50 protein-coding genes (1 of these 50 running past the window's edge) are annotated in these 57,179 nt (G+C 73.5%); 28 read left to right on the forward strand and 22 right to left on the reverse strand.

What is annotated here, in order from left to right:
- From ACZ4EG_RS38120 to ACZ4EG_RS38130, 3 genes are all read right to left on the reverse strand, one after another.
- On the reverse strand, positions 1–614 hold a 614-nt coding region (locus tag ACZ4EG_RS38120; RefSeq protein WP_467793866.1), incomplete at its 3' end, for an S-adenosylmethionine synthetase N-terminal domain-containing protein.
- A gap of 89 nt (positions 615–703) precedes the next feature.
- Entirely contained in the window at positions 704–1,963 is a 1,260-nt protein-coding gene (locus ACZ4EG_RS38125; RefSeq protein ID WP_467793867.1) for an MFS transporter, read from the reverse strand.
- Positions 1,960–2,166, reverse strand: coding sequence for a tautomerase family protein (locus tag ACZ4EG_RS38130; protein WP_390708534.1), 207 nt, complete (start codon positions 2,164–2,166; stop codon positions 1,960–1,962). The genes ACZ4EG_RS38125 and ACZ4EG_RS38130 overlap by 4 nt, the downstream gene beginning before the upstream one ends.
- Positions 2,167–2,472: 306 nt before the next feature.
- On the opposite strand from ACZ4EG_RS38130, the gene ACZ4EG_RS38135 reads away from it, so the two are divergent.
- From ACZ4EG_RS38135 to ACZ4EG_RS38195, 13 genes are all read left to right on the forward strand, one after another.
- On the forward strand, positions 2,473–3,333 hold the full coding sequence (locus ACZ4EG_RS38135) for a TauD/TfdA dioxygenase family protein (protein WP_363300496.1): 861 nt from the start codon (positions 2,473–2,475) through the stop codon (positions 3,331–3,333).
- On the forward strand, positions 3,330–4,127 hold the full coding sequence (locus ACZ4EG_RS38140; protein WP_467793868.1) for an HpcH/HpaI aldolase family protein: 798 nt from the start codon (positions 3,330–3,332) through the stop codon (positions 4,125–4,127). The genes ACZ4EG_RS38135 and ACZ4EG_RS38140 overlap by 4 nt, the downstream gene beginning before the upstream one ends.
- Before the next feature lie 21 nt (positions 4,128–4,148).
- A complete protein-coding gene (locus ACZ4EG_RS38145) occupies positions 4,149–5,090 on the forward strand; it encodes a PLP-dependent cysteine synthase family protein (protein WP_467793869.1) in 942 nt (313 codons plus the stop codon).
- Positions 5,091–5,120: 30 nt separating this feature from the next.
- Positions 5,121–6,971: an asparagine synthase (glutamine-hydrolyzing) gene (asnB, locus tag ACZ4EG_RS38150; RefSeq protein ID WP_467793870.1), complete on the forward strand. Its 1,851-nt coding sequence runs from the start codon at positions 5,121–5,123 to the stop codon at positions 6,969–6,971.
- Positions 6,968–8,029, forward strand: coding sequence for a PrpF domain-containing protein (locus ACZ4EG_RS38155; protein WP_467793871.1), 1,062 nt, complete (start codon positions 6,968–6,970; stop codon positions 8,027–8,029). The genes asnB and ACZ4EG_RS38155 overlap by 4 nt, the downstream gene beginning before the upstream one ends.
- Positions 8,026–9,126 (forward strand): acyl-CoA dehydrogenase family protein, encoded by a 1,101-nt coding sequence (locus tag ACZ4EG_RS38160; protein WP_467793969.1) that lies wholly within the window; start codon positions 8,026–8,028, stop codon positions 9,124–9,126. Before ACZ4EG_RS38155 ends, ACZ4EG_RS38160 begins: the two co-directional genes overlap by 4 nt.
- Entirely contained in the window at positions 9,114–10,532 is a 1,419-nt protein-coding gene (locus ACZ4EG_RS38165; RefSeq protein WP_453560506.1) for a dihydroorotase, read from the forward strand. Before ACZ4EG_RS38160 ends, ACZ4EG_RS38165 begins: the two co-directional genes overlap by 13 nt.
- Entirely contained in the window at positions 10,529–12,355 is a 1,827-nt protein-coding gene (locus tag ACZ4EG_RS38170) for an NAD(P)H-dependent oxidoreductase (protein WP_467793872.1), read from the forward strand. Before ACZ4EG_RS38165 ends, ACZ4EG_RS38170 begins: the two co-directional genes overlap by 4 nt.
- Before the next feature lie 65 nt (positions 12,356–12,420).
- Positions 12,421–12,753 carry a hypothetical protein gene (locus tag ACZ4EG_RS38175; RefSeq protein WP_453560511.1) on the forward strand — a complete coding sequence of 111 codons (333 nt, stop codon included), beginning with the start codon at positions 12,421–12,423 and terminating at the stop codon, positions 12,751–12,753.
- A gap of 118 nt (positions 12,754–12,871) precedes the next feature.
- Complete coding sequence (locus tag ACZ4EG_RS38180) at positions 12,872–13,060, forward strand: hypothetical protein (protein ID WP_390708526.1); 189 nt, start codon at positions 12,872–12,874, stop codon at positions 13,058–13,060.
- Between the two features lie 128 nt (positions 13,061–13,188).
- The gene (locus ACZ4EG_RS38185; protein WP_467793873.1) at positions 13,189–14,166 is read left to right on the forward strand and encodes a ribonucleotide-diphosphate reductase subunit beta; all 978 of its coding nucleotides are present in this window, start codon (positions 13,189–13,191) and stop codon (positions 14,164–14,166) included.
- Between the two features lie 5 nt (positions 14,167–14,171).
- On the forward strand, positions 14,172–15,599 hold the full coding sequence (locus ACZ4EG_RS38190) for an MFS transporter (RefSeq protein WP_467793874.1): 1,428 nt from the start codon (positions 14,172–14,174) through the stop codon (positions 15,597–15,599).
- Positions 15,596–16,618 carry a hypothetical protein gene (locus tag ACZ4EG_RS38195; RefSeq protein WP_467793875.1) on the forward strand — a complete coding sequence of 341 codons (1,023 nt, stop codon included), beginning with the start codon at positions 15,596–15,598 and terminating at the stop codon, positions 16,616–16,618. Before ACZ4EG_RS38190 ends, ACZ4EG_RS38195 begins: the two co-directional genes overlap by 4 nt.
- A gap of 22 nt (positions 16,619–16,640) precedes the next feature.
- Here the strand turns inward: ACZ4EG_RS38195 and ACZ4EG_RS38200 are convergent, their stop codons facing one another.
- The 7 genes from ACZ4EG_RS38200 to ACZ4EG_RS38230 all read right to left on the reverse strand — a co-directional run bounded on the left by ACZ4EG_RS38200 (position 16,641) and on the right by ACZ4EG_RS38230 (position 23,801).
- The gene (locus tag ACZ4EG_RS38200) at positions 16,641–17,423 is read right to left on the reverse strand and encodes a glycosyltransferase family 2 protein (protein WP_453560520.1); all 783 of its coding nucleotides are present in this window, start codon (positions 17,421–17,423) and stop codon (positions 16,641–16,643) included.
- Between the two features lie 26 nt (positions 17,424–17,449).
- A complete protein-coding gene (locus tag ACZ4EG_RS38205) occupies positions 17,450–18,589 on the reverse strand; it encodes a beta-ketoacyl synthase N-terminal-like domain-containing protein (RefSeq protein WP_467793876.1) in 1,140 nt (379 codons plus the stop codon).
- Positions 18,586–18,717 (reverse strand): hypothetical protein, encoded by a 132-nt coding sequence (locus ACZ4EG_RS38210; protein ID WP_467793877.1) that lies wholly within the window; start codon positions 18,715–18,717, stop codon positions 18,586–18,588. The genes ACZ4EG_RS38205 and ACZ4EG_RS38210 overlap by 4 nt, the downstream gene beginning before the upstream one ends.
- The gene (locus ACZ4EG_RS38215) at positions 18,714–20,087 is read right to left on the reverse strand and encodes a class I adenylate-forming enzyme family protein (RefSeq protein ID WP_467793878.1); all 1,374 of its coding nucleotides are present in this window, start codon (positions 20,085–20,087) and stop codon (positions 18,714–18,716) included. The genes ACZ4EG_RS38210 and ACZ4EG_RS38215 overlap by 4 nt, the downstream gene beginning before the upstream one ends.
- Positions 20,084–21,793: a thiamine pyrophosphate-binding protein gene (locus ACZ4EG_RS38220; RefSeq protein WP_467793879.1), complete on the reverse strand. Its 1,710-nt coding sequence runs from the start codon at positions 21,791–21,793 to the stop codon at positions 20,084–20,086. Before ACZ4EG_RS38220 ends, ACZ4EG_RS38215 begins: the two co-directional genes overlap by 4 nt.
- Positions 21,790–22,491: a hypothetical protein gene (locus ACZ4EG_RS38225; RefSeq protein WP_467793880.1), complete on the reverse strand. Its 702-nt coding sequence runs from the start codon at positions 22,489–22,491 to the stop codon at positions 21,790–21,792. The genes ACZ4EG_RS38220 and ACZ4EG_RS38225 overlap by 4 nt, the downstream gene beginning before the upstream one ends.
- Before the next feature lie 80 nt (positions 22,492–22,571).
- Positions 22,572–23,801 (reverse strand): aldehyde dehydrogenase family protein, encoded by a 1,230-nt coding sequence (locus ACZ4EG_RS38230; protein WP_467793881.1) that lies wholly within the window; start codon positions 23,799–23,801, stop codon positions 22,572–22,574.
- Between the two features lie 251 nt (positions 23,802–24,052).
- On the opposite strand from ACZ4EG_RS38230, the gene ACZ4EG_RS38235 reads away from it, so the two are divergent.
- The 8 genes from ACZ4EG_RS38235 (at position 24,053) to ACZ4EG_RS38270 (ending at position 33,910) form a co-directional block, all read left to right on the forward strand.
- A complete protein-coding gene (locus tag ACZ4EG_RS38235) occupies positions 24,053–26,194 on the forward strand; it encodes an HAD-IIIC family phosphatase (RefSeq protein WP_467793882.1) in 2,142 nt (713 codons plus the stop codon).
- 59 nt (positions 26,195–26,253) lie between these two features.
- On the forward strand, positions 26,254–27,366 hold the full coding sequence (locus tag ACZ4EG_RS38240) for a UDP-glucuronic acid decarboxylase family protein (RefSeq protein ID WP_467793883.1): 1,113 nt from the start codon (positions 26,254–26,256) through the stop codon (positions 27,364–27,366).
- Complete coding sequence (locus tag ACZ4EG_RS38245; protein ID WP_467793884.1) at positions 27,314–28,234, forward strand: GNAT family N-acetyltransferase; 921 nt, start codon at positions 27,314–27,316, stop codon at positions 28,232–28,234. The genes ACZ4EG_RS38240 and ACZ4EG_RS38245 overlap by 53 nt, the downstream gene beginning before the upstream one ends.
- A gap of 241 nt (positions 28,235–28,475) precedes the next feature.
- Positions 28,476–29,726: an ATP-grasp domain-containing protein gene (locus ACZ4EG_RS38250; RefSeq protein ID WP_467793885.1), complete on the forward strand. Its 1,251-nt coding sequence runs from the start codon at positions 28,476–28,478 to the stop codon at positions 29,724–29,726.
- Positions 29,723–30,991, forward strand: a complete 1,269-nt coding sequence (locus ACZ4EG_RS38255) for an ATP-grasp domain-containing protein (RefSeq protein WP_467793886.1) — start codon at positions 29,723–29,725, stop codon at positions 30,989–30,991. The genes ACZ4EG_RS38250 and ACZ4EG_RS38255 overlap by 4 nt, the downstream gene beginning before the upstream one ends.
- Positions 30,992–31,021: 30 nt before the next feature.
- Positions 31,022–31,669 (forward strand): serine O-acetyltransferase EpsC, encoded by a 648-nt coding sequence (epsC, locus tag ACZ4EG_RS38260; protein ID WP_453560551.1) that lies wholly within the window; start codon positions 31,022–31,024, stop codon positions 31,667–31,669.
- Between the two features lie 49 nt (positions 31,670–31,718).
- Positions 31,719–32,681, forward strand: a complete 963-nt coding sequence (locus ACZ4EG_RS38265; RefSeq protein WP_467793887.1) for a PLP-dependent cysteine synthase family protein — start codon at positions 31,719–31,721, stop codon at positions 32,679–32,681.
- Positions 32,678–33,910 carry an ATP-grasp domain-containing protein gene (locus ACZ4EG_RS38270; protein ID WP_467793888.1) on the forward strand — a complete coding sequence of 411 codons (1,233 nt, stop codon included), beginning with the start codon at positions 32,678–32,680 and terminating at the stop codon, positions 33,908–33,910. Before ACZ4EG_RS38265 ends, ACZ4EG_RS38270 begins: the two co-directional genes overlap by 4 nt.
- 8 nt (positions 33,911–33,918) lie before the next feature.
- Here ACZ4EG_RS38270 and ACZ4EG_RS38275 read toward each other — a convergent pair whose 3' ends face one another.
- Positions 33,919–35,400, reverse strand: coding sequence for an MFS transporter (locus ACZ4EG_RS38275; RefSeq protein WP_467793889.1), 1,482 nt, complete (start codon positions 35,398–35,400; stop codon positions 33,919–33,921).
- Positions 35,401–35,587: 187 nt separating this feature from the next.
- Between ACZ4EG_RS38275 and ACZ4EG_RS38280 the strand changes: the two genes are divergently transcribed.
- From ACZ4EG_RS38280 to cmdF, 4 genes are all read left to right on the forward strand, one after another.
- Positions 35,588–36,886, forward strand: coding sequence for a cytochrome P450 (locus ACZ4EG_RS38280; protein WP_467793890.1), 1,299 nt, complete (start codon positions 35,588–35,590; stop codon positions 36,884–36,886).
- Complete coding sequence (locus ACZ4EG_RS38285; RefSeq protein WP_453560566.1) at positions 36,883–37,911, forward strand: FkbO/Hyg5 family chorismatase; 1,029 nt, start codon at positions 36,883–36,885, stop codon at positions 37,909–37,911. Before ACZ4EG_RS38280 ends, ACZ4EG_RS38285 begins: the two co-directional genes overlap by 4 nt.
- Complete coding sequence (locus tag ACZ4EG_RS38290) at positions 37,908–39,395, forward strand: class I adenylate-forming enzyme family protein (RefSeq protein ID WP_467793891.1); 1,488 nt, start codon at positions 37,908–37,910, stop codon at positions 39,393–39,395. Before ACZ4EG_RS38285 ends, ACZ4EG_RS38290 begins: the two co-directional genes overlap by 4 nt.
- A 71-nt stretch (positions 39,396–39,466) precedes the next feature.
- Positions 39,467–41,077, forward strand: coding sequence for a tyrosine 2,3-aminomutase (gene cmdF, locus ACZ4EG_RS38295; RefSeq protein WP_453560571.1), 1,611 nt, complete (start codon positions 39,467–39,469; stop codon positions 41,075–41,077).
- Positions 41,078–41,160: 83 nt separating this feature from the next.
- On the opposite strand, the gene ACZ4EG_RS38300 is transcribed toward cmdF, so the two are convergent.
- Positions 41,161–42,744, reverse strand: coding sequence for an MFS transporter (locus ACZ4EG_RS38300; RefSeq protein WP_467793970.1), 1,584 nt, complete (start codon positions 42,742–42,744; stop codon positions 41,161–41,163).
- Positions 42,745–43,025: 281 nt separating this feature from the next.
- On the opposite strand from ACZ4EG_RS38300, the gene ACZ4EG_RS38305 reads away from it, so the two are divergent.
- Positions 43,026–43,466: an enediyne antibiotic chromoprotein gene (locus ACZ4EG_RS38305; protein WP_453560574.1), complete on the forward strand. Its 441-nt coding sequence runs from the start codon at positions 43,026–43,028 to the stop codon at positions 43,464–43,466.
- Positions 43,467–43,619: 153 nt separating this feature from the next.
- Here ACZ4EG_RS38305 and ACZ4EG_RS38310 read toward each other — a convergent pair whose 3' ends face one another.
- Both ACZ4EG_RS38310 and ACZ4EG_RS38315 read right to left on the reverse strand, forming a co-directional pair.
- The gene (locus ACZ4EG_RS38310; RefSeq protein ID WP_467793892.1) at positions 43,620–45,008 is read right to left on the reverse strand and encodes an FAD-binding oxidoreductase; all 1,389 of its coding nucleotides are present in this window, start codon (positions 45,006–45,008) and stop codon (positions 43,620–43,622) included.
- 61 nt (positions 45,009–45,069) lie between these two features.
- Positions 45,070–46,608, reverse strand: a complete 1,539-nt coding sequence (locus ACZ4EG_RS38315) for a methyltransferase domain-containing protein (RefSeq protein ID WP_467793893.1) — start codon at positions 46,606–46,608, stop codon at positions 45,070–45,072.
- Positions 46,609–46,895: 287 nt separating this feature from the next.
- On the opposite strand from ACZ4EG_RS38315, the gene ACZ4EG_RS38320 reads away from it, so the two are divergent.
- Both ACZ4EG_RS38320 and ACZ4EG_RS38325 read left to right on the forward strand, forming a co-directional pair.
- Positions 46,896–48,065: an epoxide hydrolase family protein gene (locus tag ACZ4EG_RS38320; RefSeq protein ID WP_453560582.1), complete on the forward strand. Its 1,170-nt coding sequence runs from the start codon at positions 46,896–46,898 to the stop codon at positions 48,063–48,065.
- A 62-nt stretch (positions 48,066–48,127) separates the two neighbouring features.
- Positions 48,128–49,537 carry an extracellular solute-binding protein gene (locus tag ACZ4EG_RS38325; RefSeq protein ID WP_467793894.1) on the forward strand — a complete coding sequence of 470 codons (1,410 nt, stop codon included), beginning with the start codon at positions 48,128–48,130 and terminating at the stop codon, positions 49,535–49,537.
- 63 nt (positions 49,538–49,600) lie between these two features.
- Here the strand turns inward: ACZ4EG_RS38325 and ACZ4EG_RS38330 are convergent, their stop codons facing one another.
- From ACZ4EG_RS38330 to ACZ4EG_RS38365, 8 genes are all read right to left on the reverse strand, one after another.
- Positions 49,601–49,840 (reverse strand): DUF6052 family protein, encoded by a 240-nt coding sequence (locus tag ACZ4EG_RS38330; protein ID WP_390708497.1) that lies wholly within the window; start codon positions 49,838–49,840, stop codon positions 49,601–49,603.
- Positions 49,812–51,119, reverse strand: a complete 1,308-nt coding sequence (locus tag ACZ4EG_RS38335) for a phenylacetate--CoA ligase family protein (protein WP_467793895.1) — start codon at positions 51,117–51,119, stop codon at positions 49,812–49,814. Before ACZ4EG_RS38335 ends, ACZ4EG_RS38330 begins: the two co-directional genes overlap by 29 nt.
- Positions 51,120–51,214: 95 nt before the next feature.
- Complete coding sequence (locus tag ACZ4EG_RS38340; RefSeq protein ID WP_453562119.1) at positions 51,215–51,871, reverse strand: anthranilate synthase component II; 657 nt, start codon at positions 51,869–51,871, stop codon at positions 51,215–51,217.
- Positions 51,868–53,346, reverse strand: coding sequence for an anthranilate synthase component I family protein (locus tag ACZ4EG_RS38345; RefSeq protein ID WP_467793896.1), 1,479 nt, complete (start codon positions 53,344–53,346; stop codon positions 51,868–51,870). The genes ACZ4EG_RS38340 and ACZ4EG_RS38345 overlap by 4 nt, the downstream gene beginning before the upstream one ends.
- Before the next feature lie 16 nt (positions 53,347–53,362).
- The gene (locus ACZ4EG_RS38350; protein ID WP_467793897.1) at positions 53,363–54,805 is read right to left on the reverse strand and encodes a phenylacetate--CoA ligase family protein; all 1,443 of its coding nucleotides are present in this window, start codon (positions 54,803–54,805) and stop codon (positions 53,363–53,365) included.
- Positions 54,802–55,473 carry a flavodoxin family protein gene (locus ACZ4EG_RS38355; RefSeq protein ID WP_467793898.1) on the reverse strand — a complete coding sequence of 224 codons (672 nt, stop codon included), beginning with the start codon at positions 55,471–55,473 and terminating at the stop codon, positions 54,802–54,804. Before ACZ4EG_RS38355 ends, ACZ4EG_RS38350 begins: the two co-directional genes overlap by 4 nt.
- Before the next feature lie 204 nt (positions 55,474–55,677).
- Positions 55,678–56,922 carry a cytochrome P450 gene (locus ACZ4EG_RS38360; protein WP_467793899.1) on the reverse strand — a complete coding sequence of 415 codons (1,245 nt, stop codon included), beginning with the start codon at positions 56,920–56,922 and terminating at the stop codon, positions 55,678–55,680.
- Positions 56,919–57,179 carry the 3' portion of a methyltransferase gene (locus tag ACZ4EG_RS38365; protein ID WP_467793971.1) on the reverse strand. The gene runs 744 nt beyond the window's last position, so only the last 261 of its 1,005 coding nucleotides appear in the window; its start codon lies off the right edge, out of view — the gene reads right to left on this strand; its stop codon occupies positions 56,919–56,921. The genes ACZ4EG_RS38360 and ACZ4EG_RS38365 overlap by 4 nt, the downstream gene beginning before the upstream one ends.

The following is a 57,179-nucleotide window of genomic DNA, read 5'->3' on the forward strand; positions in this document are numbered from 1 at the left end:
TCCACGACGAACTCACGGATGTCGGGGGCGAGCAGCGACTCCAGGTCGATGTCGCTCGCGTGCTGCGAGGAGACGACCACCGTGTCCAGGCGGACGGCCCTGTCATCGTCGTACTCGATGGTGACCTGCGTCTTTCCGTCCGGGCGCAGGTAGGGGATCGTGCCGTTCTTGCGGACGTCCGAGAGACGCTTGGACAGGCGGTGGGCGAGCTGGATCGGCAGCGGCATCAGTTCCGGTGTCTCGTCGGTCGCATAACCGAACATCAGGCCCTGGTCGCCGGCTCCTCCGGTGTCCACGCCCTGCGCGATGTCCGGGGACTGCGCGCCGATGGACACCGACACGCCGCAGGAGGCGCCGTCGAAGCCCTTCCGCGAGGAGTCGTAGCCGATCTGCAGGATCTTCTCGCGGACCAGCTCGGCGATCGGCACGTAGGCGGTGGTCGTCACTTCGCCGGCCACGTGCACCTGGCCGGTGGTGATCAGGGTCTCCACGGCCACGCGGGCGGCCGGGTCCCGGCCGAGCAGCGCGTCGAGCAGGGTGTCGCTGATCTGGTCGGCGATCTTGTCGGGATGGCCCTCGGTGACCGACTCCGAGGTGAACAGCCGTTTCGTCATGGGCGCATCAGATCCGCGGCCGCGGCCGGCCCGCAACCGGACCTGCCCGAGTCACGGCCGGCACCGCGGATGCGTGACGCTTGGGCATGTCAGGCAGTGGCCGGAACCTTCTCCTCCGTGGTGCGCGAGGCGCGCACGCCGACCACGGACCGGTACAGCAGGATGGCGGCGCAGCCCGCCGTCCCGTACAGCAGGCTCATGCCGAGGGCGGGGACGAACGCGCCGAGGGTGACGCACAGGGCGGCGACGAGGAGCCCGATCCGGGCGTTGAGCGCGTAGGCCGCCATGTACTTGGTGCGGGCCTCGGGGTCGATCAGGTCGGCCAGGAGCGCCTGGCGCACCGGGACGCTGGCGATCTCTCCGAAGGTGAGCAGGACGGCCGCCGCGATGAGCACCCAGCCGATGTCGCTGACGGCCCAGACCATGTAGCCGGCGGTGAAGACGGCGATCCCGCCGTACAGCCGGAGCCGCTCGGGGACCCGCGCCAGCAGGGTCTTGGCGAAGAGGACGAGGGCGACGACCAGGGCGGCGTTGACCGCCCGCAGGATGCCGAGGACGGCGACGCCGTCCACGTCCAGCCGCCGGCCGCCGACCGCGAGCAGGGTCTGCCGCGGGAACTGACGGGACAGGCGTACGGCGATGTAGTAGCCGATCTGCATCTCCACCGCGGCGATCAGCGCGGCCGCGGCCAGCTGGCGCAGGAAGACACGGTCGCGGGCCACGGTGAGGTAGCCGCGCAGCATGGCGCCGGGCCCGGCCGCCGCCCTGCCGGTCTGCGGGGCGGTCTCGCTGATCCACCGCCACATCACCGACGTGGTCAGCAGGCACAGCGCGGCGGCGCCGGTCAGCAGCTGGAGGAAGTGGCCGTCGTAGAGGAACCCGCCGAGCAGGGCGCCCACGGTGAACGCCAGGTTGATCGACCAGTAGTTGATCGTGTAGACGAGCGGTCGGTTGTCGGGGGTGGAGACGTCGACCATCATCGCGTCGGCCGCCGGGGTGGCCAGTTGCGAGCAGCAGGTGTTGAGCAGGAACAGGCCGAACGTGATGGGCCCGGAGGTCCACCACGGGGAGTTGGCCAGGGCGAGCAGGCCGAAGGTGAGGGTGGTGCCGAGTTCGCCGGCCACCATCACGGGGCGCCGGCCGTGGACGTCGGCGAGGTGTCCGCCGAGGAAGTTGGCGGCGATGCCGGCCGCCGCCACACAGACGGTGAGGACACCGGCGACGGCGGGGCCGTAGAGGGCCGCCAGATGGATGACGAGCAGCGGCATCAGCATGACCGACAGCAGCCGCTGGACGAAGCCGACCGCGATCCGCAGCCGGATGTTGGGGTGCAGGGAGCGCAGGGTCATCGCCGGCCTCGCCAGGAGCGGGATTCGTCGGCGAGGTGGCCGCCGTTGCCCCAGTGGTCGGGGTCGACGTCCCGCACGATGACGGTGACGGCGTCGTCCGGGCAGCCGGACACGCGCGTGACCACGTCGGTGATGCCCGCCACCAACTCCTTTCGCGCTTGCCGGTCGTTGCCCTGCCACCAGTTGACGGTGATCACTGGCATGTCAGCGGTCCTTTGCTCCGGAGGACGATTCAAGGGCGCGGCGGCTAGAGAATCCCCGCGGCACCACGACGTTGACAAGCCAAGGCCGCACACGGAGTACGACTTGAACAAGTCGACCCTTTTCCGCGGGTTTTCCGCACCCGAACGGGAGCGAGTTGGTGAAGTCGTATCGCCTTTTCGGCTTCCGTTGCCGCCGGATTGAGCCACGTGCTGTGATCGGACGCCGGGAAGGACTTGCGGTGCCGTGCCCGCGCTCCCCCGCCGGCACGGCCACGCGAGTCCTTGACATATTCGGAGGGAATGCTGGTGTCCCTGTTCGACATACGCCGGATCGGCGGCAGGATCGGCGCGGAGGTCACAGGCGTCGATCTGTCCACCGAGCTGTCGGATTCCGATTTCCGGCAGATCCACGAGGCATTCCTGGAGTACAAGGTCCTCTTCTTCCGGGACCAGGACATCACCGACGAGCACCAGCTCGCCTTCGCCGGCCGCTTCGGCCCGCTGACCCAGTCGCACCCGATGATGCGGACCGTCGACGGCTCCCCGCAGGTGATTCCCGTCGACGGGGAGGACCAGCGGGCCGACCACTGGCACACCGACATCAGCTTCACCACCGCCCCGTCGCTGGGTACGACCCTGCGCAGCGTGGTGCTGCCCCCGTACGGCGGGGACACCCTGGTCGCGAACGCGGCAGCGGGCTACCGGGACCTGCCGGCCGAACTGCGCGCAGTGGCCGACCGGTTGTGGGCCGTGCACACCAACCACGCCGAGCAGCCGCGGCTGGGCACCGAGCGCGGCGACAAGGTGCGCGCGGCGTTCCTGGCCCGCCGGTTCGAGACCGCCCACCCGGTGGTGCGCGTCCACCCGGAGTCCGGTGAGCCGAGCCTGTTCCTCGGCGGTTTCGCCCAGTGGCTGCTCGGCGTGGAGCCGCGCGAGTCCCGGCCGATCATCGACGTGCTCCAGGGCTATGTGCGCCGGCCGGAGAACGTCGCGCGCTGGCGCTGGCGCCCCGGCGACGTGCTGATCTTCGACAACCGCAGCACGCAGCACTTCGCGGTCAACGACTACGGGCGCCACCAGCGGGTGCTGCACCGGGTGTCCATCACCGGCGACGTGCCCGTCGGCCTCGACGGCAAGCAGAGCTACGCACTGAAGGAAGGGGAATGAGCATGGCGTCCGTCTCGCACCCGGACCCGGGGTTCGCGGCGCGGCTGCGCCGCCGGGAGCCCCTGGTGGGTTACTGGATCTCCCTGGACAGTCCGGTCGCGACCGAGCGGGTCGCCGGGCTCGGCTATGACTACATCGGCGTGGACGGCCAGCACGGTGTGCCGCACCAGCCCGGGTGGCAGGCCGCGATGCTGGCCGTGGACGCCCGCGGCCGCTCCGCCGGGGTGATCCGGGTGCCGTCGCCGGACCCGGTCGCCATCGGTGTCGCGCTCGACACCGGGGCGCGCGGTGTGATCGTCCCGATGGTGGAGAGCGCCGGACAGGCGCGCGACGCCGTGCGGGCCTGCCGGCACCATCCGGCGGGGACGCGCAGTCTGGCCGGGCCGGTCCGGGCTGAACTGCGGCTGGGATCCGTACCGGCCGAGATCGACGACCGTGTCGCGTGCGTCGTGATGATCGAGACCGCGGCCGCGCTGGACGACCTGGAGGCCATCTGCGCCACGGACGGCCTCGACGCGGTGTACGTCGGGCCTGCCGATCTGTCGGCCGCGCTCGGCGCGCGCTGGTTCGGCGACCCGGCGGCCGCCGACGCGCTGGAGGCCGCGCTGGAGCGAATAACGCAGACCGCCCGTCGGCACGGCATCGCCTGCGGCATTCACGTGCCGGACGGCGAGAGCGCCGCGAAGCGGCTCGCCGAGGGCTTCACCTTCGCCACCGTTTCCAGCGACATCACCCACCTGCAGCAGGCGGCCACCGCGCACCTGCGCGCGGCGCGCGGCCTGAGCACGGCCTGAGCGCGGCGGACGGGGGGAACCATGACGACAGAGGTGAGACACACCGCCGCGGAGCCGGCCGGGTCCGTGGAGGAACTCGTCGGGCGGACACCGCTGTTGGCGGTCCCGCTGCCGGGACTGGCCGGCTCGGTGCGGCTGCTGGCGAAGCTGGAGATGGCCAACCCGTTCTCCAGCGTGAAGGACCGGCCCGCGCTGTTCATGGTGCGGGCCGCCGAGGAGGCGGGGCTGCTGCCCGCGAGCGGGGGCACCGTCATCGAGTGCTCCTCCGGCAGCACCGGCATCTCGCTGGCCGCGCTGTGCGCCCGGCGCGGCCACCGGTGCATCATCGTGATGCCCGACAACGCCACCGAGGAACGCCGTCTGATCCTGCGCCGGCTGGGCGCCGAGGTGCATCTCGTGCCGCACCGGGACGGTCTTCTGGCCGCCTGGGCGTACGCGGAGGAGCTGCAGCGCGCCATGCCCGGCTCATGGGTGCCGCACCAGGACCGCAATCCCGCCAACGTGCGGGCGCACTACGAGACGACGGGCCCGGAGATCTGGCAGGCCGTACGGGGCCGGATCGACGTGCTGGTGTGCGGGGTCGGCACCGGCGGAACGCTGACGGGCACCGCCCGCTATCTGAAGGAGCGCACCGCGCTGCACGTCGTGGCGGTCGAACCCGCCCGCAGCGCCGTGCTGTCCGGGGGCGAGGCCGGCCCGCACGGCATTCCCGGCATCGGCGCAGGCTACGTCTCACCGATCACCGACCTCGCCCTGGTGGACGAGGTGGTGGCCGTCACGGACGAGGCGGCCGCGGCCACCACGGACGAAGTGACCCGCGCGACCGGTCTGCCGGTCGGCATCTCGTCGGGCGCCGCTGCCTGGGCGAGTCGTGCCGTGGCGGCCCAGCCCCGCTGGGCGGGTGCCACGGTCGTCACCGTGTTCCCCGACAGCGGGGAGCGCTATCTGTCGACGGCCCGCTGATCCGCCGTCCTCACGGAAAGACAGGCAGAGATGTGCCGGATCTTCGGCTACTTCAACGCGGCGGCGACGCCGCACGCGATGCGGACCGTCGCCGCCCTGCAACGGCACGGCGGCCCGGACGCGACGGGCGTCGCACAGGGGGCCGGATGGGGCCTGGGCAACAACCGGCTCGCCGTCGTCGGCCTGGACGGCGGACAGCAGCCGTACGGGCGGGGCGGACCGGTGCAGGTGGTCTTCAACGGGGAGATCTACAACCACGAGGAGCTGCGCCGCCGCCTGGAGGCGCTCGGCCATGTGATCCCCGACCGCTGTGACGGATCGGTGCTGCCCGCGCTGTACCTGGAGCACGGCGAGGAGTTCACCGAGCACCTCGACGGCATGTACGCGCTGGCGTTGCTGGACACGCGGGGCGCGGTGCCGCGGCTGCTGCTCGCCACCGACCACATCGGGATGAAGCCCCTGTACCACCGGTGGAACCCGGCGGACCGGTCCCTTTACTTCTCCTCGGAGCTGCCCGCGCTGCTCGGGTTCGGCGGCATCGGCGGGCGGGTGCGCGAGTCGGCGCTGGACGCCCTTCTGACGACCCGTACGCCGTTCGGCACGCGGACGATGTACGAGGACGTGGAGGTGCTGGAGCCCGGCACGACCTGGGTGTGCGAGCTGGGCGGCCTGCCGCGGGTGCGGCGGCGCGCCGCGCACATGGCGAACAGCGCCGAGGGGCCGGCCGCTGACGGGTTCACCGCGGCACGGCAGGTGCGGCGCACCCTGCGCCACGAGGTGGGCCGGCTGCTCGCGGCGGACGTGCCCGTCGCCGTGGTCACCTCCGGCGGCCTGGACTCCTCCCTGGTGACGGCGCTCGCGGCCGAGTACGGGCCGCAGCACACCTTCACCATCGCCTACCGGGGCAGCTGGCCGTTCGACGAGCGGCACTTCGCGCGTGAGGTGGCCGACCGGGCCCGTACCGTCCACCACGAGGTGGAGATCGACCCGGCCGCCTTCCCCGAGCTGCTGGAGGAGACCGTCTGGCACCTGGGCCAGCCCAACGCCGATCCGATCGCGCTGAGCACGTACGCGTTGTTCCGGGCGATCCGGGAGGCCGGCTTCACGGTGGCGCTCACCGGTGACGGCGCCGACGAGGTGTTCGGCGGGTACGAGCGGATGCGGCTGGCGGCCGAGCGCGCGGCGGCGGGCGCCGACTGGGCGCCCGCCTACCTGGACGCGCTGTCCGCCGTACCGGCCGCGCTGCGCGACCGCCTGTACACCGACGCCTACCGGGCCCATGTCGCCGCTGACCCGGCGCTGCCCGGGGCGGCCCGGGAGGATCTGCTGCACGGCCCCGGGACCGCCTTGGACCGCATCACCCGGTTCGAGCTGGAGCAGCGGCTGCCCGCCTATCATCTGCGCCGGGTCGACCACCTCAGCATGGCCTCCGCGGTGGAGGCACGGCTGCCGTTCTGCCAGCGGTCGGTCCTCTCCCTCGGCCGGCCGCTGCCCGACCACCGGCGTATCCAGGGCAGCCAGGTCAAGCGCACCCTGTACGCGGCGGCGGCCGGACTGCTGCCCGAGCGGGTGCTGTCCCGGCCCAAGCAGCCGTTCACCCTGCCGGTGACGGCGATGCTGCGGCCGGGCACCACGCTGTGGGAGTACGCGCGGGACCTGCTGGCCCCGGACCGGACCGCCGCGGCGGGACGGCTGGACGGCCGGGCGGTCGACGCCCTCTTCGCCGCCCAGGGCGAACGTCCCGACGACACCACGGCGCTGGCGCTGTGGGCGCTGCTGGTGCACGAGGTGTGGGACGGGCAGTTCCGGCGTTCGCTCGACGGCTCGGGTACGGCCGCGGCGGCACCCGGGGGCACGAGACCGCTGGCGGTGGCGGCATGATCGGGCACCTCGCGTACGCGGCGGGCAGTCCCTGCCCCACCTTCGTGCTGGACGCCGGCCGGTTGCCGCGCGAGGACGAGACACTGCTGGCCCATCTCGCGCAGGCGCGCCGCTATCTGGCGTCGGCGGGGGGCGCGCACGTACTGAAGATCGCTCTCATCGAGCCGTCCGCGCATCCGATGTTCGACCTGGACTACCGGTTCGTGCAGGCGCTGCCCGGCGCCCCGGACCGGTTCGACGTACGCGGTTCGTGCGGTCACTCGGTGCTGGCGTCGGTGCTGGCGGCCTCCCGCTCGGGAATGCTGCCGCGGCTGGTGCCGGGTGCCCGGATCCGGGTGCGGGTGCACAACAACGGCGACAGCGTGGTGTGCGAGGCCGAGCGGGTCGAACGGGACGGGGCGGGGTTCACGGTCACCTTCGTGCAGCCCACCCCTGTGCCCTTCGCGGATCTGCTGCCGGCCGGGCGGCCGCGCACCGTGCTGGCCGACGGCGGGGAACACGTCGAGGTCTCCCTCGTCGCCAGCTCCAACACCTATGCGTTCGTCGACGCCCGCACGCTCGGCATACCCGACCAGGCGGCGCTCTTCCTCGCCGGCGGGGAGCTGCTGGAGCGGCTGGAGTCGATCCGGGCCGCTGCGGCCGACCTGCTCGGCTGGCCGCGCGGCGGGGCCTTCCCCAAGATCGCGGCGGTGCTGCCCGGCGCGGACGACGGCATCGCGGCCCGCGCCGTGACGGTGCCCGGCTGGCACCCGTCGATCGCCCTGACCGGTGCCGTCTGCCTGGGGTCGGCGATGCGGATCCCCGGCACGCTGCCCTGGCGGATCGCCCGCGAACACGGCACGGACGACGGCCTGGTGGGCATCACCACGCCGGGCGGACGGACGGCGGTCACGGCGGTCACCTCGGCCGCCGGGACGGCCCGCGACGAGGGCGCCCTGCTGTGGGCGACCGTCGCGCACAAGCACGTCACCTTCCAGGGGTCGTTCGCCCTGACACCCCTGACTCACCTGCAGTTCGAGGAGGTCGCCCAATGTCTGGCGCTGTCCGGAGCGGTGTGAGACCGCTGCTGACGGCCGAGCTGCGCGCCCGGCTGTCGGAGTCCGCCGCACACAGCGGGCCGGCCGGTGTGCCCGACCGCGAGACGCTGGCGGCGCTGCGCGCCGACGGGCTGCTCGGTACGGCCGTCGCGGCCCGGCACGGCGGCGCGGGCGGGGACGCCGCCGCGGTCAACCACGTCGTGGAGGAGATCGCCGCCGTCGACCCGTCGGTGGCCATCATCGCGTTCCAGCACTTCGCTGTGTCGGCCCGGATCGCCGAGTGGGGCACCGAGGAGCAGCAGCGGCGGTTTCTGCCGCTGCTGGCCGACGGCACCTGGCTGGCCGCGTCGGCGTGGAGCGAGCCGGGTGCCGGGGCGGCCAAGCGGAACCTGGCCAGCCGCGGCAACCGTCTCGCGGACGGCCGCTGGCGTCTGGACGGCGCGAAGACGTTCACGACCGGCGCCGGGGTCGCCGACGTGTACCTGGTCCTGGTGCAGACCGGCCGGCCGGGCGGCACCGCGCAGGGGTACGGGTCGGACGGGCAGACCTTCTTCCTGGTCGAGGCAGGCGCCCCGGGGCTGGTCGCGGACCTCGGCCTGGACCTGGCCGGGATGCGCGGCTCGGCGACCGGACTCCTCGCCCTCGACGGCTGCGTCGTGGCGGACGCCGACCGGCTGGGGCCGGCCGACGGGGCCGCGTCGGTCATCGCGGGTGTGCGCGAGTCGGGCGCCAGCCTGGGCGCGGTGTCCGTGGGCATCGCACGGGCCGCGTTCGATCTGGCCGTGCGTCACGCGCGGCAACAGGGGCTGCTGGACCTGCCCACGGTGCGGCATCGGCTGGTGGATCTGGCGACCCGTCTGGAGGCGGCGCGGGCCGTCGTGGCCCGGGCCGGTGCCCGCAGTTCGGCGCAGCCGGGACTGACCACGCTGCACAGCAAGCTGCACGCGTCCGTGGCCGCCGAGGAGATCTGTCTCGACGTCGCCCGGATGCTGGGCTCGGCCGGATACCGCGAGGGCGCACCGATCGGCAGGCTGCTCGCCGACGCGCGCGGCATCGCCTTCATGGGCCCGACGAACGACCTGTGCCGTGATCTGGTGGCGGCGGCATGGACCGGCTGACCCCCGTGCCCGAACTCGTCGTCAGCGGCCGCCGGCTGGTGACGCCGCACGGCGTGCGGCCCGGGCACGTACTGATCAGCGGCGGCCGGATCACCGCCGTCACCGGCCCCGGCACGGCACCCGCCGCGGCCGGACACCTCGACGCCGGTCACCACTACGTGCTGCCCGGACTCATCGACTCCCATGTGCACTTCCGGACGCCCGGTCTGACGCACAAGGAGGACTGGGAACACGGCAGCCGGGCGGCGGTACGCGGCGGCGTGACCACGGTGCTGGACATGCCGAACACGGTGCCGCCCACGCTGGACCCGCAGGCGCTGTCCGACAAGGCCCGGCTGGTGCGGGGCCGTTCGCTGGTGGACTTCCGCTTCCACATCGGGGTCGACCCGGCGCGCCCGCGGCTGCTGGCGGACCTCGACCCGTCGGTGGCGACCAGCGCGAAGGTGTTCATGGCGGGCCACCACACGGCCCCGACGGTGGTCCGCGATCCGGCGGTGCTGGAGCAGACGTTCGCCGCGGCGGCCGAGGCGGGCCTGCAGCTCGTCCTGCACGCCGAGGACGACGGGCTGTTCGCGCTGCTCGACGCCTGGTGGGGGGAACCGGCCGGCTACCTCGACTACGAGCGGCGCAGGCCACGCACCGGCAGCATCGTCGCCGTCGCCAAGGTCGTCGAACTGGTGCGGCGGCACGGCACCCGGGCCCACATCCTGCACCTGTCGAGCGCCGAGGAGGCCGACCTGGTGTGCGCGGCGCAGGCCGCCGGGCATCCGGTCACCTTCGAGGTCACCGGCCACCACCTGTCGTTCACCGACGAGGACACCCGGCGCCTCGGCGCGCGGACGCGACTGTCGCCGTCCATCCGCACCCGGGCGGACCAGGACCGGCTGTGGCGGGCCCTGGCACAGGGTCAGCTCGCCACCCTGGGCAGCGACCACGCCCCGCACACCGTCGCGGAGAAGACCCGCTCGGCCGCCGCCTCGCCGCCGGGGCTGCCCGGTGTGCAGGAGCTGGCCGTCGCCGTGTGGACGGGGATGCGCCGCAGGTGGCCCGAGGAGGACCCGGACGTCGCCGTGACGCGTCTGGTACGGCACCTGTCGCAGACGCCCGCCGAGTTGTTCCGGCTGCCCGGCAAGGGGCGGATCGCCCCGGGCGCCGACGCCGACCTGGTCTTCTTCGCGCCCGACACGCCCTGGATGTTCTCGGCGCACGACGTGCAGAGCAAGTGCGGCTGGTCGGCGTACGAGGGCTGGACGTTCACCGGGCGCGTCGAACGCACCCTGCGGGCGGGCCGCACCGTCTGGGACGCCTCCTCGGGCACCTTCGGCGTGTACGACGGCCGTCTGCTGACGGCGGCCGGGGACGGACCGCAGCCGGCGGCGGTCGCCGCCAGGAGGGGAATGACATGACCAGACAACGGTCGGTGGTGGTGGCGGGCGGCGGCATCGGAGGGCTCGCGGCGGCCGCCAGCATGGCCGCGCGGGGCCTGGACGTGACCGTCCTGGAACGCGCCGAGCGGATCGGCACCGGCGGCTCGGGACTCGTGCTCTACCCCAACGGGTTGCGGGCCGCCGACGCCCTGGGCGCGCGCATCGGCGCCCGGATCCGGGCCGCGGGCCGGGCCGGCCGGCCCGGGGAGGTGCGGGTCCTGATGGACGCGCGGGGCACGGTGCTCGCCGAGGAGCCCGTCGGTGGCGCCGGTTCCGGCGGCACTCCTCAGATCCCCGTGCTGCGCTCCGCGCTGCACCGGGCCCTGCTCGACGAGGCGCTCACCGCGGGGGCGGCCGTCGTCCTGGCGACCGCCGTCACCGACTACACCGTGCGCGCCGGCCAGGTCGCCGTGCACCTGTCGGACGGATCCGTCACCGCCTGCGACGCGCTCGTCGGCGCGGACGGCATCCACTCGGCGGTGCGTGCCCGGATGCTCGCCGACGGCCCGCCGCAGTACCGGGGTTACACCTCGGTGCGCGGCAGGACCACCGGCTCGGCGCTGGGGCAGCGCGGCCACGTCGTCAACGGACGCGGCATCCAGATGTTCATCGCCCCGGTGGGCGACGACACCCTGTACTGGACCGCCAAGATCACCGCACCGGCCGGGGTGTGGCCAGCCCTGGGACCGGCCGGGGCCCGGCTGGCCCTGCTGGACGCCCTCGAAGGCTGGTACGCCCCCGTCGTCGACCTGGTGCGCACCGCCGACCCCGAGGACGTCGTCGTCACCGACATCCACGACCGCGACCCCGCCCCGCGCTGGGTGGACGAGCGGGTGGCGCTGCTGGGCGACGCCGCGCATCCGATGGTCCCGGCCCTCGGTCAGGGCGCCAACCTGGCGCTGGAGGACGCCGCCGTGCTCGCCGACGCGCTCGCCTCGCCCGCCCCGGTGGCCGACGCCCTCGCCGGCTACGCCCGTGAGCGCATGGAGCGGGCCGCGGCCGTCGTCCTCGCCTCCCGCCGTCAGGGCGCACTCGACCAGGGCGCGGACCGGGCGGGTGAGGAGAGGCGCAACGCGCACATCAGGTCCGCCGGCCGCAAGGACGCGGACCTCGCCGACGTCGTCGGCTGGCGGCCCCGGCCGCGCGGTCCGGAACCGGGCCGCACACCGGCCGCGACGACCACCGTCCGTCCGAGGAAAGGGACCACCGTCATGGGGGCACCGCACATCGTCCTGATCAGCGGATCGCTGCGCCCGGGTTCGACCTGCGACCGGGTGGCCGAGTGGTGCGCCCAGCGGTGCGCCGAACACGGCGCGTCCGCCCGCGTCTTCACCGGCACGGAGATCGACTTCCCGGCGTACCGGCCCGGGTTGGCCGGCCGGCACGCGGCCGTCACCGGCTTTCTGGAGGAACTGCGCGCCGCCGACGGCGTGATCCTGGTGTCGCCGACGTACCACGCGACCGTGTCGGGGCTGCTGAAGAACGCCCTGGACTACGTCAACGACATCGGCGGGCCGGTGCCGTATCTCCAGGGGCGGGCGATCGGTACGGTCGCGGTGGGCTCCGCCGCCCAGGGCGCGGTCTCGACGCTGACCACGCTGCGCACCATCGGGCACGCGCTGCGCGGCTGGCCGACACCGGTGGGTGTGGCCGTGTCGCAGGCGCCGGAGCAGCCCGCCGCGGACGGCGGGGAGCCCTCGCCCGACGTGGAGCGCCTGACGCAGATGGTGTCCCAGGTGGTGTGGCTGGGCGGCATACGGGCCGAGGACGCCCACCCGCCCGTGCTCGGCGCCGTCGCCTGAGCGCGCACCCCGTCCCGCCAACCCCATGGCCGCGTGCGACGGGCGCGCGGCGGAAGGAGACATCCGTGTCCGTGTCCTCTGTCGGCCCCCACGTCCTTCGGGCCCGGCTCGGGCCCGTGTGGCGTGACGCCAACATCCGGTCCGGGCCCTCCCTGGACAGCCCGGTGCTCCGGCTGGTGCTGCCCGACCCGGCGGTCGCCCACGCGTGCGAGGGCTGGTCCGAGGGCGACGAGGTGGTGGAGGACCAGCACCCGGACGGCGTGATCACCAGCTCCGTCTGGTTCCGGCTCGCGGGCGGCGGCTGGTCCAGTGCCGTCAACTTCGAACCCGTCACGGTGACCGGGCTGCTGGCGCACGCCGTCACCGTCGATCCCGGTCAACGTCCTGGCCTGTCATAGCAGTTCAGAAGATGCGCCGTGGTCCGGCACGCTGAAAGCATCCAGGGAGCCGGGGCCGTACGGTCTCCGTCTTCTTCTCCCGCGGGCTGCCGCCCGCCCGACAGAGAGGTGTGCGCAGATGGCCACCGCACTGAGCACCGAGATCCAGCAGCGCATCGTCGAGGAGACCGGCAGCGCCGCTCCGAGCACCGACGACGCCGCCGCGTTCGAGGCGTGGCTCGACGGCATCAAGGACTCGCACGAGGAGCTCTACGCCGGCGTCGCGGCCGAGATCGAGTCCGCCGTGATGACCAAGCTGCCGAACTGACCCATTCAGCGCGCAGTGATCCTGCCGGCCGGACCGCGACGTCGCGTCGCGGAACACCGGCCGGCGGGTCGCGCGGGGCGGCACGCCCCGCACAGGCATCACGGGGACGAGAGGAAGGACACCGGCGGGTGCGCTGGACGACGCTGCTGTTCGACGAGGCCGATCTGGACGAGTTGTCCCGGCTCGACTCCGAGGCCCTGCTGGGCGGCGCCGGGGACACCCTGGAGCGGCGGTTCGACCCCCGTGAGCTCTACCGCCGCTGGGAGCGCCAGCAGTGGCTCGCGTCCGACATCGACCTGGAGCGGGACCGCCGTCACTGGCACCGCCTGCTCGGTCCCGGCACCCGCGAGTCCCTGTCCTCCTTCGTCACCAGCTTCCTGGTCGGCGAGTACACGGGCCTGGACCTGATGAGCCCGATCCTCGCGGCCTGCCCGGACGAGGAGTATCTGCTGTTCCTGGGCACGCAGGCCGCCGACGAGGCACGGCACACCGTGTTCGTCAGCCGCCTCGCCGAGGAACTGCTCGGCCTCACCGACTCCCTGCGCGGCCAGCTGATCGCCTCCTGGGCGACGCTCAGCCCCGCGAACCGCGCCGTGCACACCCTGGAGAACACGGTGCTGCGCGAGCTGTACGACGCGCCGCGCGACTACGAACGGTGGCTGCGGGCCGTCGCCTTCTTCCATCTCGTCACCGAGGGCGTCCTCGCCCTGCACGGCCAGCGCGGCCTGGTGCGCGGCCTGCAGCGCATCCCGCTGCTGCCCGGGATGAAGGCCGGGTTCACGGCGATGACCCGGGACGAGTCCCGGCATGTCAGCTTCGGGCTGCACGCGCTGCGCCGCGGGGCGCTGGAGGGTCATGCCTCGGCGATCCACGAGATGATCGAGACGGGGATGCCACTGGCCGCCGTCGTCGGCATCTCCCCCGGCGGCACTCCCGGGCACGCGGCGGCGGCTGCCGCCTCGGCGCGTGACCTGCTCGCGACGATCGCGGTGCGGCTGCGCCAGTTGGATCTTCCCCAGGACTTCACCGAGCATGTGCTCGGCAGGTGCAGGGCCGCCCAGGACGCCGCCCTGCGCGCTCCGGTGACCGCCGCCGCGAACGGGTGAGGGACATGGCAGACGACACGAAGACGTCCACCACGAAGGGCGGCGGCTTCGCCCGGGTGCTGCGCAGCCCCGGCGCGCTGCGTCTGGTCGGCTCGCTGTTCGTGCTGGAGACCGGGTCCGCCATGACGACGGTGGGCCTGCCGTTGCTGGTCATGCAGCGGTACGGCCTGGGCCTGGAGGTCGGGTTCACCCTCGCCGCCCGGTTTTTGCCCAACATCCTGCTCGGCGCGCTCGCCGGCCAGGTCGTCGACCGGCACGATCCGCGCCGCGTGGCGACGCTCGCCGCGCTCGGCAGCGGCCTGGCCGCCGTCCTGTTCCCGCTCACCACGGCGATGTGGCAGATCCAGCTGCTGGCCCTGGCCATCGGCGTCGGCTACATGTTCGGCTTCCCCGCGACCATGGCGCTGCGCCCGCAGGTGATCCCCGAGGGCAGCGAACTGGAGGGCAACGGACTGATCGTGACGGCGGAGCGGGTGCCCAAGCTGCTCGGGCCGGCCGTCGCCGGGCCGATCGCCGCCGTCGCGGGCATCAACTGGCTGTTCACCGCGGAGGCCGCGACCGCGCTGGTGGCGGCCGCGATGCTGACACGCCTGCCGCGGGCAGAAGGCGCCGCCGGATCGCCGGGTGCGGCCGGGACCGTCCAGGATGCGACCGGTGCGCGGAAGGTTCCCTCCCCCGTCGGCCGCCGGCTCGCCGGCTGGGCCCGGGCGGTGGCGGGCGGCGCGCGCGACCTGGTGCGCATGGTGCGCGGTGACGGGCGGCTGTCCTCGCTGACGATCACGGCGTTCACGTACATGGTGGCTCTGGGCCTGGGCCGTACCTTGCTCGCCGCGTACTCGCTGCACGGCTTCGGCCACGTACCCGGGATGCTCGGCTATCTGCTGGCGGCCATGGGGCTGGGCGGCGCGCTCGGCGGGATGGCGGCGGCGGCCTTCCGCTCCTGGAACCAGGGCTGGGTCTACATCCTCGGCAACGTGCTGGAAGGCGTGTGCTGGGTGGCGCTGATCGTGACCGGTGACTGGTACGTGGCGCTCGCCCTGCTGTTCCTCGCGGGTGTCTTCGAGTCCATCGCCTCCGTCGTCTACTTCGCCGAGGTGCAAAAGCGCCTGCCGGCCGGTCTGCAGGGCCGCTACTACGCCACTTTGGTGCCGCTCTCCGACGTGTTCCTCGTCGCGGGCACCGTCGCGGGCGGCGTCCTCGTCGACCGGGCGGGCATCTCCACCGGCGCCGTCCTGGTGTGCCTCGCGATGGCCCTGCCGGTCCTGGTGCTGGTGACCCGGCTGGTGCCGGAACGACCGGCGCCGGCGGTGGAAGAGGCGGCCGCGGAGGCGGAGAAGCCGACCGCGGAGGCGGAGAAGCCGTCCGCGGAGGCGGAGCAGGCGGCCCCGGATACGGAGCGGTCCGCGCCGGTGGCCGAGAGCGCGGCGGCATGACCGAGGACGCCCCGGGCTCCTTCCCCTACCTGAGTGCCTCGCTGGACTCCGTCGAGGGCCTCGCGCACTCCCGGATCTCCTGCTGGGTGCACTGCCTGCGCGACAGCCTGTACGCCGCCGGGTTCCGGGACACCGCCCGGGCGCTGGCCCAGCCGCTCAACTTCGCCGTCGAGCGCACCGCCGACGGTGAACTCCTCACCCTGTACGGCGGCCTGGACACCGACTACCACGCACCCCGCTTCCATCGCGGCGTCCTTGCCCGCTGGGAGACCAGCCCGGACAGCGCGGAGCACGCGTTCGACGTCGTCGAGCGGGAGCTGGCCCGCGGGCACGCCGTGCCGGTGTCCCCGGACCTGCGGGGCATGCGCCACTCCGAGTTCTACCGCGTGCCGTTCTCCGGCTATCCGCACACCTTCCTGGTGCACCGTCTGGACGGGGACACGGCCTGGGCCGCCGACCGCAACACCCGCCGCGGCAGCGGCTTCGCGGACAACCGCGGCACCGTGCCCGCCGAGGAGCTGCGCCGGGGCCTGGCCGGGCGGCCGGTGCTGGTGTGGGACACCGGTGCCCCTGCCGAGGACTGGGCGGAGGAACGCCACGCCCTGCTGGTCCGCTCCGTGCGGAACCTGACGGAGCCGAAGTCGCCGCACGAGGGCCTCGCCGGGCTGCGCACGCTGCCGGACGTGCTGGCCGGCCTGGAGGAGCACCCCGGCCGCTCGTCCGTGCTGCGCATGCGCGTGTCGGGGCCGCTGCAGCGGCAGGTCGCCGGCGACCGCCAACTGCTCGCCGTGGCCCTGCTCCGGGACGTCCCGGAGCAGGCCGGTGGCGGCCGCCGGGCGGCGGTCGAGGCGGCCAGGCTGCTGCGCGCCTCGTCCGCGGCCTTCGTCGACCTGGCCCGGCTGGTGTTCCTGCTCAGCCGCTCCTGGTCCGCCGAGGCGCTCGAACTGTGCCGGCGGCGCGTGGCGCGCATCCACGACCTCGACGCACAGGCCGTGGAGCGGCTGGCCGTCCTCGTGTGAGCCAGGGCGTCAGCCGAGGGCCTCAGCCGAGGGCGGCGGCGTTGGAGAAGCCGCCCATGTAGTAGTCGACGCTGTCCTGTTCACTGCAGACCGCGACGACGCCGGCCCGCAGCAGCCGCTCGCACAGCGCCATGTCCTCCGTCGTTTCGAGGATGCGCTGCCAGACGGTGAAGTCGGTGGGGAACGGAATGCGTTCGTGTGTCTCGCGGCGCAGCAGCAGCTCGTTGGTGTCGACCCGGTTCAGCATCCCCTCGTCCGTCATCCGCATCACGTCGCGGACGACCGGCGAGCCCGGGACGAAGACGCCGTGGCGGGCCAGCGACCGGTAGGAAGCGGCCCGCTGACGCGCAATGGGGTGCCAGGGATCCTCGCCGTCCGGCACGAACTCGGCGCCGTCCTCGGTGAGCAGGCGGCGCCAGCTGTGGGCGACCCCGGCCTCCGGGTTGCGCTCCAGCAGGTCCACCAGGGAACGCAGATGGCCGGGGGCGTAGGCGTTGTCGTCGTCGAGGTGGGCGACGTAGGGGGTGCGGGCGAGGCCGACGCCGAGGTTGCGCAGGTAGGACAGCCGGGCCGGCAGGTAGTCGCGGGGGATGTCCGGGTGGTCGCCGGGCACGACGTTGACGAACCGGGCGTGCGGGAACTCCTCTGCCAGGGCCCGGCAGTTGGCTTCGTCACCGAGATGGGGGCAGTCGTCGCCGACGACCACATGGGCGGCCCTCAGCCCTTCCTGCGCGGCGACCGAGGCCAGCGCCCGCCTCAGCGAACGGGGCCGCCCCTTGGTCGGGGTGACGACGGTGACGGTCATGCGGTCTCCTCGTACGGGTTCGTGGGTCAGCCGCCGGTGGTGGACAGCACCAGGGACGCGTTGTTGCCGCCGAAGCCGAAGCTGTTGACCAGGGCGTGCTCGGCCGTGGCGGCGCGGTGCGGGCGGTTTGGGGCGAGCACGCCGTCGGGCAGGGGTGCCGGACGGCGCAGCCCCGGGGTGCCGGGGATGTGTGCCTCGCGCAGGAAGCCGGTCGCGGCCACGAGGCCGGGGAAGGCGGAGGCGTGCAGCAGGTGGCCGACCGCGCCCTTGTGCGAACTCATGGGCACCGGGCCGTGGTCGAGGGCGCGGGCGAGTTCGGCGACGGCCTCGGCCTCGGCGGCGTCTCCCTGCACGGTGCCGGTGGCGTGCGCGTGGATGTAGTCGACGCGGCGGGTGCCGGCGTCGTCGAGTGCGGCCCGCATGCAGTCGAGGACCGCGGCGGGTGCGGAGGCGACGGGCTCGGAGGTGTCGACCATGCAGGCGGCTCCGGTGAGCCATGCCTCGGGCCGGTGCCCGCGGGCGCGGGCGGACGCGGCCGTCTCCAGGACGAACCCGCCGCCGCCCTCGCCGACGGTGATGCCGTCGCGGTCGGTGTCGAAGGGCCGGGCGCCGTGCGGGCTGAGCGTTCTGACGACGTCCATGCTGGCGTACTCGTACCGGTTGAGCGCGCTGGCCCCGGCGACCAGGGCGGTGCTGCCGAGACCGGACAGCAGCCAGTCGCGGGCGAAGGCGGCGGCGTACGCGGCGGAGGCGCACGCGTGCGAGAGGTGGACGACGTTCGTGCGGCGGCCGTCGGCGCGGCAGGCGGTGAGCAGGGCCTCGGGGCACGGGCCCGCGAAGTCGCCGTCGTGCTCGGCCGGGGCGGCACCGAGCGCGGGCGCCTGGGAGACGACGACGAGCAGCGAGCCGTCCGGCAGGCCGGTGAGCCCGGCCGCGGCGAGGGCCTGGCGGGCGGCGGCCGTGGCGAGGGCCTCCTTGCGCCGCCCGGCCGGGGCGGGGCAGTCGCCGAAGGGTACGGCGGCCACCACTCGGCTGCGGAAGTCGCCCTGCGGGCAGCCGAGTTCGCCGAAGGCCCGCTGTCCGCGCAGCAGCCCGCGCCAGAACGCGTCGGGGGTGGGGCCGAGCGGGCTGATCAGGCCGAGGCCGGCCAGGGCCACGGCGGTCATGCGGCGCCCTCCTTGTCGTCCGGGTCGTCCGTGTCGTCCGTACGGGTCCGGCCCGTGCCCTGCATGCCGTGTGCGAGGGGTGTCTCCGGCCAGGGGCGCGAGGTGGGGCGGGGCGGTGGCGTGGTCATGCGGCCGCCGCCGTCGGCTCCGAGGCCCAGGCGCGCAGGCGGGTCCGGTCGTGCTTGCCGCTGCCGGTGCGGGGCAGTGCGTTCAGGACGCGGACGGTGCGGGGGCGGGCGTGCGGGGGCAGGCGGCGCCGGCATGCCTCGGCGACCCGGCCTGCCACGGCCGCGTGGTCGGTGTCGGGGCTCTCCACGAACGCCCATACGGCGTCGCCGCGGTCGCCGCGCCGGACTCCGACGACGGCGGCGTCCACGACGCCGGCCGCGGCGCGCACCGCGTCCTCGACGACGGTGGGGGCCACGGTCTCGCCGTGCACCACGAGGATCTCCTTGATCCGTCCGCCGACCGTGAGCCGGCCGTCGGCCGTGACCGTGCCGGTGTCTCCGGTGCGCAGCCAGCCGTCGGTGGTGAACGCGCCGCGGTCGAGGCCGCCGGTGACGGGGTCGAGGTAGCCCAGCATCAGGCCGGGGCTCGCGATCTCGATCTCGCACCGCGGTCCCGCGACCCTGGCCCGGACTCCGTCGAGGAGGCGCCCCACGGTGCCGGGCCGCACGTCGCCCGGGGCGTTGAGGGCGACGTTGGGCCCGGCCTCGCTGAGTCCGTAGCCGTCGTGCAGCGGCGCCCCGGTGACCGCCAGGAAGTCGTCGTACAGAACGGGGGTCATGACGTCGCCCCCGCAGCCGCGGATCCGCAGCGCGGCGAGCAGCCGGGCGGACTCGCCGTCCCGGGCGGCCTCGTTGGCGAGCATCCGGTACATGGTGGGGACGCCGTCCAGGGAAGTGATGCCCTCGGTGGCGAGCCGGGTCAGTGTGCCGCGCAGGTGGAATCCCGACTCGGCGTACAGATGGGCGCCGGTGGTGCGCCACACCCGCAGCACGCTGTGCCCGTAGGCGTGCCGCAGCGGCAGCGGGAGCAGCAGCCGGTCCTGTGCCGTGATCCCCATCCGGTCGGCGGTGGCGCGGCCCTGGTGGGCGAGGGCGCCGGCCGGGACGGCGACCGCCTTGGGGTCGCCGGAGCTGCCGGAGGTCCAGAAGACGGCGGCGGTCTCCTCGGGCAGGGTCAGCGGGCGGGTGCGCGCTTCGACGACGGGCTCGCCCGAGGCGGTGGCGTGGACGGCGGCGGCCGCGGCGATCCGCCGGGCGGGGGCCGCCCCGTCGAGCAGCAGGGGCGCGCCGGCGGCCTCGGCGGCGAGCGCGGTGACGACGGCGGTGAGCGGGTGGTCCGAGGCGAGCGCGGCGGCCCGGCCGGGTCCCACTCCCGCCGCGGTGAGGCTGCGCGCGGTGCGGGCGACGAGCCGGGCCAGGTGTCCGGGCGGGACGTGCTGCCCGTCGACGGTCAGGCGCGGTACTCCGGCCGGGCCGGGGCGGGCGGTCATGCGGCGGCTCCGGCGGGCGGGCCGGCGTCGAACACCCGGCGGACGCCCACGGGGACGTCGTCGTCGCGGACCGGGACGGTGATGACGGTCGTCCGGCCCTCGGCATGGGCCTTGGCCGCGTCGTCGAGGGCGGCGGCGAGTTCGCCGGCGGTGGTGCAGCGCGCGGTGAGACCGCCGAGGGCGCGGACGGCGGCGTCGGTGTGCGCGGGCGCGGTGAAGCGGGTGAGGGTGTCGGGTGCCCCTTCCTCGGCGCGTACGAAGCGGGGCCAGCCGTAGCCGCGGTTGTCGAGCACCAGGACGGTCAGGCCCAGGTTCAGCTCGGCGGCCGTCGGCAGGGCGGCCAGCCCCATCTCGAAGGCGCCGTCGCCGCAGACGAGGACCGTGCGCCGGGTGCGGTCGGCGAGGGCGGCGCCGACGGCTGCCGGCAGGCCGAAGCCGACCATCGTCTGTTCGCCGGGGGTGACGACCCGGGCGCCGTCGCCGACGGACACCACGGGGTGGTGATAGCCCCACATGTCGTGCAGGCCGTTCTCCTGCACGAGGGTCGCCCCGCGGGTCACCGACTCCTGGAGCAGCCGCAGCGCCGTGGTGACGGTCAGTTCGGGACCGTCCGCGCCGGTGCGGTGGTGGCGGGCGCGCATCTGGGCGCGTACGGCGGCGACCTCGGCCCCGCGGGCGGCGCCGGCGGCGGTCACCGCGGGCGTCTGGGCCACGACTGCGTCGGCGAGCTGGCCGGCCACCAGGGCGGCGTCGCCGAGCAGGGCCACCTCGGGTTCCGACGCGGTGTGGAAGACGGCCGGGTCGACGTCGACGTGCACCAGCGTCTTGTCCATAAGGCCGTCCCAGCCCATGCGGGCGGTCTCCTCCAGACGGGAGCCGATCGCGAGGACCACGTCGGCCTCGGCGAGCAGCCGGTCCGCGGGGGGTGTGGTGTACAGGCCCACCAGGCCGCAGGCCAGCGGGTGTTCCTCGTCGACGAGGCCGCGGCCGGCGGCGGTGGTGAACAGCGGCGCGGCCAGCAGCTCCGCCAGCCGCCGTACGGCGGGGCCCGCGCCGGCGGGCTTGCAGCCGCCGCCCGCGACGACGACGGGCAGGCGGGCCTCGGTGAGCAGCCGGGCGGCGCGGCGCACCTCCTCGGCGTCGGCGGCGAAGCGCAGGCGGCGTACCGGCTGGGCGGGCCGCCGTTCGGGGGCGGGAGCGCGCAGCACCTCGTCGGCGATCTCCACCAGGACCACGCCGGGGCCGCCGTTGACGGCGAGGTGGACGGCCCGGCGCAGCGCCCAGGTCAGCTGTCGCGGGTCCTCGACGAGAAAGTCCCATTTCGTCAGCGGCCGGGCCATGGCCGCCTGGTCGGTGTGCTGGAAGCCGCCGCGGCCGATGCCGAGGGCTGGTACGCGGGTGGTGACGACGACGACGGGGGCGCCCAGCGAGGAGGCCTCCAGCAGGCCGGTGAGGGCGTTGGCGAAGCTCGGTCCGGAGTTGACGGCGAGGACGGCGGGCCGGCCGGAGACGGCCGCGTGGCCGATGGCGGCGCAGGCGCCCGCCCGCTGGTCGCGCACGCCAAGGACACGCAGCCCGGGTGTGGTGCGCGCGGCGTCCATCAGGCCGGGTTCGTCGGAGGGCAGCCCGACGACGATGTCGCAGCCGGCGTCCGCGAGGGTGCCGGCGACGACGTGCCAGGGGTGGTGGTCGGGGGTCGCGCTCACTGCTGCTGCTCCTCGGCGGGGTCGTGGGGACGCGGACGGAGGTGGGCGCGCAGGACGGTGCTGCGGCGGCGGGTTTCTGGATCGAGTCCGGCGGCGGCGTCCGGGGGTGCGGGGGTGCCGGCGGGCAACGCCGGTACGTCGTCGGGCCGCAGGGGCTGCGCGGTGGCGCGGCGGACGCGGGTGGCCACGGCCCAGAAGGCGCCCGTGTCGGGGCGCCGCAGGACCTCGCAGAGGTAGACGACGGGGGCGCGGCCGGCGGCCAGGGCGCGGGCGAAGCGGAGGGCGGCGGTGCCGTCGCCGGTGGGCTCGGCGATGGCGTAGCCGGGTCCGCGCCAGCCGGTGAGTTCGGTGAACCGGCGCAGCAGGCCGGCCGGTTCGAGGCCGACGGAGTCGGCGGGGCGCAGCCGGCGGGCGGGGTCGTCGCAGTGGGCGGCGAAGGTGCCGGCGGCGTGGACGCAGTAGTCGCCGGCCGAGAGGACGACCGGCACCGTGGCGGGTGCGCCGTCGTCGTGCAGGGCCGCAAGGGCCTCACCGACCGCGTCCACGGCGTCGGGATCGGCGGCCAGCCGCCGGGCACCGGTGACGGGCGGCGCAGGCGGATCACCGACGGCCCGCCCGCGGACGACCGGGGGGTCCACGACGACACGCTCCCGGACGGCCGGAGGAGCCGGTACGACCCGGGCGACCGGCGGCTCCACGACCACACGCTCCCGGACGACCGGAGAAGCCGGTACGACACGATCCCGGGCGACCGTTGGGGCCGGGGCCGGGGCCGCCCTCACGGCCGGGTCCCGGTGGCGGCCTCGGCGGACAGCAGCAGCGGACGCCCGGTGGCCGTGCCATGGCGGTGAACGCTGCCGGCCAGGGGGCCGTAGCCGCCGAAGGGACGGTTGCCGTCCTCCACGTCGAAGGTGATGCGCTCCTCGCAGACCACGCTGGTCGCGATGCGGGTGCCGCCCACGAGGGCGGGCTCGCCGAAGACGGAGACGTACATGCCGCGCGCCCGCTCCTCGGCGGAGTGCAGCCAGCGGGTGATCTGCCGGGGGTCGTCGTACGCCATGGTGAGCACGACGGGGGAGAAGAACTCGGGCGGGTGGAAGGCGTCCTGCCAGGGCAGGTGGAGCAGGGTCGGCTCGACGACGTGGCGGACGAGGTCCACCCGGCCGCCGTGGACGGTGAACTCGCGGTACGCGGACAGGAACGCCGCCGCCTCCTGCACCGCGTCGGGATAGACCAGCGGCGCCACCCGGGTGGCGGGGTCGGCGCGCTCGCCCACGCGGATCGAGGCGAGCGCCCCGGCGAGCCGGGGTACGACCTCGCGGACGAGCGAGCGGTGGACGAAGACGATGTCGGTGCACAGGCAGTCCTGGCCCGAGTTGTACAGCCGGGCGGCGAGCACGGTGCGGCAGACCGCGTCGGGGTCCGCCTCGGGTCCGACGACCAGCGGGTTGGGCCCGGAGCCGAAGGTGAGCAGCAGCGCGTCGCCGGGCAGTTCGGCGGCGACCGTGCGGCCGTTGTCCGGCTGCCCGGTGAAGACGACGGCGTCGGAGCGGGCGCAGTCGGCGAGGAACCGCCGCTGCGAGACCGGCTCCATGACGATCCGTCCGCCGCCCGGGCCGCGCAGGTGCGGGCCGAGGATCTCGTGGACGGCCATGGCCGCCGGTGCCACCCGTGCCGAGGGCCGGATGCGGACCTCGTCGGTGTACAGCGAGGGGATGACGCCGAACAGGACGTAGGAGTAGAGCAGGTTGTTCGACGGCAGGAAGGTCGCGAGCCGGCCGAGCCGTCGCGGCGCATTGCGCAGCACTTCCCACGGTGCCCCGGACAGAGCACGCAACGAGCGGAAGAGTTCGTCGGTCGCGGCCTGGGCGGTGGCCACGCGGGTGAGGACGTCGTGCAATTCGTCCCGGTGTCGCAGGAGTGTGCCGACAAATCCGGGAACGACCGTGTCCGCCACGGCCGCGGTCGACGACGTGTCGCGCCCCGACTCGATGACGCTGCTGTGCATGCGCGTACCCCCTTGCACTCGCCCGTGACCTTCGGGCTCGATCAGGAAGCGTCTCCCGCCCGGACGCCGTCGCGCATCTCGGTTCGTGCTCTCTTTCAAAGGCGGCGAACCCACTGAGCATTCTCGGAGAACGAACGCGGCTGAGCGGCCACTAACATTCACAACTACGCCGGTGCACGGCCCATGGCGCCGAATTCGGCCGTTTTCACATAGGCCTCGAAAACATTCTGTGAAGAGGAAGGAGAAATGCTGTGTCCGCCCATGAATTGCGTTTCAGCTCTTTCCTCTCCACGGTTGTTCTTGATTCAGGAATTCTGCTCGCCCATGGACCGCGCCAGCAGCGGATCGTGCTGGACGCGGCGTGGGAGCGGTGCGTGCGTGCCCTGTCGGGTGTGACGTTCGGGCCGGAGGCGTTCGCGGAGCTGGCGCCGGACCGTGCGGCCGCCCCGGGCGTCCTCCGGGCGCTTATGGAGCGGCACCTGATCGTGCCGGAGGGCTGCGACGAGGAGGCCGCGCTGCGGGCCTCGTTCGCCAACCGGCCCGAGAGCTCCGGCCATGACCCGGCAGTGGACCCTGCCGGGTCGTGGCCGGCCACCCGTTACGGACTGCCCCAGCACCTGTCCGACACCGCCGCGGCCGCCTCGGGCGCCGGGGAGGCGGTGCGGGTGCTGCTGATCGGCGGCTGCGTCACACAGTTCACCGAGGAGCCGCTGCACACCCTGGGCCGCGAACTCGGCCTCGACGTGCGCACCGAACACCTGTGGCCGGGGCCCTCCGCGGGGCTGGCGCGTGCGGTGCGGCGGTCGCGCCCCGATGTCACGGTCTACCAGCCCGGTGTCCAGCCGTTCCTGACGGGCCTGTTCGACGGCGCGCACACCTGCGACGACGAGGAGCGGGCGCACCGGCTGGCGCTGATGAAGAACGCGCTGACCCTGGCCGTCGGGGCCCTGGCGCAGGCGCTGGAGGGCTCCCTGGGTCTGGTCCACAACATCGCCCCGCCGGCGCTGTCCCCGTTCGGCCGGTACGACTTCGCCGAGGAGTACGGTCTGCGGCGCCTGGTCGCCGAGCTGAACCAGCACATCGACCGGTGCGTGCGCAGCCACTCCAACCTGATGGTGGTCGACGAGGAACGGCTGGTCGCCCGGTACGGCGCCGCCGCGCTCTTCGACGACCTCGTGTTCCCCTTCGGCCACCACGGCGGCTCGGTCGATCCCGGCGACGAGCGCCCGCACCAGCTGCCCGCGCTCGGCCGCGCCCTGGCCGGCGAGTACCTGGCCTGTCTGCGCGCCCACCGCGGCACCGGCCGGATCAAACTGGTCGTGACCGATCTGGACGGCACGCTGTGGCCGGGCATCGCAGCCGACGACGGCTTCGACTGGGTCGACGGCGACGCCACCAGCCGCTGGCTGCACCTCGGCCTGCACCAGGCCCTGTCCGTGCTCAAGAGCCGCGGCGTGCTCCTCGCCACGTGCAGCAAGGGCGACGCGCACGCCACCCTGGGCGTGTGGGAGGAGGCGGGCGGCCGGCCGCTGCTCGGTCCCGACGACTTCGTCCTGCACCGCATCAACTGGCGGCCCAAGCCGGAGAACATCGCCGACATCTGCGCACGGCTGGGATTCACCCCCGACCAGGTCCTGTTCCTGGACGACAACCCCGTCGAGCGGGCCGAGACGGCCGCCGCGCTGCCCGGCCTGCACATCGCCGAGGGGCCCGTGCACGGCTTCCGCGAGCTGCTGCTGTCCAGCGCCGCTCTGGAGGCGGGCCGGCGCACCGCGGAGGCGGCCCGGCGCACCGACACCACCCGGGCGATGCTGCGCCGCGAGGAGCTGCGGGCCGACCTGGACCGGGACGCGTTCCTGCGTTCCCTGGACGTCCGGGTGCGGGTGGCAAAGGCCGGCCCGGAGCAGCTGGCGCGGGCGGCCGAACTGTTCAACCGGACCAACCAGTTCACGACGACGGCCTGGCGCACCGGCCCGGAGGAACTGCGGCGTGTCCTCGCCGAACCGGACACACGGCTGCACGTCGCGTACGTCTCCGACCGGTTCGGTGACTACGGCCTGACCGGCGCCTGCCTGGTGCGGGGCGGGACGGTGACGGCGTTCGCACTGAGCTGCCGGGTCATCGGCCTCGACGTCGCCGTGCCGTTCCTGGTCGCCGCCCTCGAGGACGGCGTCGGCGGGCGGCGCGCGCTGCTGGCCGGGCTCGTCGGCAGGATCGTCGCCACAGACCGCAACACCCCTGCGCGGGAGCTGTTCCTGAACGCCGGGTTCGAGGTGCGGGGCGACGACGGCCCGCAGGTGCTGGCCGATCCCGGCCGGCTGCCGGAGCTGTCCGCCCTGCCGGTGGCCGTGCTGTCCGCAGCCCCGGCCACGGCCCGCACGGGCGGACCGTGAGCGGCGCGGGCAGGGCACCGCGGCAGCAGACCGAGACAGTCATCAGGAGGGGGAGAACCGTGCGAGCAGTGGTCACCGGGGGCGCGGGTTTCGTCGGATCGCACCTGTGCGAGCGGCTTCTGTCGCGCGGCGACGAGGTCGTCTGCGTGGACGACCTGTCCACCGGCCGCGCCGGGAACATCGCGCACCTGCTCGACCACCCCGGTTTCCGCTTCGTGCACCAGGACGTGACCGCGGGCCTGGAAGTCTCCGGCCGGGTCGACGCCGTGTACCACCTGGCCTCCCCCGCCTCGCCCCGCGACTATCTGCGGCTGCCGGTGGAGACGCTGCTGGTGGGCTCGTACGGCACCCGCAACGCTCTGGAACTGGCCCGCCGCGACGGCGCCGCGTTCCTGCTGACGTCCACCTCCGAGGTGTACGGCGATCCCCAGGTGCACCCGCAGCCCGAGAGCTACTGGGGCAACGTCAACCCGGTCGGCCCGCGCTCCGTCTACGACGAGGCCAAGCGCTTCGGCGAGGCACTGACCATGGCCTACCGGCGCACCCGCGGTGTGCGCACCACCATCGTGCGGATCTTCAACACCTATGGTCCGCGGATGCGCGCCGACGACGGCCGGGCCGTGCCCGCCTTCGTGACGCAGTCGCTGGCCGGCCTGCCGCTGACGGTCACCGGCGACGGAAGCCAGACCCGCTCCCTGTGCTACGTGGACGACCTGGTGACAGGGCTCGTGAGGGCCCTGGAGGCGGGCGTCCCCGGTCCGGTCAACCTCGGCAACCCCGAGGAGGTGACCATGCTCCGGCTCGCGCTGGCGATCCGCGGGACCTGCGGGTCGTCGAGCCCGGTGACCTTCGTCGCCCGACCGCAGGACGACCCGCGGCTGCGCCGGCCGGACATCTCGGCCGCCCGCCGGGAGCTGGGCTGGGCGCCCCGGACTCCCCTCGCCGACGGCCTCGCACGCACCGTCGCCTGGTTCAAGAACGCCTCCGCGCCCGGCGCCCTTTCCCTGCCCGACCTCGTCCACTCCCGGCCCACGCCGGCGCCGCCGACCAGGCGCCGTCGATCCGAACGCTCCGGCCCGACCGCCGGATGCGACTCTCCCAGGAAGGGGGACACGATCCATGACCCAGCAGGAACGCTTCACCGTCAGACCGCCGAGCGAGGTATCGCTTGACAGCCTGGTCGACCTGGTGCGCTCCTACGAGGAGCACGCCACGGGAGTGGCCACCTACACCCGGGAGGACATCCTCCTGGAGACCGGCCATCCCGGTTACGAGGACAACAGCTGGTGCCTGACCGGCCCCCACGGCCAGGTGTTCGCCTGGGCGGCGCTGACCGCGCACGGCGACACCCTGGACGCCGCGCTGACCGTGCGGCCGGGCCGGCACGCCGAGAGCGCGGCCCGCACCCTGCTGGCCCGGCTCCTGGACCGGGCCGACGAACTCGCCGCCCGGCAGGGCATCCGGTATGCCCTCACCGTCAGCGGCGTGCTGAGCGGCGACGAGGTGGTTCCGCCGGTCCTGCAGGAGGCCGGGTTCATCCCCGGTGCCACCGCCGGCCAGTACACGATCGACCTGACGGTGCCGCCGCTGCCGCCCGTGCTCCCCGACGGGGGAACCATCCGGCGGCCCGGCCCGGACGATCTCGGCGCCCTGCACACGATCCATCTGACCAGCCGCGGCAAGGGCCCCAAGACCGAGGATCCGGTTCTCTTCGACGCCCGCCTGCGGCGGCTGCGGGAGGCGGGCGGTGCGGTGCTGCTGATGGAGGTCACCGGCCGTCCGACCGGCTACGTCCTGACCCAGGCCGCCGACGGAAAGGAGGGACGCGTCCTGGAACTCGCGGTCGCCCCCGCCTTCCGCGGACTGGGCATCGGCTACGCCCTGCTCACCGCGGGGCTCGCCGAACTGCGCGCCCTGGGTGCGGCCCGCGCCCGGGTCCTGATGGACACGGGCGACCTGCACGACCCCGAGGCGCTCGGTCGTGTCCTCACCGTGCAGGCGGCACGTACCGTCACCCGTTTCCACCGCATCGGCGACTGACCCAACCACGGCCGAAACACCCGGGTTCCGGGCCACGTGCCGCGCATGACCGTGCCTGACAGGGACGGCGCTCCCGACCGAGTCCGTCCCGACGTCTGACCGCAACGATACCGATCCGCCCCCGCCCCCGAAGCACTCGCCGGACGTTCGGTGCTTCTTCGTGAAGTCGCCGCCGTATCCGGCTCGGTGAAGCCCCGCCCCGCCCGCCCACCGGCCTCCCCGTATCCGAACGGAGCCCCTGATGAACCGCACCGCCGCATCCCGGCGCCTGCTGATGGTGATGCCCTACAGCCAGTTCGTCCGCAAGGCCGCCGAGGCGGGCTTCGAGGTCTGGGCGATCTGGGACCCCTCCCTGCGCGAGCAGCAGTACCTCGACGAAGTCGCCGCGCACGCACAGGAGTTGCTGCTGACCGACTTCGGTGACGAGGCCGGCCTGCGCGCCCTGATCGCCGAGACGGTCCGCGCCCACGACATCGGCACCGTGCTGCACCTGGGCGCGGAGGAGTCGATGCCACCGGCCCTCGCGGAGGCCGAGGCGCTCGGTGTCTCCCCCAACCCGGCCGCCGCGGTCGGCGCCCTCAACGACAAGGCCGCGATGCGGGCGCTGCTCGCCGGGCACGGTCTGTCGCCGGTGCGCTCGCAGGCGGCCCGGACCGCCGAGGAGGTCGCCGCCGCCGTGGCCAATCTACCGCTGCCCGTCGTGGTCAAGCCGGCCCGCGCGTCCGGCAGTCGGGGCATCGCGCTGATCCGCGACGCCGACGACCTCCAGGAGTGGACCGCCCGCGTCACCGAGGCCGCTCTCGCCGGCCCCTACCTGGTCGAGGAGTACCTCGAAGGCCCCGAGTACAGCGTGGAGACCCTTTCCGCCGACGGCGAGCACCATGTCATCGGCATCACCGCGAAGCAGACCACGGGCGCGCCGTTCTTCATCGAGACCGCGCACGTCCACCCGGCCCCGCTCGACCCCGCCGAACGGGCCGCCCTGCACGCGGTCGTGATCGGACTGCTCGACCTGGCCGGCTACCGCTTCGGGCCCGCGCACACCGAGGTCGTCCTGACCGCGCACGGCCCGCGCATCGTGGAGTCGCAGACCCGGCTGGGCGGCGACCGCATACCGCTGCTCATCGAGACCGCGTCCGACTACGACATCGAGGCCGCGATCTTCCGCACGCTGGCCGGGGCTCCCGTCGAGCCGCCGTCCCCGCGGCACACCGCCTCCGTCGGCTTCTTCTTCCTGCCCGCCGGACGGCTGGAGTCCGTCGCGGGGCTCGACGCCATCCGTGCGCTGCCCTTCGTCCAGGCGCTGCACTTCCCCTTCCAGCCGGGCGACGAACTGCCGCCCACCACCAACTCGTTCACCCGCCACGGCTACGTCGTCGTCGACGCCGAGTCGCCCGCAGAGGCCCGGGCCCGTATCGCCCGGGTCCGCGGGCTGCTGCGCGCAGACGTCCGCGAAGCCGCCCTGACCGCCCCGAAGGGAGCCCTTCGATGAGCACCCGCAAGACCGTGCTGCTGATCGGCGGCGTCGACGCCCACGTGGACCGTTTCACGGCGCTCGGCGTCAAGGTCGTCCTGATCCAGCACCCCGACAAGGTCACCGAGCACCAGATGCGCGCCGTCGACGTGCTGCTCGTCGTCGACTACACCGACTGGGACACCGTACGGCCGTATGCCGAGGCGGCGCATGCCGTCCACGGCGTGGACGCCGTGGTCTCGCTCACCGAGCCCGGACTGAACCCGGCGAGCCGGCTCGGTGACCGGTTCGGGCTGACCGACGGCCGCCGGCACGAGGTGAGCCGCCGGATGCGCGACAAGTGGCTGATGCGCCGCCATCTCGCCGAGCGGGGCCTGCCGGTGCCGCACGCCGCCCGGGTGTCCGACCGGGCCTCGCTCGACGCCTTCGGCGAGCGGGCCGGCTACCCCTTCATCGTCAAACCGGTCTCCACGACGGCGGGGTTCGGCCTGCTCCGGGCCGAGAGCCCGCAGGACCTGGAGCGGGTGTGGGCACGCGTACGGGAGCTGGACGGCGGCCGCACGGACCGCGGTTCGACCATGTTCACCGTCGACGGCTTCCTGATGGAGTCCTACATCGACGGCCCGGAGTTCAGCGTCGAGGCGCTCAGCTTCGCCGGCCGGCACGTCGTCGTCGCCGTCACCGAGAAGCTGACCGCCGAGGAGCACTTCGCGGAGCTGGGGCACGCGGTGCCCGCCCGGCTGGCCGACACCGACCGGCAGCGGCTGACCGGCGCGGTCGAGGAGTTCCTGACCGCCATGGGTGTCACCGACGGCCCCAGCCACACCGAGATCCGGCTGTCCTCGCGTGGTCCGGTGGTCATCGAGTCCCACAACCGGCTCGGCGGCGACCACATCGTCGAACTGGTCGAGGCGGCCTACGGCATCGACATGATCGCCTACGGCGCCGCCTGGCCCCTCGGGCTCACCGAGCCGCTCGCCGCGCCGCCGGAGCCGAAGGCCGCGGCCGTCATGCGGGCCGTGGTGCGCGAGCCGGGCACCGTCACCGCGGTGAGCGGCGTGGAGCGGGTCCGGGCCCGGCCGGACGTGCTGGCCGCGCAGGTCTCCGTGCGCCCGGGCGACACCGTACGGCCGCTGGGCGACAACTGGGACCGGCTCGGCAGCGTCGTCGTCACCGCCGCCGACACCGACGGTGCGGTGGAGCTGTGCGAGCGCCTGGTGAGCGAGGAGATCCGTATCCACGTCGAGCCCGCGGCGGCACCCGTGCCGGCCCGGGCCGCCTGAGCGGCGGGTCCGCCGGAAGGAGTCGGCCGTATGCCCGAGGAACTCTCGCTGCTGCGCACCCTGGGCGAGGATCTCGCCGTCGTCGTCGCCCGCGACCCGTCCCTGTCCAGCCGCCTGGCGGCCGTCGGCCACACCGGGCTGTCCGCCGTGTGGGCGCACCGGGTGGCGCACCGGTTGTACCGGCGGCGGCTGCGGACGGCCGCGAGCCTCATTGCGCGGACCGCCCGCCGCCGCACCGGTGTCGAGATCCATCCCGGTGCGGTGCTGGGCCGCCGTGTCTTCATCGATCACGGCGCGTCCGTGGTGATCGGGCAGACCGCCGTCGTCGGCGACGACGTGACCATCTATCAGCAGGTGACGCTGGGCGCGGTGGGGTGGTGGACCGACAACCTCCGCCCGCCGGGCGCCCGTCGGCACCCGGTCGTCGGCGACGGGGTGGTGCTCGGCGCGAACGCGACCGTGCTGGGTCCCGTGACCATCGGCGACCGGGCCCTGATCGGCGCGATGGCCACCGTCACCGAGGATCTGCCGCCCGGGGCGCGGGTGTACGCCCCGCGCTCCGTGGTCCGTCCCGGCCCCGGGCTGCGACCGGTGCCGGACACCGCGCCCGCCGCCCACGAGGCGAGCGACCCACAGCCCGACGCCGTGCGCCTGCTCGCCTCGGCGGGTTCCTGGTGACCGTGCGCCCCGTTCGCCTCGTACGCCCTTCCCGAAGCAGGAGTTGGCCATGACCACCGCCCTACCCCCGGCGACCGCCGTCCGGCGCGTCGCCGCCGACCTCGAAGAACTCATCGGACGCACCCCCCTGGTCCGCCTCACCGTCACCGGCGCCGCCCCCGGCGTCGAGGTCCTCGCCAAGCTGGAGTCCGCCAACCCCTTCGCCAGCAGCAAGGACCGCGCCGCGCTCGCCATGCTCAGCGGCGCCGAGCTGCGCGGCGACCTCGGGCCCGGCGGCACCGTGGTGGAGTCCACCTCCGGCAACACCGGCATCGCCCTGGCCGCGCTGTGCGCCCGGCGCGGCTACCGCTGCGTCGTCGTGCTGCCCGACAGCGCCACGCCCGAGCGGATCGGGCTGCTGACGGCGCTCGGCGCACAGATCGTGCAGACGCCCAGCGCCGAGGGGTTCGCCGGCGCCATCGCCAAGGCCGAGGAGATCCAGGCCGCCACCCCCGGCTCCTGGTACGTGCGCCAGCACGAGAACCCCGACAACGTCCGGGCCCACTACGAGAGCACCGGACCGGAGATCTGGGCGGACACCGGCGGCCGGGTGGACGTCCTGGTCGCGGGTGTCGGCACCGGCGGCACCCTCACCGGTGCCGGCCGCTGCCTGAGGGAACACAATCCCGCGCTGGAGATCGTCGCCGTGGAACCGGAGGGCTCACCCGTCCTCTCCCTCGGCCACGGCGGCACCCATCGCATCCCCGGACTGAACGGCGGCTTCGTCTCCCCCACCACGGACGTCTCGCTCATCGACCGGGTACTCACCTGCTCCGACGAAGCGGCCCTCAGCACCGCCCGCGCGCTGACCCGGGAGCAGGCCGTCTTCGCCGGGCTCTCCTCCGGTGCCGCCGTGCACGCGGCGACGGTACTGGCCCGGGACCCCGCCTACGCCGGCCGGACGATCGTCACCGTGCTGCCCGACACCGGGGAGCGGTACGTCAGCATCTGGAACGAAGGGACCTCCGTATGACCACGCTCGTCCTGCACCGCGGTTCGCTGCGCGCCAATCCCTACGAGCGGTGGCTGGCCGACCACGGCGAGAAGCTCGTCCTGCTGGGCTCGGCCGAGCAACTGGCCCTGTTCGGCGAGGAGTTGCCCACCGGGGCGCCGTACCTGCACGCCGAGGTGCTGGCGGACTACGACACCGGAGCGCACGTCCTCGCGCGGGCCGCCGAACTCGTCGAGGAGTTCGGCGTCACCGACGTCGTCGCCTGCCAGGAGTTCGACATCGAGCGGGCGGCGGTCCTGCGCGAGCGCTACGGCCTGCCCGGCCAGCGGCCCGGCTCCGCGCGGGTGTACCGCGACAAGTGGGAGATGAAGCAGGCCGCGACGCGCGCCGGGATACCCGTCGCCGACCATGTGCTGCTGCGTTCGGCCGGGGACCTCGACGCCTTCGCCGGCCGGCACGGCTTCCCCGTCGTGCTCAAGCCCCGCAAGGGCGCGTTGTCCGTCGGTGTGTCCGTGCTGCGCACCCGGGAGGAACTGCGGGCCCGGCTGCGGGAGGTGGAGCTGTTCGACGCGGACGGCACCCCGCAGTGGCTGGCCGAGGCGTTCGTCGGGGGCTCCATGTGCCATATCGACGGCACGGTTCTGGACGGCCGGATCGCCACTCTGTGGCCCTCGCAGTACCAGTACGCCCTGGCCGACTTCCGGGACCGCAAGGGCCGTGTGGACATCGCCCTGGACGTCGCCGACCCGCTGGCCCGCCGGCTGGTCGCGTTCGGCGAGCGGGTGCTGGAGGCGTTCGGCGGGCCGGAGCAGTTCGCCTTCCACATCGAGGTGTTCCACACCACCGACGGCGAACTGGTGCTGTGCGAGGCGGCCTCCCGGGCGGGCGGTGCCGGGGTGCGGGACGTACAGCGGGTGCTGTTCGGCTTCGACCCGATGGAGTACCCGGTACGCCGCCAGCTCGGCCTGCCCGTGGCGGCCGGCGAGCGCCGGGACCCCGAACGCCTCGCCGGTCAGCTGCTGTTCACGAAGCGGCCAGGTGTGCTGCGGTCGCTGCCGGACCCGGCGACCCTGCCGCCGGGAGTCGTCAAGTACACGACGTACGCCGAGGTGGGACAGACCGTCCAGGACGCCACGCACTCCGGGGACTTCCTCGCCGCGTTCGTCGTCACCGGCGCGGACCGGGCCCAGACGGAGGCCCGGATCCGGGTCGCGGAGGAGTGGTTCAGGGCCGGTCTCGACATCGGCTGAGGCCGTGGTCAGCTCCCGCCGTGCCGGCGCAGGACAGTGACCAGCCGGCCGGCGAGGACCACGGCGAGCGCGGCGATCGCGACCTCGGCGACCATCGCCGGCGTGTACCGCAACGGCAGTGCGGCCGACGACGGGTAGAGGACGATGCCGACGACGGCGATGCCGAGCGCCGCGGCGAGCTGCTGCGTGGTCGCCAGGACACCGGCCCCGGCTCCCGCGTCCTTCGGCGGCACCCTGCTCATCACGGCACCGGTCAGCAGCGGCACGATCATGCCGTTGCCGAGCCCGTACACGGCCATGCCGGTGAGCAGTACGGCCATGGAGGCGCCGTCGGACGCGAGGGCGGCGGCGGCCGGCGCCGCGGCGAGACCGAGCGCGATCAGAGCGGCCGCGAGGACGAGGACGCGCTCGCCGAACCGCGCCCGTAGCGGGACGGCGAACCGTGAGCCGACGGCGATGGCGACGGCGGCGGGGGTGAACGTCAGCCCCGCCTCGGCGGAGCTGAGCCCGGCCTCGTCCTGCAGGTACAGGGCGAGGACGACGGCGAAGGGCACGCTCGCCATGTAGAGAAGGAAGTTGAGCAGGACCCCGTGCACGAAGACGGGTACGGAGAACAGGTCCACCGGCAGCAGCGCCGGCCGTCCCCGGCGCACCCTGGCGCGCTGGGTGCGTACGAACACGGCCGCCAGGACGCAGCCCGATGCGCACAGCGCCAGCCCGGTGGGCAGGAACGGCCACTGCCGGACCGCGGCGAGCGGCAGCAGGACCAACGCCACCGACACCGCGCTGAGCACCGCCCCGGTCACATCGGCGCCCTTCCCGGCCAGGGCGGGCCGGTCGGCGTCCAGGGTGGCGGGCAGCAGCAGGAACACCGCCAGGCAGAGCGGCACGGCCACCAGGAAGACCGGGCGCCAGCCGAGACCGAACACGTCCCAGGCGGGCAGGGCGCCGCCGAGGATCTGGCCGAGCACCATGCCGAGGCTCATCGACACCGCGAACCAGGACAGCGCCCTGGGCTGCTCGGCGGGCGGGAACTGGGTCCGGATCAGGGCCAGTACCTGCGGCTGGAGGACCGCGGCGGCCGCGCCCTGGGCGAGCCGGGCCGCGATGAGCGAGCCGGGTGAGTAGGCGAGCGCACAGGCCAGCGTGGTCAGCGCGAACACCACGATGCCGGCCCGGTACATGCGCCGGCGTCCGAACAGGTCGCCGAGCCGGCCGCCGGTGATCAGCCCGAGTCCGTAGACCAGCCCGTATCCGCCCACCACGGCCTGGAACTCGAACGGCGTCAGCCGGAACGACTGGTTGATGGACGGCGCCGCGAGATTGACGCAGAACTGGTCGAACAGCGACAGGAAGGGTCCGACCAGCAGGAGTACCAGCGCCAGGCGACGGCGCGGGTTGGGCGGTGGCGGGGCGGGGCTGTGCCCCCCGCCCCCGTGCTCGTGCCTCTCGAACCGTGCCGCGGGCTGCCGGTCGACGAGTTCCGTCATGTGTGCCTGTCCCCTCCACGCGTGTCCTGCGGGACATCCCACGAGCAGCGCGCGGTGGACGGCAAGCGGACATGGCGGAGTCGCCGCGGGCCGCCGAGGGCCGCGCAGGCTTGCGCAACTCGCCGTGGACACGGTCCGGACGGGCCGCACATTCTGCCGACGCAAGCAGACGCAGAAAGGCTGTGCGATGAAAAGCGGTCGTTCGGCGATGCACCTGTCCTTCGAAGGCGAAGCCGGCCATGACGAGGCCCGCTCCCTCGTGCTGCGGTTCCTGAGCGGTGACGTCCACGTCGACCCGTATCCCGTGCTGAACCGCATCCGGGAGGCGGGACCGGTGTGGCTCGGTGACGACGTGGTCGTCCTGTCCTCCTACGCACACTGCGCCGCCGCCCTGCGCGCGGCCGACCGCACGCCGGCCCCCGTCGGCGTCTGCCCTGTCCCCATGGCCCGGCCGCACCGTGTGCTGGACCGCGTCTTGGGCGCGGACGCGACGGCAGACCTCCTCGCGCCCCTCGTGCGCTCCCTCGTCGACGACCGCCTGGACTCGGTGGCGGCCCGTGGCCGTCTCGAGGTGGTCAGCGACCTGGCCCACCCGGTGCCCATGGCCGTCCTGTCCCGGCTGCTGGGCCTTCCGGCCGGTGACGCCCAGTGGCTGCACCGGCGGCTCACCGCGCTCGGCGCGGCTCACGACCTGCCGCTCGCCGGCGCCCAGAACCCCGCGCGCCTGGCCGAGCGCCGCTTTGCCGAGGCCGAGCTGGAGACCTACCTCGCCGAGGCGGTCCGCGACCGGCGCGACCGGGCCGACGGTGACGACCTGCTGTCCCGGCTGGTCCGGGCCGACGGACACGGGGAACGGCTCACCGATGCCGAGGCCACGTCGGCCGGCCGGTTCCTGCTCGCCTCCGGGTACGAGACCACCGCCGCCCTCGTCTCGTGCGGCGTGCTGGCGCTGCTGCGCGCCCCGCACGAGATCGACGCACTGCGCCGCGACCCCCGGCGCGCGCACCGCCTGGTGGAAGAGACCCTCCGTGTCGACCCGCCGGTGCAGGTCCTGCAGCGCCTGGCCGGCACCGACCTCGACCTGTGCGGGACGCGCGTCCCGCGCGGCACCGTGATGGTGCTGCTGCTCGCGGCGGCCCATCGCGACCCGGCGCTCACCCCGGCCCCCGACGTCTTCGCCCCGGAAGGTGCCCCGCCGCACCTGGCGTTCGGCACGGACCCGCACCACTGCCCCGGGGCGCCGCTGGCCCGGTTGATCGCGCGGACCGTGCTCGTGCGCTTCGTCCAGCGCGTCGCCGGTGCGCGGTTCGCCCTCGGCAGCACGTCGTACCGGCCCTCCGTCGCCCTGCGCGGGCTGCGGGCGCTGTGGGTGGACGCGGACGGTTTCGCCGCCCGGGACCTGCCCTGGCAGCCTGCCGACGGCCAGGCACCGGACCTTCGACCACCCGCCCATGCCGCGCGCGACGCGGCGGGAAGGACATCGTGACAGTCACGCATCCGGACACGACCCGGACGGCCGCCCTGGACTGCCTCTTCGTCAGGCCCGGCGACGACCAACGGGCCCACACCGCCGGCCGGCATGTGCTCGGCAGGGTGACCTACGGCCATGGCGGCAGGCCCCCGCAGCTGCACGACGGCGCCCCTCTGGCCCGGTTGGCCATGGCCGCCGCGGGCGACGAACGGATCACCGAGGTGTGGACCACCGACCGGCCGGTGCGCCGCGGCCGGGACGGCGACCTGGTGTACGCCGAGGACGGCGAGCACTTCCTGTGCGCGGTACGCATCGAGGAGCGGGACGTCTACCGCGACACGGTGCGCGCGGTGTACGAGGCGGCGTTCACGCTCATGTGGCGGCTCGGCTACACGGAACTGCTGCGCATGTGGAACCTCGTGGGAGCCATCACCGGCCCCAACGGCGAGGGCATGGAGAACTACCGGGACTTCTGCGTGGGCCGCGCCCAGGCGTTCGAGTCCTGGTCGGGGCGGATCGCGGGCATGCCGGCGGCCACCGGCATCGGCTCCCTGCGCCCCGGCATCGACATGTACTTCCTGGCCTGCCGAGACGGCCGGACCCGGCACCTGGAGAATCCGCGCCAGACCCCGGCGCACCGGTATCCGGACCGGTACGGGCCGAAGTCGCCCAGCTTCGCCCGCGCCACTCTCCTGGAACCGGCCGACGGCACCCGGCCGGTGCTCTATGTGTCGGGTACGGCCAGCATCATCGGCGACGACACCGTCCATCCCGGCGACGTCGAGCGGCAGTGCGCGGTCACCCTCGCCAACATCGAGGCGCTGGTCGCGCCCGAGAACCTCGGCCGGCACGGGCTGGCGGGCGGATTCCGCCTGACCGACCTCGACTGCGTCAAGGTCTACGTCCGCGACGCCGGCCACCTGCCCGCGGTCCGCGCCCACTGCGCGAAGGCGCTGGGGGCCGGCCGGGACATCGCCTTCTTCAACGTCGACGTGTGCCGCCCCGACCTGCTGGTGGAGATCGAAGGGATATGCCGATGACCAACTTCGCGCAGCGGCTGGCGGACACCGCCCTGTCCCGGGGCTGGCTGGAACGGCCCGCGTACCACGTCGGTGACAGCGTGTACCGCTTCGAGGACGTGTACGCGGGCGCGGCCCGGGCCGCCGCCGCGTTCGTCTCCCGTGGACTGGGGCGTGGTGACCGGATCCTGATCGCCCTGCCGGACGGCATCGAGTTCGTGTGGGCGTTCCTCGGTGCGCTGCGCATCGGGGCCGTGGCCGTGCCGGTCAACTCCATGTTCCACCCGGAGGAGATGCGGCGTGCGGCACTCGTCGCCGAGCCCGCGGCCGTCGTGGCGGACGCCGAGTTCGCGGACCGGTTCACGGCGCCGGTGCTCACGCCGGACGCCCTGTACGGCGACGCCGTGGCGCCGCCGCCGTACGCCCCGGTCTCACGGGACACCCCGGCGTTCGCGGCGTTCACCTCCGGCACGACCGGCGGTCCCAAGCTGTGCTTCCACACCCATGGCGATCCGGAGGTCCTGGTGCGGGCGGCCGGCGGTGCCGTGCGGGTGAGCGCCGCCGACGTGAGCTATTCGGTGCCGCGCATGAACTTCGCCTACGGGCTCGGCAATTCGCTGTTCTTTCCGCTGCTGACCGGCGGCGCCACCGTCCTCACTCCCCGGCGGCTCGCACCGGGCGACGCGCTGGCCGTTCTGGAGAAGCACGGCGTGACCGTGTTCTACAGCCAGCCGACCTTCTTCGCGCACATGCTGGGCCACCCCGACGCCCGGCGGGTGCTGGGCGGTCTGCGGGTGGCGGTGGTGGCCGGGGAGGTGCTGCCCGAGTCCCTGGAACAGCAGCTGCGTGATGTGCTCGGGCCGCGGCTGCTGAATGTGTACGGCACGACCGAGATCGGGCACGCCGTACTGGCCAACGGGCCCGCAGCGGTACGGGAGTTCACCCTCGGCAGGGTCCTGGCTCCTTACCGGCTGCGGATAGTCGACGAGGCCGGCCGGCCGGTCCCGGCGGGTGTCGAGGGCCGGGTGGAGGTGTCGGGGCCGACCATCGGGCTGCCGGTCCCGCGCGGTGGGGACACCCCCGTCCGGCTCGGCACGGACGCCTGGTTCACCACCAATGACGCCGCCACGATGGACGCCGACGGGTTCGTCAGGGTCTACGGACGGCTCGACGACGTGGAGATCGTCGCCGGCATCAACGTCCACCCGGCGGAGATCGAGGACCGGCTGATGGCGCACCCGGCCGTCGAGGAGGCCGCGGTGTGCGCGGTGCGGCGCGGCACCGGCGTCTCGGTGCTGCGCGCCTACGCCGTCCTGCGCGACGCGGTGGACGGCACCGCCGCCCAGGCGCTGCGCGCGGAACTCCTCGACGCCTGCCGCGCCTCGCTGACCTGGTACAAGGTGCCCGAGGACATCACCTTCACGGCCCAACTCCCGCGCAATCCGACCGGGAAGCTGCTGCGCCGCACCATCCGCACGCTCGCCGTCGAGGACGCCCTGAGCTGATCCCGGACACGGCCGCGCTCCCCTGTTCGTCCCGCCCTTTCCATCACCCGCCTATGCCTGGAGTGAAAGCGTTGACCTCAGTCGAGACTTCCGCCGCCGTCGCCTTCGACGGCCAGACCCTCACCATCGACGCCGTCCGGCGCATCGCCGAAGAAGGGGCACGGGCAGCCGTCGCCCCCGAGGCGGTCGACAGGACCCTGCGCAGCCGGGCGATGCTCAATGAGCTGGCCGGGCAGAACGTCCCCATCTACGGCGTCACCACCGGGTACGGCGAGATGATCTACATGCAGGTCGACAAGTCGAAGGAGGTCGAGCTCCAGACCAACCTGGTGCGCAGTCACAGTGCCGGTGTGGGGCCGCTGTTCGCCGAGGACGAGGCCCGGGCCATCGTGGCGGCCCGCCTCAACACCCTGGCCAAGGGGCACTCCGCGGTGCGCCCGGAGATCCTGGAGCGCCTGGCCCTGTATCTGAACCGGGGTATCGTCCCGGCGATTCCGGAGATCGGCTCGCTGGGCGCCAGCGGTGACCTCGTGCCCCTGTCGCACCTGGCGAGCACGCTGATCGGCGAGGGGTACGTGCTGCGGGACGGCCGGCGGGTGGAGACGGCGACGGTTCTGCGCGAGGAGGGCATCGAGCCGCTGCGGCTGAAGTTCAAGGAGGGGCTCGCGCTGATCAACGGCACCTCGGCGATGACGGGTCTCGGCTCGCTGGTCGTGCAGCGCGCCCTGGCCCAGACCCGGCAGGCCGAGCTGGTCTCGGCCCTGCTCAACGACGTCCTGCGCGGCTCGGCCAGCCCGTTCCTCGCCGAGGGCCACGACGTGGCCCGTCCGCACCGCGGGCAGATCGACTCGGCCGCCAACATACGGGCCCTGCTGGCCGGCAGCCGGCTGATCGCGGAGCACGCGGAGCTGCGCCGGCAGGTGCAGGACGTCAAGGAGGACGGCCGGGACGTCCAGCGCACCGACACCTACCTCCAGAAGGCGTACACGCTGCGGGCCGTCCCGCAGATCCTCGGCGCCGTGCGCGACACCCTCTACCACGCGCAGGACAAGCTGGAGATCGAGCTCAACTCGGCCAACGACAACCCGCTGTTCTTCGAGGGCCAGGAGATCTTCCACGGCGCGAACTTCCACGGCCAGCCGATCGCCTTCGTCCTGGACTTCGTCACCATCGCGCTCACCCAGCTCGGTGTGCTCGCCGAGCGGCAGCTCAACCGACTGCTGAACCGTCATCTCAGCTATGGCCTGCCCGAGTTCCTGGTGGCCGCGAACCCCGGTCTGAACTGCGGGTTCGCCGGCGCCCAGTACCCTGCGACGGCGCTGGTCGCGGAGAACCGGACGATCGGGCCGGCCTCCACCCAGTCGGTGCCGTCCAACGGCGACAACCAGGACGTGGTGAGCATGGGCCTGATCGCGGGCCGCAACGCCCGCCGGGTGCTGGGCAACAACAACCGGATCCTCGCGGTGGAGTTCCTCGCCGCCGCCCAGGCGGTCGACGTCTCCCGCCGCTACGACGAGCTGAGCCCGGCCTCGCAGGCGACGTACGACGCGGTGCGGTCGCTGGTGCCCACGCTGGGCGTGGACCGGTACATGGCCGACGACATCGAACTCGTCGCGGCCGCGCTCTCGCGCGGCGAATTCCTCACGGCGCTCGGCAAGTACACCGGGATCGAGCTGCGCTGACGCGCCCGGAACGCAAAGCGCCGCCGGATGGCCTCGTCGGGCCGTCCGGCGGCGCTTGTCGTGCGGGCGGAGCGGGGGGGCCGTCAGGCGGCGAGGATCTTCTCCTCCGTCGACTCGGCCTCTGCCTCGGCCGGGGCGGCCTGCTCCTGGCCGATCGGCGGGATGTGGCGCATCAGCGCCACGAAGAACACGCCCGCTACGGCGATCAGTCCGGCGGCGACGGCCGCGACGGTGTGGATGCCGTCGGTGAAGGCGGCGCGGACCGGCTCCATGAGCGCGTCGGCCACCTGCCCGGGCAGGCTGTGCGAGGCGGCCGCGGCACCGGAGACGCTGTCGCGTGCGGCGTCGGCCGCACCGGCGGGAACACCTGCCGGGACGGTGGAGTGGATCTGGTCGCGGTAGACGGCGAGGCCCAGGGTGCCCAGCGTCGCGACGCCGAGGGCGGCACCGAACTCGTTGCTGATCTGGGAGAGCGCGCCGGCCGAACCGGCCTTCTCCGGCGGGACGGTGCCGACGACCATGTTGGTGCCGAGGGCGACCAGCGGGGCGCCGCAGAAGGAGAACACCGCGAAGCCGACGACGAGGGTGGTCGTACCCGAGTCGGCGCTCAGCTGGGAGAAGACCAGCAGGACGGTGACCACGCCGACCAGGCCCGCGCCGATGACGTAGGCGGGGCGCACCTTGCGGGCGATGATCGGGCAGACCATGAAGGAGACGGTCGCCGCCGCCATGCCCGGCAGCAGGCCGAGACCGGAGTCGATCGGGCTCATGCGCTGGGCGGCCTGGAAGTACTGGGTCATCAGGAGCATGACCGTGCCGCCGATGAGGCTGTAGGCGAGCAGGCCGAGCAGCGAGGCGTTGAAGCGGCCGTGGCGGAAGAGGGTCACGTCGAGCAGCGGGGAGGTCAGCGTGCGCTGGCGGCGGACGAAGAGCGTGCCGAGGACGACGCCGAGGACGATGGCGGCGACGGGCAGCGGGTGCCAGCCGTTGCGGGCCAGGTCCTTGATGCCGTAGATGACCGGGATGGTGGTGCCCAGGTTGAGGGCGACGCTCGGCAGGTCGATGCCGCCGGCCTCCGGGTTGGCGGACTCGGGCAGCACCTTCGGTCCGGTGATCAGCAGCAGGACCATCACCGGCACGCCCATGAGGAAGAGCGAGCCCCACCAGAAGTGCTCCAGCATGACGCCGCCCAGCATGGGGCCGATGATGGCGCCGAGGGTGAAGCAGCTGGCCCACAGGCCGATGGCGGTGGCCCGCTGCTTCTCGTCCTTGAACATGGTGGAGATCAGCGCCAGCGTGGACGGGCTGATCGCGGCGCCGGCGATGCCCAGCAGCACCCGGGCGGCGATCAGCATGCCGGGGCTGGTGGCGAACGCGGCGAGCAGGGAGGCGGCGCCGAAGGCCGCGCCGCCCATCAGGAGCAGCTTGCGGCGGCCGATGCGGTCGCCGAGGGTGCCCATGGGCACCAGGAAACCGGCCACCATGAAGCCGTAGATGTCCATGATCCACAGCTGCTGGTTGCTGTTCGCGCCGAGGTCCGCACTCAGATGCGGCAGGGCGAGGAGCAGTACGAAAACGTCGAGGGCCACGAGCAGGGTGGGCAGGGCGAGGATTCCCAGCCCGATCCACTCCTTCCGCCCGGCCTTGGGAGCACCGCCTGCAGTCATGTGCCTGTTCTTCCCGTCGTCGAGTGTGGTGGGGGCGTTGGCGTCGCTGCCCTGGGACACGCGAGGCCGCCCCTGAGCGTCTCGCTCCGGGCGGGTGGGCCGCATCTCGCAGAATGCCGTTCTGTGCCGGGAACCGAGTGGGTTGCATGAAGCAACCTGGAAGATGCCCGGGGTGATCACCGGCCCCTAACGTCATTGGCGGACACCGGGATGCGGCCCCGAGAAAAGCCCCGATCCCCCGTCCTTCTGCTTCCCCTCACACATGACATGGAGTCAAGAACATGACCGTCAAGAACAAGCTCGGCCTCGTCACCCGTCTCGGCGCCGCCGCCGCCATCGCCGCCGGTCTGGCCGTCGCCGTCCAGCCCGCCGCCATGGCCGCCTCACCGGTCGTCTCGGTCTCGCCGGCGACGGGTCTCGCGGACGGGCAGCAGGTCACCCTCACCGCGTCCGGACTGACCCCGAACACGGTCTTCCACGTCGGTCAGTGCGCGTTCGTGGAGCCGACCAAGTACGGCTGTGACGCGACCACTGCCAAGGACGTCGTCTCGGACGCCCAGGGCAAGGTGAACACCACGCTGGTGGTGCACAGCTCCTTCCAGGCCGTGGTGACGGCCGACGGCCAGGTCTGGGGCACGGTCGACGCCAAGACCACGCAGTCCCAGGTCGGCCTGGGCAGCAACGCGGGTGAGGGCGGCGGCCAGGTGATCAGCTTCAAGTAGTCCGCTCCCCGCTCCCGCATCCCCCTCCGAAGCCCCTGGCATGCCGGCCGCCCGCCGGCCTGTCGGGGGCTCGGGCGTGTTCGGCGTCCCGGGCCGGGACAGCACGACGGCGCGGGCCCACGGGGGCCCGCGCCGTCGGTCCTTGGCGGGGTGTCAGCCGGCCGCGCTCGCCCCGGGCGCGATGTCACCGGCGAAGCGCCGGTGCGGGTCGATCCGGGCCCGTACCCGGTCCACGGCGGCCACGGCCTCCGGGTCGAGATGGCACTGCGGCCGGTCCGCGCCTTCGACCAGGGACGGCACCGTGCGGCCCGTGTTCCAGGGCTCCAGCGCGGCCCGGACGGTGGCGCAGTGCGCCTCCAGGTCCGCCGGGGTGACGGGCCCGAACGGCGGGCCCGAACCCATGTACGCGTAGGCCGCGTCCACCTGGTTCAGTACGCCGCCGCGGGGGTCGGCGTCGGCGAACGCACCGCCGAGCTGACGCAGCGTCGCCACGACGAGCGGTGAGCCGGAGCCCTCGCCGAGCACGCTCAGGAACGCCTCCACCGTGTCGTCGCCGAGTTCCGCCAGAAGCAGGTGGTCGCCGATGAACGGGACCGGATCCGCCGGGTCCATGTGGGCGTCGAGGACACCGGCGGCGTCGGTGAGCGCCCAGGTGTCCATGAGCGGTTCGGCGATGCCCCGCAGCGGAGCGAGCAGGTCCTCGGCCTGGCGCCGGGCGTCGGCCACGTCGTCCGGGGATGCGGCGAACACCGCGCCGTCGACGCAGATCACCGGGCCGGCCGCCAGCTCGGGCGGGACACCGGGGACCGGCGGCAGGTTCATCACGCGCAGCGAGGTGGTCGCCCGGCGGGGCGCCTGCGCGGCCCAGTCGCGCCAGGCGGTGAGCAGCGAACGGGCGTGGGCCGAGGACCAGTAGGTGCCTCCGGTGACCACCTTCGCCACCGGGAACAGCTCGAACTCGACGGCGGTGACGACGCCGAAGCCGCCTCCCCCGCCGCGCAGGGCCCACAGCAGCTCGGGGTCGTTCTCGGCGTCCGCGCGGACCGACGCCCCGTCGGCGGTGACGAGTTCGACCGCACGCACGCTGTTGGCGGCCAGTCCGGTGTGGCGGCCGTAGAAGCTGACGCCTCCGCCGAGCAGATAGCCGACCACGCCGACGTGGGCCGCCGAGCCGTGCGGGGCGGTCAGGCCGTGGGGCGCGGCCGCCGCGACGACCTCGCCCCATGTCGTGCCGGCCGGTACCCGGGCGATCCGGCGTTCCGCGTCGACGACGACACCGCCCGCCAGCCGGGTGCGGACGAGCAGGCCGCCGTCGACGGCGGGCCGGGCGCCGGAGGCGTGACCGGTGGTGTGCACGCGGACGGGCAGGTCCCGGTCGGCGGCCGCACGCACGGCGGCGCGGACCTCGGCCACGCTGCGGGCGGTCACGGCGGTGTCGGGCCGCGCCGGTGCGGCAAGGTTGAAGACGGCCGTGGCCTCGTCGTACTCCGCCGTGCCGGGTGCCGCGAGGACCGTCCGCAGGACGTCGTGCTGCTGATTCATGACAGCGGTCTTCCTTCTGTGCGTCGATGCTGCGTCTGTGCTGCGTCGGGCTCGCCGTGCGTCAGTGCTCGCGTACGGCCGTGATGAACACGAAGGTTCCCGGGCCGCTCTCCTCGCGCACCGTGAGGCCGGCGTCGGCCAGCCAGCGCCTCAGCCGGTCGAGGTCGAACAGCTGGAGGCCGCCCTGGTGCTGGGGGAAGCGGTGGGCGGACTGGAAGTAGCCGTAGACCGGGTCGTCGGAGCGGCGGAAGGTCATCAGGGTGAAGGTGCCGCCCGGCCGCAGCACCCTGCTCACCTCGGCGATCGCCGCACCGGCGTCGGCGTAGAAGGCCTGGAGAGCGTTCCAGCACACGACCGCGCCCAAGGAGGCGTCGTCGAAGGGGAGTTCGGCGGCGGAGGCCAGCACGGACGGCACCTCGGGCAGCCGCCCGCGCAGCACGTTGAGCATGGGCAGCGCGCTGTCGAGGGCGATGAGCCGCTCGGCGCCGACGGTCTCGGCGATGACGGCGGTCCACCGGCCGGCGCCGGCGCCCAGGTCGAGGACGGGCCCGTCGACGGGACGCACATGGTCGGCGATGTAGCGGTCCTCGTCCTGCGGGGTGACGGCGCCGCCCCAGTTGGAGCCGGAGACCCGCAGGAAGGCGGGGCGGGCGACGGCCTCGTAGAACAGGCCCATGCTGGGCACCCGGGACAGCTTCTCCAAGAAGTCGGCGGAGGCGTCGCCCTGTTGCTCCGTGGCGGGCGCGGTCAGGTCGAGGATGCCGCCGGCCACGGGGTAGCGGGCCGCGCAGTCGGCGCAGCGGGCGACACCGTCGTGGGAGGCCAAAGAGCCCCGGCAGGCGGGGCAGCGCAGGGCGCCGAGGTGCCGGGCGAACAGGGCCGCGTCGGCGACGGGGGCGCTGACGTCGCGGCTCTCGGGCAGGGGGGCCTCGGGCAGGTTGCGCGGCTCGCCGTGGCACACCGCCCAGTAGGCGCGGGCGCCGGTGCAGCCGAGGACGGTACGGGTGTCGTTCTCCCAGTTCGCCGCCAGCTGCTGTGGCGTCAGTTCCTTGATCCAGCTCTGGTCGAAGGCGCGCTCGTCCGCGTTGAGGGTCCACGCCGAGGGGGACGGCCACACCCGGCCGAGGTCCGGCCGGGACACATCGAGCGTGCTCAGCGATCGGTCCAGGCGGGAGAGGTCCTCGGCCTCCAGGCCGAGCGCGGAGGCCACGGCGAGGACGCGCTCGCGATCGCCGGGGAAGTGGGAGAGCAGATAGAGCAGGGCGAGGGTGAGCGGTGTGCCGATGCCCTCGGTGCCCAGCAGGTCGAGGTAGAGGTCCAGGTGGGCGCGTACGGCGCGGGTGAGCTCGCCGTCCAGGTCCGGGTAGTCGGTCTCGGCGAGCAGGCCCAGCAGGACGGCCAGGTGACCCTTGCGGTCGGTACCGGCACGCTCCAGGGCGGCGACGAGCGAGGGCACCGCGGCGAGGGCGTCCGCGCGCGCCACGCCGTCGTCCCACAGGGCGTCCACCAGCGCGCGGAAGGCCGCGGGCACGTCGTCCGGCGCGGTGCGTACGAACGCCTCGGCGAGGCCGACGGCGGCGGGGGCGGGGGAAACGGTCATCTGGTGTGTCCTTCCTGGGTCGGTGCGGCAGGCGCCGGCGCCGCGCGCGATGCGCCACGCTGCCAGCGGCCGCAGCAGCGCTGCATCTTCCTGGCTGCGCTCCTGTGCCCCGGGCCGCTGCGGGCGGGCGGGTGCAGCAATCCGCAAGATGCGGGCGGCTCCCGGGGCGGCGGACGATACGGCTGGGCGCCCCGGGTGGTCCGGGAGCCGATCCCCGCCCTGTGCGAGCGCGCCCGTGTCCCCCTCGACCGACGACCGCCTGACGGTCAGCCACTGACGGAGCGCTCATGCATCCCTTCCGCATCGACATCCCGCAGGCCCAGCTCGACGACCTGCACCGCCGCCTGGACGCGACGCGCTGGCCGGACGAGCTGCCCGGCGTGGGCTGGGACCGCGGAGTGCCGCTGGGTTACCTCAAGGACCTCGCCGAGTACTGGCGCACCTCGTTCGACTGGCGGGCCGCCGAGGCCCAGCTGAACGCGCACCCGCAGTTCACCGAGGAGATCGACGGCGCCCGTGTGCACTTCCTGCACGTGCGCTCCCCCGAGCCGGACGCCACGCCGCTGCTGCTCACGCACGGCTGGCCGGGCTCCGTCGCCGAGTTCCTCGACGTGATCGGTCCGCTGACCGACCCGCGTGCGCACGGCGGCGACCCGGCGGACGCCTTCCACCTGGTGATCCCGTCGATTCCCGGATACGGGTTCTCCTCGCTGACCGAGACCGGGTGGGACACCGCGCGCATCGCCCGCGCCTGGGCCGAGCTGATGGCGCGTCTGGGCTACGACCGTTATGTCGCGCAGGGCGGCGACGCCGGAGCGGTGATCTCCCTGGAGCTCGGCCGCATCGATCCCGAGCACGTCGCCGGCGTGCACGTGAACATGCTGATGACCTTCCCCTCCGGCGACCCCGCCGAGCTGGCCGCTCTCGACGAACGCGACCAGGCGCGGCTGGGCAAGCTGGCCCGCTTCGACGCGGAGCTGTCCGGCTACATGAAGCTCCAGCAGACCCGCCCGCAGACGCTGGCGTACGCGCTCACCGACTCGCCGGTCGGCCAACTGGCCTGGATCGTCGAGAAGTTCCTGGACTGGACGGGTGCCACGGCCCTGCCCGAGGACGCCGTCGACCGCGACCGGCTGCTGACGAACGTGACGATCTACTGGCTGACGGCCACCGCGGGTTCGTCCGCGCAGTTCTACTACGAGGGTGCTGCCGGTGTGCGCGCCGCGGCGGCCGGGTCCGTACCGCCGCCGCTGACCGTGCCGGTGGGTGTCGCCGTCTTCCCGGACGACATCTTCGTGCCCGTCCGCAGCCTCGCCGACCGGGACATCCCCACCATCACGCACTGGACGGAGTTCGAGCAGGGCGGCCACTTCGCCGCGCTGGAGCAGCCCGCCGCCCTCACCGGTGACATCCGCGCCTTCGCCCGCAGCCTGCGCCCCGTGGCCGTGACGGCCTGACGGCGCGGCACGAACGCCCCGACCCGGTTCGACAAGACAGACCAAGAGAAACGAGGCATCGCATGACCGCCAGGACCGTGATCGACGTCTGGGTGGCCGACCTGACGTTCCCCGGCTACATGGACCGGCTCCACCGGCTCGGAGCGGAGTTCGAGAAGGCGCACCCCGAGTACCGGATCAACATCGAGGGCCGCGACTTCCGGCTGCTGTCGCAGCAGATCGCCGAGGCCGCCGAGGCCGGCCGTCCCCCGGCCGTCGCGGAGTACTACTTCGCGGTCACCCAGGCGGCCCGCGACTCGCGCGCCCACGACGGCAGGCCGCTGTTCACCTCGGTGCAGAAGGCGATCGCGGGCCGCAGCGAGATCCTCGGCGAACCGGTGGTCATCGACGACCTCGTCCCGGCCGTGCGCGAGTACTACTCGGTCGACGGGGACCTCACCTCGATGCCCGCCGTCGTCACCGCCATGCTGATCTACGGCAACCAGTCGGTCCTGGACAAGGCGGGCATCGGCTCGCTGCCCACGACGTGGGGCGCAATAGAGGCGGCGTGCGAGGCGGTGGCGGCCCTTCAGGGCGGTCCCTCGCACGGTGTCACCTGGTCCAACCACGGGCTGTTCTTCCAGCAGGCGCTCGCCGTGCAGGGCGGTGAGCTGGCCGACAACGCCAACGGCCGCGCGGGCCGGGCGAGCCGCCTGGACCTGTCGTCGAAGGAGATGCTCACCTGGGCCGAGTGGTGGCGGGAGCTGCACCGCCGGGGCCACTACCTCTACACCGGGAAGATCCCGGACTGGGAGGGCAACATCAAGGCGTTCGCCGACCAGGACGTGGCGCTGCGCATCACCTCGTCCAACGACCTCAACTACATGGCGATGGCCGCCGAGAACGCCGGCTTCGAGATGAGTGTCGGCCGCTTCCCGGGCCGCGACGGCGAGGCGTACGGCGGCAATATCATCGCGGGCACGTCGCTGTGGCTGGCCGACGGCCTGGACGAGGTCACCCAGGACGGCGCGCTGGCCTTCATGCAGTTCCTGAACAACCCGCGCAACGCCGCCGACCGGCACATCGCCTCCAGCTTCGTGCCGGTCACCCGCTCCTCCTACCAGCTCCTGGAGGACGAGGGCTGGTTCGAGGCCAACCCGTACCACCGTCTGGCCAGCGGACAGCTCGGCTCCTACGCCGAGGGCCAGGGCGAGGGCGTGCCGCCGTGCCGCGGCGCCCTGTTCGGCGACTTCGCCGGCGCCCAGGACGTCATGACCCGGGCCATGGACGACGTGCTCCAGCGGGGCGCGGAGCCCGCCGAGCGTTTCGCCGAGGCCACCACGGAGGCGCAGGAACTCCTCGACGCCTACGAGAAGGACCGCGTCGACAACGGCGTACGCAACCCCCAGAGCCTGCGCGTGGAGTACTTCCGCGACGCGGAGGCCTACACCGGAGCCCAGCTGGAGAACGCGGTGAAGGGCACGACGAAGTAGCCACCGGCACACACAGGAGGGGGCGGACCGGCCGGTCCGCCCCCTCCTGTGTGTGCCGGTGGCTCAGGCCGCGAGGCCCGCGGCACTCGGTGCTGTCCCGTGCCGCTCGGGCGGCGCGGGGCGGTAGTAGTCGTCCAGGTCCACGGCCTGGCCGTCGAGGGCGACGCGGAGTTCGGCGAGGGCGCCGCGCAGGGCGGCCTGGACGGCCGGCACCCGGCAGGTGCCGGCGAGGTCCGTCAGGGCGCGGTAGCTCTCCAGCAGACGGTCCCGCTGCTCAGGCGTGAGCGAGGTGTCGTTCGTCATGAAGTCGTGCCGCCTTCCACTTGGTTCGGGGCAGGCTGCCCTGCGGGGCGAGCTCCACCTGGGGCCGGATGCCGATCTCGCGCTTGAACTCCGCGGCGATGCGCGCGCACAGGTCCGCCGCCGCCTCGCCGGTGATCTCGCCCGCCTCGGCCCGGACATGGATGGTGTCGAGTCCGCGCACCGTGCGGATGGACGAGCGGAACTCGTTGACCTCGGTGAAGGAACGCAGCACGTCCTCGATCATCACCGGGGTGACCGAGACGCCCCGGATCTTGCGCATGTCGTCGACGCGCCGCAGGATGCCGCCGTCGAGGAAGTCCCAGGTCCGGCCGCAACCGCAGTCGCTGTAGGGCCGCTTGACCACGATGTCCTCGGTCCAGTGGCGGAAGAGCTGCATGCCCTCGCGGTACAGGCCGGTGGTGACGCGGACGCCTTCCTCGCCGTAGCCCACCGGCTGCCGGGTCTCGGGGTGCAACACCTCCTCGATGACGGTCGGCTCGTTGATGTGGCAGGCGCCGCGGCGCGAGGGGCACTCGAACATGAACACCGCGCCGAACTCGGTCGTCCCGGCGGCGTTGAAGACACGGGCGCCGAAGGCCTGCTCGATGGTGCGGGTCGTGAAGTCGGAGCGCGGCTCCGCGCCCGCCAGCATCACCTGCACGTTGGCGTCCCGGGCGAGGTCGACGCCCATCTCGTCCGCGGTCTCGATCAGCCGCATGGCGTAGCTGGGGGTGAGGCCGAGGACCTCGATCCGGTAGTCGACCAGCAGCCGGACCACCGTCTTCGAGTCCAGGCTGCCGGCCGGTACGACGGTGCAGCCCATGCGCTCCAGGGCGTAGTGCATGCCCCAGAAGCCGGCGAACAGGCCGTATCCGAAGGACACCAGGGCCTTGTGATGGGCGCGCACACCATTGCTGTACAGGGCCGTGCAGAACGTGTCGGTGATCCACTTCCAGTCGCGTTCGGTGTCGAACGTGCGCACCGGGGGGTTGCCGCTGGTGCCGCTGGTCTGGTGGTGGCGCACCCCGTGCACCGGGTCGAGCGAGGGCCAGGTGCCGTACGGCGGCGCGGCCTGCTGGGAGGCGAGGAGGTCCGCCTTGTACAGCAGGGGCATGCGCTCGGTGTACGCGGCCATCGAGGTGATGCCGTCGGGGATCCGCTCGGCCCAGAAGGGGGAGTTGCGCCGGGCGTGGTCCAGGGCGCGCTGAAGGCGGCGCCACTGCCACTGTTCGAGTTCCTCGCGGGGCATGGTCTCCGCTGTGCCGTTCCAGTACTCCACGTCGCCTCCGGGGTGCGTGACTCCGACTCGGCGAGCCCATCATGTGGGCGGACGGCGGCGCATCTCGATCCGTGCCCTCTTCGAGGCCGTGGGCCTCACGCCGCCAGGACGTGGCCCCGCTCGGCGGCGAACTCCCGTACGCCACGCAGGAAGTTGGAGATCATGCGCATGCCGTGTTCGGTGCGGAAGCTCTCCGGGTGGAACTGGACGGACTCGATGGGCAGCGTGCGATGGCGCAGTCCCATCACATAACCGTCCTCGGCGGAGCGGGCGGTGACCTCCAGGGTCGCCGGCACGGTCGTCTCGGGCACGATCAGCGAGTGGTAGCGGGTGGCCGAGAAGCGGTCCGGCACCCCGGCGAACAGCCCGCGTCCGTCGTGCTCGACGTGGCTCGCCTTGCCGTGCATCAGCCGCCGCGCCGGTACCACCCGGGCCCCGTAGGCGCGGCCGATGGCCTGGTGGCCGAGGCAGACACCGAACAGCGGCAGCCGGCCGGCGAAGGACTGCACGATCTCGACGTGCCCGGAGTCGTCCGGGTGCCCGGGGCCCGGGCCGAGCAGGATCGCGTCGGGGCGGCGCCGTTCGACCTCCGTCAGCCGCAGGGCGTTGGAGCGCACCATCAGCGGCTCGGCCCCGGCGGACATCAGGTACTGGCGCAGGATGTCGACGAAGCTGTCGAAGGCGTCGACCACCAGGATGCGCGGTCGTGGGCCGTGATGCCCGGCCGTGGCGGCGGGCGAGGGTGTCGTCACAGCAGCTCCTTTCCGGTGACCGCCCAGTGGGCGGCACTCATCTTGGCCAGCGTCTCGCGCCACTCGTTCGCCGGTTCGGAGTCGGCGACGATCCCCGCCGAGGCGCGTGTGCGGTAGACGCCGCCTTGGTGGAAGAGGGTGCGGATGCACAGCGCGAGGTTGGTGTATCCGCCGATGTCGATCACGCCGAGCGCACCGGCGTACAGGCCGCGGCGGCTGCGTTCGAGGGACTCGATGATCTCCATGGCCCGGATCTTGGGCGTGCCGGTCATGGTGCCGGCGGGGAACAGGGCGGCGATCGCGTCGTAGACGTCCTTGTCCGCCTCCGCCTGTCCGGACACGGTCGAGACCAGGTGCAGGACGTGGGAGTACCGTTCGACGGCGAACTCGTCGGGGACCTCCAGGGAGTCGGCCTCGGCGATCCGTCCGATGTCGTTGCGGCACAGGTCCACCAGCATGGTGTGCTCGGCGATCTCCTTGGGGTCCGAGCGCAGCCGCCGGGCGCCCGCCTCGTCGTCGCCGGTGCGCGGCAGCGTCCCGGCGATCGGCCGCATGGTGACGGCGCCCTGCTCGATCCGTACGAACAGCTCCGGGCTCGCGCCGATGACGCACTGGCCGCCGACGCTCGCCAGATACATGTACGGGGAGGCGTTGCGCCGGCGCAGCCGCTGGTAGACGTCAACGGGGTCGGCGCCGGAGCGGATGGTCAGTTCGTGGCCGATCTGCACCTGGTAGATGTCGCCGACCGCGATGTGTTCCAGGCAGCGTTCCACGTCGCGGCCAAACGCCTCGGGGTCGGTGTCGTCGCTGACGAGCGCCTCGGGGACGTCGTCCGCGGCGGGTTCGGGCCAGGCGCTCTCGGCGTCCTCCAGCAGCGCGGTGATCTCCCGCGGGTCGAACGCCGGCCAGGCGTCGGACTCGTGCAGCAGCAGCTCGGTCCGGTCCTCGCCGACGTCCCGCACCACCAGGCCCTGGTGCAGGACGAGTTCCACGTCCGGCAGGTCGGGCCCCTGCTCGATGAGGTGGGGCAGGTCCTCGACGTAGCGCACGGTGTCGTAGCCGAAGTAGCCGAGGAAGCCGAACCGGAAGCGGGTCGCCGAGCCGGGGGCGTCGAACAGCGCCTGGGCGGTGCGCAGCAGCGGCCACAGGCCGGCCAGGGTCCGCAGCCGCAGGGTGCCGTCGGCGCCCTCGGCCACCAGCGGCCGGATGCGCTCCAGCAGCGGCTCGCGCAGCGGGGGGATGCCCTCGACGCGGACGGCTCCGCCTCTGACCGCCACGGACAGCAGTGCGCCGAAGCCGACGAACTGGAAGCGGCACTCGCGGATCGGTCCCGCCGCCGATTCGAGCAGATAGACGCTGTCGGCGCCGAAGCGCGCGGCCAGCGCGCGGTAGGCGGGCAGCATCGGCAGCTGGGGGAGCCGGCGCGTCCGGGTGGTCACCCGGACCGCGGCCGGTGCCGGGCATGGCTCGGTCATCGCGGGTTCCTTCGGTTCACGTGGTGATCGCGTAGCGGTGCGCGACCTGCCGGGCGGTGACGGCCGCGCTGTCGGGGGCGGAGCGCAGATCGAGCACCCGGGCCGCCTTCCAGCTCACGAAGGAGCCGGTGTGGGTCACCGGGTCGAGGTCGGACTCGATGACGACCCTGGCCCGGGCGCCGGTCAGCGCGCGCAGCCGCCCGGCCACGGCATCGGCGACGGCGTCCGGGTCCGCGGCCCGGGGCAGCAGGTCCATATGGACGGTGATCTCGTCCTCGCCGTCGCTCGTCCGGTCGATGACGACCTGGTAGCCCAGGCAGCCGCGCACCCCGTCGAGGACTGCCGTCTCCAGCTGTCCGGGGTGGAGCCGGGCCCGGCCGAGCGCGATGCGGTCGGCGGCCCGGCCGACGACCTCGACGACGGGGCCGGGCAGCGGTGCGCCGGCCGGTGCGGGGGCGATGCGGACCAGGTCCCCGGTGCGGTAGCGGATCAGCGGCTTGATGCCGTCGACGAGCATGGTCAGCACCAGCTCGCCCTCTGCGGTGTCGTCGAGCACGGCCCCGCTGTCCGGGTCGATCAGCTCGGTCAGGTAGTTGGGCGCCGACAGGTGCAGCCGGCCGTCGTCGGCGCCCGTGGCGATGCACAGTGCCTCCTGGGAGCCGTACAGCGCGGGGCGTACAACGGCCTGGGGCCACACGGTCGACACGTTGGCGGCGAACTGCGGTGTGCAGATCTCGCCGAGCACCAGGAACAGCTTCACCGGCAGTTCGGCGAGGTCGTAGCCGTAGTGCAGCGCGGCCTTGGCGAGGCTCAGGCACAGGGCGGGCGCGCAGACCACGACCTCGACGCCCAGTTCCTCGATCAGGCGCAGCGCCTTCTTGAAGCCGACCCGGGGCGACTCGGGCCAGATCTTGACGTGGCAGGCGCCGAGCGAGGCGGTGACGGCGCTGAACACATCGCCGAACGCGTACAGCTCCGAGGGGCCCATGAGGCCGACGACCGGCATGCGGTCGCCGAAGCGGGAGCGGAACAACCGCCGCCAGGCCTCCTCGACGGCCGCGTTGGAGGTGGCGATGTCCCTGGGGCCGCGCGGGCACGGTGTGGCGGCGCCGGTGGTGCCGTTGGTCTCGTAGTAGATGCTCGCCTCGCCGACCCGTCCGGACAGCACGTCGTACATCTCGCGGCGCAGGTCGTCCTTGGTGGTGAAGGGCAGCGCCGACAGGTCCTCGGGGGTGACGGCGTCGATGTCCACGCCCGCCAGGTGGCAGCGGTAGAACGGGGAGCGTTCGGTGACATGGTGCAGCACCGTGGTCAGCTGGTCCTGGCGCCATTCGGCCAGTTGGGCGTCGGTGAGGGTGGAGTCGTAGAAGGCCCGGCTGACGTTGCGGTAGGCGGCGAGGAAGTCGTCGAGGTTCTGGCCGCGCGCGGGGGCCCGCAGGGTCTGCAGCGCGGTGGTCACGCCGGCACCTTCGTCTCGTTCAGGGCGAGGCCGACACGCTCATTGACGTCGCCGGAGACCAGCAGGTCGTCACGGCCGGTCAGCCGGCGGTGCTCGTCGAGCAGCTGGATCATGTCGACCATGCGGTCGACCATGCGCTGCACGTTCTTCAGCCCCTCGTCGTCCTTGAGCGCGTCGCCCCGGTGCAGCGCGTGCACCGTGGCCGGGAACCCGCTGCCCACCACGATCATGCGGTTGAGCAGTGCGTTGACGGTGAGCTGGGCCCACACCTCGCCGGCGCTGTAGCGGCGGGCGACGGAGATGATGCCGGCGACCTTGTTGCTCAGCGGCCGGTCGAAGCGCAGATAGCCGACGCCGGCCCGCTCGATGAAGGTCTGCATCAGGTTCGCGGTGCCGAATCCGTGCACCGGCGCGGCGAAGATGATGCCGTCCGCGTCGATCATCTTCTGCACGACGCCGGACACGCCGTCGGCCAGTGCGCAGGGGACGGGACGGTCGTTGCAGTCGCCGCAGGGGCCGCACCGTTCCATCCGGATGTTGCGCAGGTCGACGGTCTCGAACTCGACACCACGCTGCTCGGCGATCGCGGCCGCGTGCCGGAGGACGTCGGCGGTGTTGCCGTCCCGCTCCGATCCGTTGATGGCGAGGATCTTCAGACGTGTTGTCACGAGGTGTCTCCTTCGGAGGATCCGGACGGCGCCGGTGCCCGGCGAGCACATTCCCTGCCGTTGTCGGCCCGTTGACTCCCTTAAATCGTCATGTCTCCGCCGCGATCCGGGCATCTTCGTAAATGCTGGATGGACCAACGGCCCCGAACCTGGTAGTGGTTCGGGGCCGTTGGCGGTGGAGGAGGCGCGTCGCGCGGGTGGTGCTCAGGCGGTCACGGCGACGGGGAAGGTGTCCAGGCCGCGTACGACCCAGCGGTCGCGGTAGACGGGCGGCTCTGTCGCCCTCAGGCGGGGGAAGCGGGCGAACAGCCGGGGCAGCGCGATCTGCGCCTCCAGGCGGGCGAGCGGGGCGCCCAGGCAGAAGTGCCCGCCGGCGCCGAAGCTCAGGGGCCGGTTGTCGCGCCGGTCCGGGTCGAAGCGGGCCGGGTCCGCGAAGCGCCGCGCGTCGCGGTTGGCGGCGGCCAGGATCAGTGTCAGCCGGGTCCCGGCGGGCACGGCGGTGCCGGGCAGCTCGGTGTCGGCGGCCGCCCAGCGGCTGGTGACGTGCACGGGGGGCTCGAAGCGCAGGATCTCCTCGACGTATCCCGTGACGAAGTCCGGGTCCGCGCACAGCCGTTCGGCGAAGGCGGGCCGTGCCAGGGCGAGCAGGGCGCCATGGCCGATGAGGAAGCTCGTCGTCTCGAACCCGGCCGTGAGCAGCACCATCAAGGTGCCCATCAGCTCGTCGTGGCCGAGCCGGTGCGGGTCCTCGTCGTGGGTGTTCACCAGGTGGGTGACGAGGTCGTCGCGGGGCTCGCGGCGGCGCCGGCCGGCGAGGTCGGCGAAGTAGGCGGTCATCTCGTCCATCGCGCGGTCGGCGCGCTCCAGGGCCGCGGCGTCGCGGAAGCCGTCCGTGGAGACGGCGATGGTCGAGGCCATGTCGCGGAACCACACCTGGTCCTGCTCGGGGAAGCCGAGCATGGCGCTGATGACGGCGACGGGCAGCCGGGAGGCGAACTCGGCGATGAGATCGACGGCCGACCCCGCGGCGCCGAGACCGGCCATGCGGTCCAGCAGTCGCTCGGTCATCTCCTCGATCACCGAGCGCAGCCGGCGGATTTTCGGCGGGGTGAAGGCGAAGCCGGCCACCGCGCGCAGCCGGGTGTGGTCGGGCGGATTGCTGTACAGCATCGAGCTGGTGAAGGCGCGCAGCGAGGAGTGGTCCCGCCAGCCCGGTGCCGACGCGTCGTACCGCGCGGCGTCCTGGACGTGCAGGCGGGTGTCCCGCAGCGCGCGGTCGCACTCCTCGTACCCGACGACGACCAGCTTGCCGGGCCCGAGCCAGGCGGCCTCGCCATGGGCTCGGACCGCCTCGTACCAGGGGTAGGGGTCCTGGCGGCCGCTGACCGTCGTCAGCGCCGCCCAGGCCTCCTCGGCCGTTGTCGTCCCGGCGGCCGTCCGGGGCCTCATCGGGCCGCGGCCAGTTGGATGATGACCGACGGGCCCGCGGGGTGGACCGCCACGACGTCGAGTCCGGCGGCGGCGCCCAGCGCGGAGAACTCGGCGACACCCCGTTCCTTGGCGCCGTACACGCACAGCATCCGCAGGTCCATGCCGGTGTGCGGCGTTTCCCCGGCGGAGCCGACCGTCTCGATGACGAAGACCGAGCCGTTCTCGCCGGCCGCCTCGGCGCAGCGCCGCAGGATGGCGGTGGCGGGTTCGTCGTG

The organism is Streptomyces sp. NPDC025638 (genome assembly GCF_055558775.1).

Coding starts and splice junctions, on each gene's coding strand:
- ACZ4EG_RS38125 (WP_467793867.1), bottom strand. CDS start 1,963: ATGACCCTGCGCTCCCTGCACCCCAACATCCGGCTGCGGATCGCGGTC.
- ACZ4EG_RS38130 (WP_390708534.1), bottom strand. CDS start 2,166: ATGCCAGTGATCACCGTCAACTGGTGGCAGGGCAACGACCGGCAAGCG.
- ACZ4EG_RS38140 (WP_467793868.1), top strand. CDS start 3,330: ATGAGCATGGCGTCCGTCTCGCACCCGGACCCGGGGTTCGCGGCGCGG.
- ACZ4EG_RS38145 (WP_467793869.1), top strand. CDS start 4,149: ATGACGACAGAGGTGAGACACACCGCCGCGGAGCCGGCCGGGTCCGTG.
- asnB (WP_467793870.1), top strand. CDS start 5,121: ATGTGCCGGATCTTCGGCTACTTCAACGCGGCGGCGACGCCGCACGCG.
- ACZ4EG_RS38155 (WP_467793871.1), top strand. CDS start 6,968: ATGATCGGGCACCTCGCGTACGCGGCGGGCAGTCCCTGCCCCACCTTC.
- ACZ4EG_RS38165 (WP_453560506.1), top strand. CDS start 9,114: ATGGACCGGCTGACCCCCGTGCCCGAACTCGTCGTCAGCGGCCGCCGG.
- ACZ4EG_RS38170 (WP_467793872.1), top strand. CDS start 10,529: ATGACCAGACAACGGTCGGTGGTGGTGGCGGGCGGCGGCATCGGAGGG.
- ACZ4EG_RS38180 (WP_390708526.1), top strand. CDS start 12,872: ATGGCCACCGCACTGAGCACCGAGATCCAGCAGCGCATCGTCGAGGAG.
- ACZ4EG_RS38190 (WP_467793874.1), top strand. CDS start 14,172: ATGGCAGACGACACGAAGACGTCCACCACGAAGGGCGGCGGCTTCGCC.
- ACZ4EG_RS38195 (WP_467793875.1), top strand. CDS start 15,596: ATGACCGAGGACGCCCCGGGCTCCTTCCCCTACCTGAGTGCCTCGCTG.
- ACZ4EG_RS38200 (WP_453560520.1), bottom strand. CDS start 17,423: ATGACCGTCACCGTCGTCACCCCGACCAAGGGGCGGCCCCGTTCGCTG.
- ACZ4EG_RS38205 (WP_467793876.1), bottom strand. CDS start 18,589: ATGACCGCCGTGGCCCTGGCCGGCCTCGGCCTGATCAGCCCGCTCGGC.
- ACZ4EG_RS38210 (WP_467793877.1), bottom strand. CDS start 18,717: ATGACCACGCCACCGCCCCGCCCCACCTCGCGCCCCTGGCCGGAGACA.
- ACZ4EG_RS38215 (WP_467793878.1), bottom strand. CDS start 20,087: ATGACCGCCCGCCCCGGCCCGGCCGGAGTACCGCGCCTGACCGTCGAC.
- ACZ4EG_RS38230 (WP_467793881.1), bottom strand. CDS start 23,801: ATGCACAGCAGCGTCATCGAGTCGGGGCGCGACACGTCGTCGACCGCG.
- ACZ4EG_RS38245 (WP_467793884.1), top strand. CDS start 27,314: ATGACCCAGCAGGAACGCTTCACCGTCAGACCGCCGAGCGAGGTATCG.
- ACZ4EG_RS38250 (WP_467793885.1), top strand. CDS start 28,476: ATGAACCGCACCGCCGCATCCCGGCGCCTGCTGATGGTGATGCCCTAC.
- ACZ4EG_RS38255 (WP_467793886.1), top strand. CDS start 29,723: ATGAGCACCCGCAAGACCGTGCTGCTGATCGGCGGCGTCGACGCCCAC.
- epsC (WP_453560551.1), top strand. CDS start 31,022: ATGCCCGAGGAACTCTCGCTGCTGCGCACCCTGGGCGAGGATCTCGCC.
- ACZ4EG_RS38265 (WP_467793887.1), top strand. CDS start 31,719: ATGACCACCGCCCTACCCCCGGCGACCGCCGTCCGGCGCGTCGCCGCC.
- ACZ4EG_RS38270 (WP_467793888.1), top strand. CDS start 32,678: ATGACCACGCTCGTCCTGCACCGCGGTTCGCTGCGCGCCAATCCCTAC.
- ACZ4EG_RS38275 (WP_467793889.1), bottom strand. CDS start 35,400: ATGACGGAACTCGTCGACCGGCAGCCCGCGGCACGGTTCGAGAGGCAC.
- ACZ4EG_RS38280 (WP_467793890.1), top strand. CDS start 35,588: ATGAAAAGCGGTCGTTCGGCGATGCACCTGTCCTTCGAAGGCGAAGCC.
- ACZ4EG_RS38290 (WP_467793891.1), top strand. CDS start 37,908: ATGACCAACTTCGCGCAGCGGCTGGCGGACACCGCCCTGTCCCGGGGC.
- ACZ4EG_RS38300 (WP_467793970.1), bottom strand. CDS start 42,744: ATGACTGCAGGCGGTGCTCCCAAGGCCGGGCGGAAGGAGTGGATCGGG.
- ACZ4EG_RS38305 (WP_453560574.1), top strand. CDS start 43,026: ATGACCGTCAAGAACAAGCTCGGCCTCGTCACCCGTCTCGGCGCCGCC.
- ACZ4EG_RS38310 (WP_467793892.1), bottom strand. CDS start 45,008: ATGAATCAGCAGCACGACGTCCTGCGGACGGTCCTCGCGGCACCCGGC.
- ACZ4EG_RS38315 (WP_467793893.1), bottom strand. CDS start 46,608: ATGACCGTTTCCCCCGCCCCCGCCGCCGTCGGCCTCGCCGAGGCGTTC.
- ACZ4EG_RS38320 (WP_453560582.1), top strand. CDS start 46,896: ATGCATCCCTTCCGCATCGACATCCCGCAGGCCCAGCTCGACGACCTG.
- ACZ4EG_RS38325 (WP_467793894.1), top strand. CDS start 48,128: ATGACCGCCAGGACCGTGATCGACGTCTGGGTGGCCGACCTGACGTTC.
- ACZ4EG_RS38330 (WP_390708497.1), bottom strand. CDS start 49,840: ATGACGAACGACACCTCGCTCACGCCTGAGCAGCGGGACCGTCTGCTG.
- ACZ4EG_RS38345 (WP_467793896.1), bottom strand. CDS start 53,346: ATGACCGAGCCATGCCCGGCACCGGCCGCGGTCCGGGTGACCACCCGG.
- ACZ4EG_RS38360 (WP_467793899.1), bottom strand. CDS start 56,922: ATGAGGCCCCGGACGGCCGCCGGGACGACAACGGCCGAGGAGGCCTGG.